This window comes from Aminobacter sp. GW821-FHT11F06 (assembly GCF_058808215.1).
On sequence record NZ_JBXARL010000006.1, the window covers coordinates 113,877 to 166,288 of the forward strand.

Below are 52,412 nucleotides of genomic sequence, written 5' to 3' on the forward strand. Positions count from 1 at the left end.
CGACAAGACGATGCCGATGGTCGTCAGGATGGCGAGCGTCGAGGCGCCGAGCAGGCTCCACAGCATCACCTTCTCGACATTGTTGCGGGCGCGGGCACGCGGGCTGATGCGGCTGAGGCCATAAAGCGAACCGAACAGGGCAAGGCCGATCGAAACGACCGCCGCGATCATGTCGAGACGGTCGGAGACGCGGTTGGCCTCGGTCGCGATCGGGATCATGTAGTCTTGCGTGTCGGGCGCCAGCGCCACGCCCTTTACGGCGAGCATCGGCTGCAGCTCGGCAAAGCTCGACGGCAGGGCGGCAAGTGTTTGGTCATCGAGCCGGCGCAAGCCGCTGGCCAGGCTCTTGACCAGGCCCGCGGCGAGATCTTCATGCGCGACAGTGCCGTCGGCAACTTCGGTCGGCAGGGCCGAATGGATATGGCTGTTGAGATAAGCGCTCGCGCCGGTATCCCAGGCTGCGAGAAACAATACGGCCGGAACGACGCCCGTCAGGAACGCCCACCAGCCATGATAGTGCGCACGCGAGTGCGGCTTGACCGTTCCGTCATCCTGCGCACGCGCCCTTTGCCGGCCGACCAAAAAGGCCACCAGTCCGATTGCGAGTACAATGGCGAAGACGAGCAGGAAAGACATGGGCCGGCCTCGGTGAATTCAGATCATTGTGCCGAACGGAACAGCCGGCGGAATATTCCGCAGGGCGCCGGGTATTTTTCCGGCGCCCTGCGGCAGTTCGATAGTTACATGGTCTTGCCGGCGCCGAAGGCTTCGCGCTGGGCGGCGCGCTCTGCGTCCGGAGCGGCAACCAGGCCGTAGTCGGCGAGCGGGCTTTCCGGGCCGACCATCTGGTCGTCAAGGAAGAACTCGACATATTCCTTCAGGCCCGGAACGACGCCGAGATGTGCCTTCTTGACGTAGAAGAACAGCGGACGCGACACCGGATATTCGCCCGACGAGATGGTCTCGACCGAAGGCACAATGCCGCCAACGGTGGCGACCTTCAGCTTGTCGGCGTTGTTTTCGTAGAAGGCCAGGCCGAACACGCCGACGCCGGTCTTGTTGCTATCGATGCGAGCAAGCGTCTCGGAGTAGTCGCCGTCGATGTCGATGGCCTTGCCGTCCTTGCGCACGGCCTTGCAGGCAGCTTCGGCGGCCTTGTCGTCGAGGCCCGAAGCCTTGCCGGCTTCAACGCCGCCGAGCTTCTTGCAGCCGGCGATCAGAAGCTTCTCTTCGAAGACTTCGCGGGTGCCGTGCTTTTCGCCAGGAATGTAGGCGGCGATGTCCCAGGCAGGCAGGTTCGGGTTGACCTGGTTCCACTTGCTGTTCGGATTGTCGACCAGCTTGCCGTCCACGACAACCTTGGCGGCCAGCGCCTTGTAGACGTCCTCAGGCGTCAGCGCCCAGTCCGGGCCCTTGACGTCGGTTGCAAAGACGATGCCGTCATAACCGATCTTCACTTCCTGGATGTCCTTGACTCCGGCGTCGACGCAGGACTGGACCTCGTCCTTCTTGATCGGACGCGAGGAGTTGGCGATGTCGATGGTGTTTTCGCCGACGCCCTTGCAGAATTCCTTGATGCCGGCGCCGCTGCCGCCGGACTCGACCACCGGGGTCTTGAAGTTGGTGAAGGTTTCACCGAAGTGCTCGGCAACGATCTTTGCATAAGGCAGAACGGTCGAGGAACCGGCAACCTGGACCTGGTCGCGCGCCGAGGCATAGCCTACCGAGGCAGCGATCGCGAAGGCAGCAGCCGACGCAGTGAGAAGAGCTTTTTTCATTGGGGCCTGCTCCTGTTGGAGTATCTCGTATGACGCCTTTCATCGGCGCCCGGTGAGCCAATAGCCCCCCTCTATTACAGTTGCATGACAGTTTCGTGTCACCCCTGTAACGGTCGCTGTGCATAGCGGCCAAGGGATCGTTTCCGCGATACTTTGCCGGCGCGAGGCAAACAACAGACGAGACGCGAAAGCAAGCCGCCTACCCAACGGCAGGCCGGCCTTTGTCGCTTTGGCTTGTCACATTTCCACAGTCTTCGGCAGATAGCGTCAGATCGCGCCGCGGCGCTCATCGTCATGCCACGACCAGCGCTCGATCTTTTCGAGCAAGGCGCGCGGGCTGATCGGCTTGGGCAGATAGTCGTCCATGCCGGCTTCGAGGCAGCGGTCCTTGTCGCCCTTCAGCGCATGCGCGGTGACGCCGATGATCGGCACGCGCGTGCCGGTGCCGCGTTCGAGTTTGCGGATTTCGCCTGTCGCTTCGAGCCCGTTCATCTCGGGCATCGACACGTCCATCAGGATCATTCGCGGACGGCGTTCGCCGTAAGCAGCAACGGCCCGCCTGCCGTTGCCGACGATCTCGAAACTCAGCTCGGTCTCGGCCAGGATCTGGCTGAAAACCATCTGGTTCACCTCGTTGTCTTCGGCAACCAGGATGTCGAGCCCGCCCTCGCCCGCCGGCCGCTGCCCGCCCCGCAAGCGCGTGACATTGGGCACCGGGCTATTCGCATTCTTAGCCGGCATCTGCGCTTCGGCTGCCTGCACCGGCGTGAGATTCGGCGTGCGCCGCCGCTGGATCGTTCCGACCAACGCCTCAAGCAGCGCCGACGAGCGCGCCGGCTTGATCAGCTGGGCGTCGATGGCAAGGTCGCGGTATCCGGGACCCGACAACGACTGGTCGACCGAGGTCAGCATGACGATCGGCGTCTCGGCCAAGCCAGGTGTCTGGCGCACCAGCCGCGCCATTTCGGCGCCGGTCATGCCAGGCATCTGGTAGTCGAGCACGACGCAGTCGACCTTGACCCCCAGCGCCTGCGCGGCGTTCAGCACGCGAAGCCCTTCCGCGCCGCTTTGCGCGGCACAGGAATCGAACCCCCATGACAGCATCTGCTCGGTCAGGATCGTGCGGTTGACGGCATTGTCGTCGACAATCAGCACGCGCGCGCCGGTGACATCGATCAGTGCGGCCGGCCGTGTCTCCAGCCGCCCGGCATTGGGCAGCGTCAGCGTGAACCAGAAGGTCGAGCCTGCGCCCTCGCCGCTTTCCACCCCGATCTCGCCGCCCATCATGTCGACGAGCCGCGAGGTGATCGCAAGCCCAAGACCGGTGCCTTCATGCCGGCGTGTCGACGACGCGTCGACCTGGCTGAACTTTTCGAACACCAGCTTGAGCTTGGCTTCGGGAATGCCGATGCCGGTGTCGGTCACAGCGACATGCAGCTTGGTCTGCTCGCCGTCGCTGCGGCCCGTCACATCGACAAGCACGTGGCCCGAATCGGTGAACTTGACCGCATTGCCGAGCAAATTGGTGATGATCTGCCTGATGCGCCCGACATCGCCGACATAGAGGTGCCGGAGATCGGGCTGCAAGCGCACGATCAGCTCGAGGTCCTTCTCCTTGGCCCGCGTCGACATCAGCGTGGCAACGTCCTCGATCGCCTCCGACAGGTTGAACGGGGTTGGATCGAGCACCAGCTGGCCGGCGTCGATCTTCGAGAAATCCAGGATATCGTTGATGATCGTCAAAAGCGCATTGCCTGATTTGACGATGATGTCGGTGAAGGTCCTCTGCTTCGGATCGAGATCGGACTTCGCCAAAAGTTCGGCCATGCCGAGCACGCCATTCATCGGCGTGCGGATTTCGTGGCTCATATTGGCAAGGAATTCCGACTTGGCGCGGTCGGCCAGCACCGCCCGGCGCTGTGCCTCCTCAAGCTCGGCCTCGCGCTGCTTCAGTTCGGTGATGTTGGTGGTCGAGCCGATCAGATAGAGCGAGCCGTCGGACGCCACCATCGCGCTCTTGCGGGCAAACTGATGCCGCACCACGCCATCGTCGCCAGTCGCCGTCTCTTCGATCTCGATTGTCGTGCCGCGGCGGATGACCTCGCGGTCGGCCTCCATGAAGGGCTCGCCTTCGGGGCCGAATATCTCAAGGTCGGTCTTGCCGATCGCTTCCTGCTTGGAATAGCCGGTCAGCTCGCACCAGCCCTGGTTGACATACATCAGCCTGAGGTCGTCGTGCTTGGCGTAGATCGACACCGGCACATTGTCGATGAGGCTGCGGAACACCTCGTTTTCGCGCATGCTTTCCTGCAGCGCGCGCTCACGCAGCTTGAGCTCGGTGATATCGACGCGCACGCCGATGAAGGTGCCGTCGGCAAGCCGCTGGTCGAACACCTGATACCAGCGTCCGTCGGGATTGCGCCGTTCCCGAACCGCCTGGCTGGTGTGATACCGAGCGGTCATGCCCTCGACCCAGGCTTCCGGATCGGCGTCGTAAAGCGCGTCGAGTTCGGCGTCGCCTGTATCGCGGTAATAGCCTGAACGTTGCGCCACAACCAGGCTGTCGCGCAGCGAGCTGCCTTCGGTCATGACATCGTCGAGTGCCGGCAATGCGCTCTTGAGCTTGCGGTTGGCGAGCACGAAACGGTCGTCGCGGTCATAGATCACGACGCCCGCCGGCAGCGATTCCAGCACCTCGGCCAGCCGGTGGCGCGCCTCGACGGCCTCGACCTCGCGCTGTTTCATCGCGCTGACGTCATAATAGGAAACCAGCCGTTTGCCGCCTGAAAGGGCGGTGACCGAATAGATCATGGTGCAGCCGTCGGCGCGGCGGAACTCGCGCGGCGCAACGTCGCCGGCCAGGATCTCGGCCTGGCGCGAGGCGACGTAGCCTTCCCATTCGTCGTCGGCGATCGCGTAGACGCCATTGTGGCGGTTGACGTCCATCAGCGTCCTGAAGGGGCAGCCGACGGCAACCTGATCGGCGCTGACCTTCCATATCTCGTAGAAAGCCTGGTTGAGGAACAGCACGCTGAGCCCGGCGTCGACCAGCACCACGCCCATATTCATCGAATCGATCGTCCGTTCGAGATCGGCATAAGGCAAATTTACGTCGTCCAAGGCCCGCATATTGCGAGCCTCGATCGTCACCACCTGGCCATTGGCCGGCTCGCCGGTCGGATCGTTGACGTCCGACCCCAGATTTTTCCGCATCTGTCAGCCCTGCATGCAAGGGCGATGCTGCTCCCCCGCAGCTCGCCGCAGCTAACCTTGCCGCAGAAGCATTAACGACTGACTAACCTTAACGCGCACGTCGTGCGCGGCTTCTAGTCGTCGTTGGCGGCATTGAGCTCTTCGGGGCGCATGCCGCCATTGGGGTCCACCAGGCCGAGCGACTTGGCCAGGATCAGCCGGCGCGACTTGAGCAAGGGCGAAAGTGCCGCCTGCACGTCAGGCATGCGCGGATTGCGCTCATGCGCGGCGACCGCAGCTTCATCGGCATAAAGCTCGTTGACCATCACCTTGTTGGCAACAGGCGTGCCGTCGCGCTCCACCGGCTTGATCACCTCGAAACGCAGGCAGCCCGGCTCCTCCTGCAAAGTCGCGCGCGCATGCTCCGAGATCAGGTCGAGAAACTGCTCCTCCGCCCCATCCAGTGTCTCGAATTCGACGATGATGGTCATTTCAGCCAAAGGTTCGTGCCTTTCATGCGATCCCAATTCAACGCCGAAGCGCCGACCGTGATGGCAGGCTAAGTCATGCCGGGCTTGTTGGAAAGGCCGCAACAGGCTTTGCGGCAGGCACCGGCGGGCAGAAGGGTGTGCAGCCCGCCGGGCGTTGCCAAAGACGCGCACTCGATACATTGCGCATGCGAATGGTGCGGTGGGGTGGTGAACAATTGGTAAAGGCCAGCGGCGATCGTCTCGTTGCCGCCCCCACCACGTCTCCCCAAATCAACGCCGCCTTGGAATGCTGTCGCGGAGCCGATTTGCGCCCAAACAACAAAAGTCTTGGCTTACAGGGTGTTGACCCACGAGCATAAACGCGAAGTTCCGCTCAGAGGTGCTGCCAGGTTGAGATTCTGATTCCCGTCTCTTCCGCCCGAAGACTGAAATGCGCAATCGCTCTTCACCTGCGCCTGCTGTTGCGGGCTGAGCGACTGCCAATGGGCCCTCATGTCGGTGCCCATGTTCATCGTGCCGGCCACATTGCCGGGGTATTGAGCCTCTCCGATCGATTGAACCGCCCTATCGGGCGCCCTTTGGATCGAGCCCGTTGTCTGTGCCAATGCCGCAGTGGAAAGAGTTATCGACAGAATCAAAGCCGTAATGAGCTTGTGTGACATACTTTCCTCCTTTGAACGTGGCCTCCTTTGGCCGCAAATGGCGGCAACTGGGCTCAATGCCCTTGCCACGGATCGGTTCCATCCATTCACAATTCGTGATCGGCACACTGCGGGCTTCGCCACCCACGACGGAACCGCATCACCTGTTTCGAGTTGAGTTCAGGCACAAACGAGCGTGGTCTTTTCCTTTCAGCCACGCTCCGGAAAGGCCCGCCGCAGCCCCTCGCGGCGGGCTTTTTTCGTCAATTTTGGCGGGGCCCCTCGCAACCCCGATACAACCCAGGGTGACTCGACATGACGCAGGTTGTAGAGCAAAGTTTCCGCCCTGAAATGAACCACGCCAGCATGCAATCTTTGCCTCAAGGAGGCATGTCGATGCAATCGCCTGCGCCAGATGCTTCTACACTACGTGACGATGCTGAACTCTATCCCCATTCTATGCCGGCGGGCATAGTCAGGGTTTGAGCATCGATTTCGGTCAGCTTGGCTGACCGCAACAGCAGGCAGGCAAAAACTCAGCCGCAAGCAGACAAAAGACAAGCGCCATATGGGAGAAGACTATGGAGCACGTGCTTTTCACCCAGCCTAACTCCCCGATTTATCCCAAAGATCTCGCGCTTCTTCAGCGCGTGTTCGACCAGATCTGCCTCGAACGCGGCGAAGACCCGAGTTCGGTTTGGGCAAGCGAAATAGCGAGGACACTTCTCAAGCTCTACCGCGGCGGCGTGCGTGACAAGGATCTGCTGCTGGCGAGCATACCGCGGCTTCGGACGAGAAACGCCGCCTGAACTTCAGGCAAGATACGGTGGCGGCATCAACACCCAAAAGCGCGGCGCTTTCGGGCCGATGCGGTGCGTTTCACCTGGATTTGCCCTGACATCCGAGCGCCTCTGGCGCCCGGATGTGGTGTTTTTGCCTAAATCTCCGGCATTTTCTGCGATCCGGCATGCGGACTTGCATCCGCCCATTGATCCTGCGCTGCTGAGCGACGACAATGTCACCTCGGCAGGTCCATCAAATCCGGGCATATGACGCAACGTCTCGCCACGCTGGTTGCCACGATACTCGTCATCCTCGCCGCGCTGTCAGCGGCCCGGGGCGAAGCGACCCATGGCCGCGCGTTGCTCACCGATCCGCATCAACACGGCCTGGCGGCGCTCTATGCACCTTGGCCCGCCATTGCCGCCAATTACGCCACCGCGATGATGCGCTATCGCGACGCTGCGGCATATGAGGGTCTGCCGCAACAGGCCTATCCCTTCATCTTGTTCGCACGACCGCCGCTTGGCGGACCCTGGACCTGGACGGCGGCGAACGGCTCCCATGTCCGCCGTTTGCGTGACGGCGCCTTGCGCATCAGCATGACCGACAAGCTCGGCAACTGGTTCGTCGACATCTTGTGCACGGACACCGGCTGGCCGGTGTTTTCGTGCGACGACGGCATCGAACGCAGAGCCACCGCCCCCGCTCCTCAACTGCTCGTCATCGACGGCATCGAATTTTCCCGGGTTCTGCCGGCAGCGACAAATCCCTGAACAGCTTTGGAGGACGCCATGGCCAGGACCGACTTCAGCTCCGTCGACGAATACATCGCAGCACAACCGGAGGCCGCGCGAGAGAGACTTGAAAAAGTCCGCGGCATCATCCGCGACGTCCTGCCGGGCGCCGAGGAGGTCATCTCCTACCAGATCCCCGCCTACAAGCTGGACGGCGGCCGGGTGATCTATTTCTCCGGCTGGAAAGAGCACTATTCGCTCTACCCGGCCTCCGATCATCTCATAGCAACGCTCAAGGACGAGATCATGCCTTATGTCGCTGGCATGGGCACGCTCCGGTTTCCGCTCGCCGAACCCGTGCCGGTGAAGCTGATCGAACGCATCACCAGGCTCCGCGCCGAGGAAGTTGCCGAAGAGCAAAAGACAAAAGCAGCCAAGCCGAAGCGCCGCTAACGCCTGACAGCGCGGTTCGCTGCTGTCAGGGAACGTCGTCGCTCGCCACGGGTCCGCCTTCGCCTTCCAGCGTCGACAGGCGCCGGGTCACCGAACGGCTGAACTTGAGCCGGACGCCCGCGCCGTTGGCGCCCTCCTCCGGAATGAACACCGCCCCGAGGCGCTCCAGGGCCGATTGCAGCGCAAGGATGATGTCGTCAGCGGGGATCGAGATATTTCTCTCGAATGCCTCGATGACCAGCTCTTCCACGTTCGACACTGCTGCCAGCTTCGATCGGCTTATTTCAACAATCGCACGGGCTGCCTTGCAGATCGGTCCGGTCATCATGAGCGCTGTCTCCAAATCGACGCCGGCAATGCGGAAAGCGAAGACCTTCGCTGCACTGCGGATGCAGCGAAGCTACGATGACCGGCATCGCCGGTTCAAGTGCGGCCGGCGGCGGTGGACGATCTGTCGCCATCGCCGGGGGCCAAGCCTAGCCCCAGGCGGCCCCATCAAGCGCATCGAGCGGAAACTTCAGATAGCGCTTGCCGTTGGCTTCCGGTTCGGGAAACCTGCCGCCATTGATGTTGATCTGCAGCGCATGCAGGATCAGCTTGGGCATCGGCAAGGTGCTGTCGCGCTCGTTGCGGAAGGCCACGAAATCATCTTCACGTTCAAAACGCGTCAGGTGGATGTTCTGGTTTTTCTGGGCGGCAACAGTACTTTCCCAACGCGGCTCGCGGCCACCGGGCTGGTAGTCGTGGCCAACGAAAATGCGCGTGTCGTCGGGCAGCGCCATGATGTCCTGGATCGTTGACCACAACGCATGGGCGTTGCCGCCGGGGAAATCCGTGCGCGCCGTACCGCTATCCGGCATGAAGACGGTGTCGTGCACAAAGGCCGCATCGCCCGCGACATAGGTGACCGAAGCCAGCGTATGGCCGGGCGAAAACATCACGCCGACCCTGATGCCGCCGATCTCGAACGTGTCGCCCTTGTCGAACAGCCGGTCCCATTGCGAGCCGTCGGTGCGCAGGCTCGGCCAATTGTAGATGCCGGCCCACAGCTTCTGCACATCGACGATGCGCGCCCCGATCGCCGTCGGCGCCCCAGTCTTACCTTTCAGATAGGCGGCAGCCGAGAAATGGTCGGCATGCGGATGTGTGTCGAGAATCCACTGCACCTCCAGGTCCTGCGCACGGACAAATTCGAGCAGCCGGTCGGCATTGGTGGTCGCAGTCGCACCCGACTTCTCGTCGAAGTCGAGAACCGGGTCGATGATCGCGCATTGCCTGCTTTTCGGATCGGAGACGACATATTGCACCGACCAGGTGCGCGGGTCGAAAAAGGCGGCGATGTCGGGTCTTGCCATTCTCAAGCCTCCGCCATTTCGACGTTGCGCGGATAAAAGATCGCGCGGCTGGCATCGAAATCATAGTGCGATTGGTACTGCGTCGCGTCCTGAGCCAGCTGCGTCACCGCATCGAGGATGAACTGCACTTTTTCTTCCGGCAACAGCACGCTGAAATTCAGCCTGATGAATCCCGGCTTGCTGATCTCGTCGCCGGCAAGGATCGCCGCACGCATGCGCTGCGATTCCGCTTCCCCGATCGACAAAAGGCGATGAACATAGGGGCCAGCACAAGCGCAGCCGCCGCGCGCCTGGATGCCGAAGCGGTCGCTCAGCATCCGGGTGACGAGCTGCTGGTGGACATAACCACCCTTGCCGTCCTTCACGCGGAACGAAAAGATCGGCAACCTTTGCGGCGACAGCGCCCCAAGCAGCTCGATGTTTTCAACGCCGTGCCAGGCAGTCATGGCGCACTTGGCCAATTCGGCGTTGCGAGCCTGCATCGCGTCCGCGCCCAGCGCATCCTTGACCAGGAAAGCAAGGGCAGCACGGATATCGCCCACCACGTTGGGCGTGCCCGCCTCCTCCCGCGCCTCCAGGCTGGTGCTGTAGTCATGGCTGGTCGGCGACACGAATTTGACTGTGCCGCCGCCGGGCCAGGACGGCTTGCACGTCGTGACCGCATCGCGGCGCACGATCAGCACGCCCGAAGCGCCCGGACCGCCGAGAAACTTATGCGGCGAGATGACCACGGCATCAATGTCGGCCCCACGTTGTGGCGACATGGCGATCGGCATGTAGGGCCCGGCGCCAGCGTAATCCCAGACCATTTTCGCGCCCGCCGCCTTCACCTTTTGGGTAACAGCAGCGACATCGGTGATGATGCCGGTGACGTTGGAGGCGGCCGAGAACGCGCAGACAGTGAGGTCGGCCGCACTTTGCAGCGCGGCGCCAAGTTCAGTGAGATTCGGCCCGCCCTCGGCACATTCGGCGATCTCGACCACCTCGGCACCGCTTTCGCGCCAGGGCAGGATGTTCGAATGGTGCTCGTAAGGGCCGATGATGACGCGGACGCGCTTGCCCGCAGCGACAGCGTCAGTCACGCCCAGCAGCTTGACCAGCCGGTTGATGCCGGCGGTAGCGCCCGAGCCGGCGAAGACGACCGCATGCTTGTCGCCGGCGCCACAGCAATCGGCAATCGCAGCGCGCGCTTCGCGGCGCAGGCGGGTCATCATGCCGCCGCAATAGGACGCCTCGGTGTGGCTGTTGGCGTAGTAGGGCAGAACCTCTTCGAGCACGAAGCGCTCGATCTGCATCAGCGCCCGCCCCGAAGCGACGTAGTCGGCGTAGACCATGGCCTTGGGGCCGAACGGCCCTTCGATTTTGGCGCCATTGCCGACAAGGCCATCGCGCAGCTGTGAAACCACGTCGCCAGCTGACAGGCCTTGCCTGAATTTTTGCAGCAGGCCAGTGCCGCCAGGCTTGTCGGAGCACATGGATTCCATCAAATCTCTCCCGGGAACGTACCAAGGCGCGATTCTAATCGGAAATCCCCGTTGAAACTTCATCGTTTTAACGCGACTTTTCGGCCAATTTGGGTCATATGATCGCCAAGATGGAAAAGATCGACGAAATTGACCTCAAGATCCTATCGTGCCTGCAAAAGGACGGCGCGATATCGCAGCGCGATCTGGCCGAGCGCGTCGGCCTGTCGCAGAACGCCTGCTGGCGCCGCCTGCAGCGGCTCAACACCAGCGGCCTCATCCGCGGTACGCATGCCGACATCGATTTGTCGGCGCTCGGCTACGATCTGACGGTCTTCGTGATGATCCGCACCCGCCATCACTCCAAGGAGTGGGCCGACAATTTCCGCAAGCATGTCGAGCGCCTGCCCGAAGTGATCGACTTCTACCGGATAGGCGGCGACTGGGACTATCTGATCAAGGTGGTGACCAAGGGCATGTCGGGCTACGACGCCTTCTACCAGAAGCTCATCACCAATTTCGATCTGGCGACGGTAACCGGCTTCTTTTCGATGGAAGCCATCGTCGACAACCGCGCGGCGGATCTGAGCCGCCTGCGGTGAATCCGGCTACAGGACACGCTGTCAGCCTGGGGAGCCGCATGGCCGCCGCCGCGCGGGTGGGGTCGAAAGCTGGTCGCATTCCAAATGTTCCTGAGCCCCCCTACGGATTGATTTGTAGACTTTTCGGAAGGGGCAGACTTGAGCATCGCATATGCATGTCGCGGGCGAGTAGCTTTCGTTTCTTTTCTTGATGCTCTTTTCCAGCCAGCGCGATTCCAAGCCCATACGGGCCAAGCAACAGACTGGCCGGTATGCTCAATGTCTTCTTTTCTCCAGCCTCGTAGTTCAATGCCGCCGCGCGGCTTTGTTCGCACTCCGGCGACCGCCATTTTGCATCTTGGGTCGAGAGCGTCGCTGCATACTCGGCCGGCGGCGTCGTACACCCGGCGACCGCGAATATGGCCATAATGGCCAGGAGTCTTTGCTTCTTCATCCTTGAGCCCCTCAAGATCGCCTTGCGTCATTCACCGCGTTTGTCGAGGCGTTTTCGCCGTTCTTCCAGATATGAATCTCCGGTTTTCTTCAGCCACCAACGAAGCATCCCGGCAAGAGGCGCAACAGTCACCATCAGGACCAACGCGGTCACGAGGGCATACCCGCTAGCTTTGTCCAATACCGCCATCGTCGCATCCCCCAAGCCGATCGGCGGCGATTGAAGGCGGGGCTTGGAAATGCGTCAAGCCACGAATCTAGCGATCTACCAGGCAGCGTACAGAACGACCGTCATTTTATGGATTTTGCAGCGGCTCGGCCAAGCGCTTGATTTAGTTGGTACGCCCAAGGGGAATCGAACCCCTGTTCCCGCCGTGAGAGGGCGGTGTCCTGACCGCTAGACGATGGGCGCAGCCGAGATCGGCGATATAGGCTGGCGTTTTCGAAAAAGCAACAGCCTCGGCCGCGATATTATTGCGATGCGCCAATTACTTGTTCGGTTCGATCAGATCCCACAAATTGCCGCAGAGATCAGCGAACACCGCGACCGTGCCATAGGCCTCGTGGCGCGGCGCTTCGCGGAACGCGACGCCCTTCTCCAGCATCAGCGCATGGTCGCGGGCAAAATCGTCGGTCTCAAGGAACAGAAACACGCGGCCCCCGGTCTGGTTGCCGATGCTTGCCGCCTGCGCCTCGCCGTCCGCCTTGGCGAGCAGCAGCCGGGCACCCTGCCCGCCGCCCGGCTCGATGACTACCCAGCGTTTGCCGCCGCCGAGATCGACGTCCTGGGCAAGCGCGAAACCGAGCTTGTCGACATACCAGGCGATCGCCTGATCGTACTCGGCGACGACAACCGCAACCGTCGCGACCTTGCGACCCGAGGCAGGGAACCCACTCACTGTGCTTTCACCGCGAACTGGCCGATCAGCCGGCGCTGGGTTATGTCGTAGACAAAGATCGTGTGGCTGCCATCGGCGAGTTCCGCGTCGATCGAGATGCGGTTGCCGGAAAGTGCCTGCGACACGATCTTTGCGCCCGCGGGCAAAATGATGTCGCCGCTCAGCTGGCTGCCCGCGGCCACGGGAATTTCACCGCCCGCAATCGCGGCAGCAGGCTCAGCCGTCCGCGATTTGTAGACAATGCCGCCAATGACAGCCATAAGGGCGACCAACAACAGCCCTAAATTGATGATGAAGAAGCGGATGAGTTTCCTGCGGACGCGCTCAACCGACGGGTCGAGCGGCTTGTCTTCTTCATCAATGGCGGGCCGAGACATGACAGAACTTCCGGAACAATTGTTATGAGCGCATCAGATAGCGAAGCGGCAGGCACTTTGATAGTGCTCGAAGCCGACGCCGACGCCGCAGGCCTGCGGCTCGACCAGTGGCTTGCCGGCCGCCTCGCGCCCGACCTGTCGCGCAGCCGCGTCCAGCAGCTGATCAAGCAGGGTGCTGTGCGCGTTGCCGGCAATGTCGTCGGCGAGGCCAAGCGCAAGCTCGCTTTAGGCGAACAGGTTTCCATCGACATGCCAGAGCCTGAGCCGGCCGAGCCACAGGGCGAGGCGATCGCGCTCGACATCCTTTATGAAGACGACGAACTGATCGTCATCAACAAGCCGGCCGGCCTCGTCGTCCACCCAGGTGCCGGCAACTGGACCGGCACGCTGGTCAACGCGCTGATCCACCATTGCGGCGACAGCCTTTCGGGCATCGGCGGGGTCAAGCGCCCCGGCATCGTTCATCGCCTCGACAAGGAAACCTCAGGCGTCATGGTCGTTGCCAAGACCGATCGCGCCCACAAGTCGCTGTCGGAAGCCTTTGCCGACCATGGCCTCACCGGCGACCTCGAGCGCGCCTATCACGCGCTGGTCTGGGGCTTCCCGCAGCGCATGACCGGCACCGTCGACGCCCCGCTTGGCCGCCATTCAGACCGTGTCCGCCGCGCCGTGGTGCCGGAGCACCGCGACGACGCCCGCCACGCCATCACCCATTTCACCGTGCTGGAGCGTTTCGGCTCCGAGCAGGCGGAATTTGCCACCGCCAGCCTGGTCGAATGCCGTCTGGAGACCGGCCGCACCCATCAGATCCGCGTCCACATGGCCCATATCGGCCATCCCGTCCTCGGCGACCCCGACTACGGCCAGGCTTTCCGCACCAAGTCGAACCGGCTGCCCGAGCCGCTGAAAACAGCCGTCAAGGCATTTCCGCGCCAGGCTTTGCACGCGAGGCTCCTTGCATTTCGCCATCCCACTTCCCATCTGATCATGCGGTTCGAGGCGCCCTTGCCTCGCGACATGGGGGAACTGGTCGACGGCTTTCGGAATCTCTGAAGTCTCGATCAAGAAACTTGACTCGTATTGTTCACTTTGGCGTGACACACTGTTTCGCATTGAACAAACCGTGTCTTTTCGCGTTTTGTTCCTGTATAAGACCCATGGCGCGATCGTGCATTCGGCAATCGCGCCACATGCTCGCCAGGATCAGGGAGCATTTCTCGTAGAGAGGGAGGGCGCTTTATGGCCCAGTCACTACCCAGTATCGTTTCCGGCGAAGGCGGCCTCAGCCGCTACCTGGAAGAAATCCGCCGCTTTCCGATGCTCCAGCCGCAGGAAGAGTACATGCTCGCCAAGCGGTATAACGAGCATGAGGACACTTCTGCTGCCCACAAGCTGGTCACCAGCCATCTGCGTCTCGTGGCCAAGATCGCCATGGGCTACCGCGGTTACGGCCTGCCCATCGGCGAAGTGATCTCGGAAGGCAATGTCGGCCTGATGCAGGCCGTCAAGAAATTCGAGCCGGAACGTGGTTTCCGTCTCGCCACCTATGCCATGTGGTGGATCAAGGCCTCGATCCAGGAGTACATCCTGCGCTCGTGGTCGCTGGTCAAAATGGGCACAACCGCCAATCAGAAGCGGCTGTTCTTCAACCTGCGCAAGGTCAAGGGCAAGATCCAGGCGCTCGATGATGGCGACCTGAAGCCCGAGCACATCACCGAGATCGCAACCCGCCTCAATGTCTCCGAGGCCGAGGTGGTGTCGATGAACCGCCGCCTGTCGGGCGACGCTTCGCTCAACGCGCCGATCCGCGCCAGCGAAGGCGAGTCGGGCGAGTGGCAGGACTGGCTTGTCGACGACCATGACAGCCAGGAAACCATGCTCATCGAGCAGGACGAGCTCGACAACCGCCGCGGCATGCTGGCAAGCGCCATGTCGGTGCTCAATGACCGCGAAAAGCGCATCTTCGAGGCGCGCCGTCTCTCCGACGAGCCGCTGACGCTGGAAGAGCTGTCGTCCGAGTTCGACATCTCCCGCGAGCGCGTGCGCCAGATCGAGGTTCGCGCTTTCGAAAAGGTCCAGGACGCGGTCAAGGCCGCCGCCAAGAAGCAGGCCCAGGCGCTCCGCACCATCGACGCCTGAGCTTTCGGCACGGGGCTTTCCGCTCCGACGCACGTAAACAAAAACGCGCTGGTTTTGCCGGCGCGTTTTTTCGTTTGGTCGCAGCACGCGCATCCTTCTAACCACGCCAAACCAGCACCGTCATCGAGCACCGTCACGGCAGGATCCCCGTGACCTTTCGCGGCTTCGCCGCTTCAGGCACGAGGATGACGAAGATGGGGGCGGCATCACCAAAGGGCCAGGCCAGAGAAGAGCCCGGCGAGAGATAGTCTTCAATCAGCCACGCCGAAGATTGGCGAAGCCCCCGGTTTTCCGTCATCCTCGGGTCGGAGCGCGAGCGCAGCGAGCGGCGGAGATCCCGGGGATCCATGCCGCGACGGTCGTGCTATCGATGACGGCCCCATCTCTGTCATCCTCGTGCCTGAAGCGGCGAAGCCCTAAGTATAACCGCAAATTAGATGGCGACGGATTGGGGTAATGCTTGCGATGTACTGACGGCTAGCTAAACTCCAGACATGGCTCGCAAGGGTTATGTCTATATTCTGGCGTCACAGAAGAACGGAACGCTCTACACCGGCGTGACGTCCGACCTTGCTGGACGTCTGCTTCAGCATCAGACCGGTACAGGCTCGAAATTTGCGGCGCGTTATGGCGCGGTGCGTCTGGTTTGGTTTGATGAGTACGATTTGGTGGTCGATGCGATCGCGCGGGAGAAGGTTATCAAGAAGTGGCCGCGACAATGGAAGATCAATCTGATCGAGGAGCGAAATCCTAACTGGAACGACATTTCGTGGCACCTGCTTTAGCTGCGAGGGCTCGGCCAAGGCAATCTGACGCCGTCATCGATATCACGACCGTCGCGGCATGGATCCCCGGGATCTCCGCCACTCGCTTCGCTCGCGCTCCGACCCGAGGACGACGGGTTTCGGGAGTCGGCACCGCCAATCGGCACAGCCTACAGCCAGGGCCAGCGACACCATTCAGACCCACCCAACATTGACGCAGGAAACTGTAGCGAAAAGCGTCCCCGGTTCCTGTCATCCTCGGGTCGGAGCGCGAGCGCAGCGAGCGGCGGAGATCCCGGGGATCCATGCCGCGACGGTCGTGATATCTGTGAGGGAACCAGATTGCCGCAGCAGGCATGCGTCAGCCGCCGGAGTTACCGAATCTAAATCAGGGACCGTTCTGGCAAAGGCGCTCTGATCAGGAGAACGGCAACCGTTCTGGCCGCCAATACTACAGAATGGCCCGTCCCTAAACCTTCTTCGCCAAACTCAGCGCCAGCTGTTCCATGCGCTCGGCCAGCGAGCCCAGCGCGCCGGTCAGTGCGGCATCGTTCTTGTCGGCCTTGGTCAGCGCGTCGTCGCGCGTCTTGCGCAGCGTCAGCACTTCGCTTTCCATGCCCTTGACGCGCTTTTGCAGTTCCGCCAGCTCGTCCATCACCATGATGCCGGCCATCACGGTCAAGCGCTGGTCGCCGATCTCGCCGAATGAGTCCTTGAGGTGCAGCACATAACGGTCGAAGCGCTGGGCGAGGTCGATGAGGTGCTCTTCTTGCCCCTCGTCGCAGGCCATGCGGTATTGCTTGCCGTCGATGGTAACAGTGACTTGCGCCATCTCCACCTACCTGTCCAGCACGGCGCGGATGGTCTCCATGGCGGTCACGAGCCGCCGCGAGACTTCCTTGTTGGCTTCTTCCAGCCGTTCGGCGCGGGCTTCCGAATTGTCGAGTTCCTGCGCGAGGCGGGCGCGGTCGGCATTCATGCGCTGGACCTCGGCTTCTGCTTCGCCGTAATCCTGCTCATGCTCCAGCCGTACGGCGACAGCGCTTTCCAGCGTATCGATCGCCTTGCCTAGCCGGCCAATGACTTCCCTGAGTGTCGTATCCCCGGTCATGGCTCCCGTAGACCCTCGCCCATCACCGAATCGCGCACGTTTCAGAACGCGTTATCTCCGAAACATTAGGCACCGGTTGAAGGAGGCGTCAACAAAGCTGTTTTGTCTTTCCCCCGCAAACCGCATCGACAGCGAGCGACGAAAGCGGCAAGGGCGTGACTTGGCGCCGCAATGAGGCTGTGAAAACGCACCGATTTATTGACTCAAGCCCTGTGCCTGCTATGTGTCGCGCACTTTTCCGGGGCTCCCGTCGCCCCGCTTTCCACGGCTTATGGGAGGGACGATGTCCTCGCGCGAAAAACACGACCGGATGGCCAATGCGATCCGCTTTCTGTCCATTGATGCCGTGGAGAAGGCCAATTCCGGCCATCCCGGCCTGCCGATGGGCGCCGCCGACGTTGCCACCGTGCTCTACACCCGCTTCCTCAAGCATGATCCGGCCAATCCCCATTGGCACGACCGCGACCGCTTCGTGCTGTCGGCCGGCCATGGCTCGATGCTGCTCTATTCGGTGCTCTATCTCTCGGGCTACGAAGACATCACCATCGATCAGATCAAGAATTTCCGCCAGCTCGGTTCCAAGACCGCCGGCCATCCGGAATACGGCCACGCCGCCGGCATCGAGACGACCACCGGCCCGCTCGGCCAGGGTCTCGCTAACGCCGTTGGCATGGCGCTCGCCGAACGCATCATGAATGCCCAGTTCGGCGACAAGCTTGTCGACCACCACACCTACGTGCTCGCCGGCGACGGCTGCCTCATGGAAGGCATCTCGCAGGAAGCCTTGTCTTTTGCCGGTCACCTCAAGCTCAACAAGCTGATCGTCTTCTGGGACCACAACAACATCTCCATCGACGGTCCGATCTCGCTCGCCGACTCGACCGACCAGCTCGCTCGCTTCGCCGCTTCCGGCTGGAACACCATCGCCATCGATGGCCATGACCCCGAAGCGATCGCCGGCGCCATCGAGGCCGCCAAGCGTTCGGACCGCCCAACCCTGATCGCCGCCAAGACCACCATCGGCTTTGGCTCGCCAAACAAGGCCGGCACCAACAAGGTCCACGGCTCGCCGCTCGGCGCCGCTGAAGTCGAAGCCACCCGCAAGGCGCTTGGCTGGGACTACCCGGCTTTCGAAATCCCCTCCGACATTCTCGACGCATGGCGCCTTGCCGGCCTCAACTCGGCCAAGAAGCGCAACGACTGGGAAAAGCGCCTCGCCGAGACTGAGACCGAAGTTCGCGCCGAGTTCGAGCGCCGCATGCGCGGCGACCTGCCGGCCAATTTCGACGCCACGATCGCCGACTACAAAAAGAAACTCGCCACCGACAAGCCGAAGGTCGCTACCCGCAAGTCGTCGGAAATGGCCCTTGAGGTCATCAACGGCGTCGTGCCCGAGACCATTGGCGGTTCGGCCGATCTCACCGGCTCCAACAACACCAAGACCAGCCAGACCCAGAACATCGCTGCCGGCGACTATGGCCAGCGCTTCGTTCACTACGGCATCCGCGAGCACGGCATGTCGGCTGCGATGAACGGCATGGCGCTGCATGGCGGCGTCATCCCCTACTCCGGCACCTTCCTGTGCTTCTCCGACTATGCCCGTCCGGCCATGCGCCTTGCATCGCTGATGGGCATCCGCGTCGGCTTCGTCATGACCCATGATTCGATCGGTCTCGGCGAAGACGGCCCGACCCACCAGCCGGTCGAGCATCTGGCCGCGCTGCGCGCCATCCCCAACCACATCGTCTTCCGCCCGGCCGACGCGACCGAGGCCGCCGAATGCTGGCAGCTGACGCTCGAAAACCGCACGGCGCCGTCGACGCTGGCGCTTACCCGCCAGAACCTGCGGGCGGTGCGTACCGAATATGTCGAGGAAAACCTCTGCGGCTACGGTGCCTACGAACTGGCCACCGCCGATGGCGACGCCGAAGTCACCATCTTCGCCACCGGCTCCGAGATCGAGATCGCGCTCGACGCCCGCAAGCTGCTGCAGGACGCCGGCCATCCGACCCGCGTCGTTTCGGTGCCGGCTTTCGAGCTGTTTGAAAAGCAGAGCCCCGAATACCGCAAGGCGATGATCGGCAACGCCAAGGTCAAGATCGCCATCGAAGCCGGCATCCGCCAGGGCTGGGACAGCTTCATCGGCACCGACGGCATCTTCATCGGCATGCATGGCTTCGGCGCCAGCGCTCCGATCGAAGACCTCTACAAGCATTTCGGCATCACCGCCGAGGCCGCCGCTCAGGCTGCCAAGGCTCGGCTTCAGGCTTAAGACGTTCCCCAGGAGGATCAGACATGACAATTAGAGTTGCCATCAATGGTTTCGGCCGCATCGGCCGCAACATCGTGCGTGCCATCTATGAGTCGGGCCGCAAGGACATCCAGGTCGTCGCCGTCAACGATCTCGGCCCGGTCGAGACCAATGCCCACCTGCTGCGCTACGACAGCGTGCACGGCCGCTTCCCGCACGAAGTGAAGGTCGAAGGCGATTTCATCAACATCGGCACCGACAAGTTCAAGGTCACCGCGATCAAGGATCCGTCGCAGCTGCCATGGAAAGAACTCGGCGTCGACATCGCGCTCGAATGCACCGGCATCTTCACCTCCAAGGACAAGGCTTCGGCGCACCTGACCGCCGGCGCCAAGCGCGTCATCGTCTCGGCACCTGCCGACGGTGCCGACCTGACGGTGGTCTACGGCGTCAACCACGACCAGATCACCAAGGACCATATCGTCATTTCGAATGCGTCCTGCACCACCAACTGCCTGGCACCGGTCGCCATGGTCCTCAACAATGCGTTCGGCATTGAAAAGGGCTTCATGACCACGATCCATGCCTACACCGGCGACCAGCCGACCCTCGACACCATGCACAAGGACCTTTACCGCGCCCGTGCAGCGGCCATGTCGATGATCCCGACCTCGACCGGTGCTGCCAAGGCTGTTGGCCTGGTGCTGCCGGAACTCAAGGGCAAGCTCGACGGCGTTTCGATCCGCGTGCCGACCCCGAACGTCTCGTGCATCGACTTCAAGTTCGTGTCGAAGAGAAACGTCACCGTCGAAGAGGTCAACGCAGCGCTCGTCGCCGCCGCCAACGGTCCGCTCAAGGGCATTCTGGCCTTCACCAACGAGCCGCTGGTTTCGATCGACCTCAACCACAACCCGGCCTCGTCGACCTTCGCGCTCGACCAGACCAAGGTCATCGACGGCAACCTCGTACGTGTCATGTCCTGGTACGACAATGAGTGGGGCTTCTCCAACCGCATGGCCGACACCGCCGTCGTCATGGGCAAGACCATCGCCTGACCGGGCCTGCATTACCCGTTCTTCAACGCCCGGCTTCGGCCGGGCGTTTTCATTTTTGCTGCACCGCAAGAAAATCTTTGGCCCAAGCCGGCAAAAATCCATTCTTGCTTGCATGCGGCCTTTTCTTCGCCGCACTCTCAACCGACGCAGCTAGAGCATGATCCCGAAAAGTGGGAACCGGTTTTCGGAGAAGATCATGCTCCAGCAAGAATATAGAGCCCCATTCCGATGCAATCGGAATGGAACAGGCTCTGACTGCTTCGCGGACGGGTCGGGATGGAACAGGCGGTATATCTAATCACGCTGGTGGGCACCGCCTTGGTGGTGGCCGCGGCGTTTTCGAGCCTGATCGCCTTTCGTTTTGGCGCACCGCTGCTGCTGCTCTTCCTTGGCATCGGCCTTGCCAGCGGCGTCGATGGCCTCGGCATCGTCTTCGACAACGCCCACCTCGCCTATTTCGTCGGCGCCATAGCGCTTGCCGTCATCCTGTTTGATTCCGGCTTCGGCACGCCGGTCGGCGTGCTGCGCCAGGCCGGCCTGCCCGCGCTGACGCTGGCGACGGTCGGCGTGGGCATCACCACCATCATCTTCGGAATCGCCGCCTACTACCTCACCGGTTTCACCTGGCTCGAATCCTTCCTGCTCGGTGCCGCCGTCGCCTCGACCGACGCCGCTGCCGTGTTCTTCCTTTTGCGCGCCGGCAACATCAATCTGCGCGAGCGCGTCCGCTCGACGCTGGAAATCGAGTCCGGCACCAACGACCCCATCGCCATTTTCCTGACCATCACCCTGGTCGAGATCATCGCGCTCGGCGCCAAGCCGGAAGCCGACCTTTTGTTGGTCGACCTCGTCATCGGCTTTTTCGTCCAGATGACGCTGGGTGCCGCCATCGGCCTGCTCGGCGGCTTCCTCATCGTCAAGCTTGTCGAGCGCCTCAACCTCGACCGCGGCCTGTTGCCGATCTTCGTTTTGACACTGTCGCTGCTGGTCTTTGCCGCCGCCGGTGCCATCGGCGGCTCTGGCTTCCTCGCCGTCTATCTCGCCGGTCTGGTTGCCGGCAATTCCGATATCCGCGCGGTGTCGACGCTCAAGCGCTTCCAGGACGGCATGTCCTGGCTCGCCCAGATCATCATGTTTCTGGTGCTCGGCCTGTTCGCCACACCGTCGCAATTTCCGGCGATCCTTTTGTCGGCGCTGCTGCTCGGCTTCTTCCTGATGTTCGTCGCCCGGCCGATCGCTGTGTGGCTGTGCCTGATCCCATTCAAGTTCCCACGCCAGGAAACCGCCTTCATTTCCTGGGTCGGCCTGCGCGGCGCGGTCTCCATCCTGCTCGCCATCACGCCGCTGCTCGGCGGGCTCGAAAATGGCCGCGCCATCTTCAACATCGCCTTCATCATCGTCTTGTCGTCGCTGGTGGTCCAGGGCTGGACTGTCGGTCCCCTCGCCCGCCGTCTCGGCCTGATCGTGCCGCAGCGCTTCGGCCCGCTCGACAAGGTCGAGCTCGAACTGCCGGGCTCGGCTCACCACGAGCTGCTCGCCTACAAGGTCGTGCCGGGCTCGCCAGTGGCCAGGGGCCAGCGCATCCCGCGCTGGGCCAGGCCTTCGCTGGTCGTGCGCGACGGCCGCTCGATGCGCTTCCAGGACATGGGCCGCCTTGCCGCTGGCGACAACGTCTACATCTTCGTGCCCGACCGCTATCCGCGCCTGCTCGACCGGCTGTTTGCCTCCCGTGCCGAGGTCCACGCCGAGGACGAGGATTTCTTTGGCGCCTTCACCGTCGACCAGACCCACCTCGCCGGCGAGCTTGTCGCCATCTACGGCGCTTCGGTGAAGGACGAAGAGCTGAAGCTGACCATCGGCGACCTCATCAAGCAGCGCCTGGGCGGCCGCATCGAATATGCCGACCGCGTCTCGCTCGGCCTGATCGACCTGATCGTCCGCGACGTCGACGACAAGGGCCGCATCGTCGCTGTCGGCCTGTCGATCGAACCGGCCCCACCGCCGCCACCGGTACCGGTCTTCCTCAGCGCCGGCGAAATCAGTGACCGTCTCAGGCGCTTCTTTGCCCGCCGCTCCGACAAGGCCAAGCCCGAAGCGCCTGCAACCACCTCCGAGGGCCTGCCCGAAGACGCTTGAGCGACATTGGATATGCTAAGCTTGCCCCTCATCCGCCTGCCGGCACCTTCTCCCCGTGGAGAACGGGGAGAAGGACGAAGCGGCAACGCCGACGCCCCCTCTCCCCGTACTCCACGGGAGAGGGTAAGGGTGAGGGGCAATCTTTCTAACGACGAAAGTCTTCCGCCGACCGCTCACTATTTTCCGCCCGCTACCCCCCACAAACCTTGCATCCACGCTGGCGCTGGCTATGGTCCGCGCGATCTCTAAAGGGAAAGGGAAACCCCATGGCCGCCTTCAAGACCCTCGACACCATCGGCAATGTCGCCGGCAAGCGGGTTCTCGTCCGCGTCGACCTCAACGTACCCATGGCCGACGGCAAGGTTTCCGACGCCACCCGCATCGAGCGCGTCGCCCCCACCATCACCGAGCTTTCCGACAAGGGTGCCAAGGTCATCCTGCTGGCTCATTTCGGCCGCCCCAAGGACGGCCCCGACCTGGCCCTGTCGCTGGCTCCGATCGCAACCGCCACCGCCGAGGTCATCGGCCGCCCGGTGGCATTTGCTGCCGGATGCATCGGCGATGAGGCCGCAGCAGCCGTTTCCGCCATGAAGGACGGCGACATCCTGCTTTTGGAAAACACCCGTTTCCACAAGGGCGAAGAGAAGAACGATCCTGATTTCACCGAACAGCTCGCCGCCAATGGCGACATCTTCGTCAACGACGCCTTCTCCGCCGCCCACCGCGCGCATGCCTCGACCGAGGGCCTTGCCCGTCGCCTGCCCGCCTGTGCCGGACGCACCATGCAGGCCGAGCTCGAAGCGCTTGAAAAGGGCCTCGGCAATCCGGTTCGCCCGGTCGTTGCCATCGTTGGCGGCGCCAAGATCTCGACCAAGCTCGACCTGCTGATGAACCTGGTCAAGCGCGTCGACGCACTGGTCATCGGCGGCGGCATGGCCAACACCTTCCTGGCCGCGCGTGGCACCAAGGTCGGCAAGTCGCTGTGCGAGCACGACCTTGCCCAGACCGCCCGCCAGATCATGATCGAGGCGGCTGGCGCGGGCTGCGCCATCATCCTGCCCTCCGACGGCGTCATCGCCCGCGAGTTCAAGGCAGGTGCCGCCAATGAGACGGTCGCCATCGAAAACGTGCCCGACGACGCCATGATCCTCGACGTTGGTCCAAAGACCGTCGCCACCATCAACGACTGGATCGACCGCGCAACGACGCTGGTCTGGAACGGCCCGCTCGGCGCCTTCGAGATCGAGCCCTTCGACAAGGCGACCGTCGCCGCCGCCCGGCATGCCGCCGCCCGCACCAAGGCCGGCAAGCTCGTCTCGGTCGCCGGCGGCGGCGACACGGTCGCGGCGCTGAACCATGCCGGCGTGGCCGACGACTTCACCTATGTCTCGACCGCCGGCGGTGCCTTCCTCGAATGGATGGAAGGCAAGGACCTGCCCGGCGTCGAAGTGCTCAAGGCCTGATCAAAAACACCCTGATCCTGGCGCCAGGACGTGTCGGGCTTCAGGTCAGGCCGAGCCGAAAATGGTGAGGGTCGAGAACCGGAGCGGAGCGTACATTCAGGTACGTGAGCACCGGAAGCGGAGACACTCGCCATTTGCAGGCCGGCCTCACCTGAAGCTAAAACGATTGAAATAATTTCAATCGGTTATAGGTTTGCTGCTGGCATTCCGTTCCGGAAAACCATCTGCTATGCGCCCGGAGCATCTGTTCAGGAGGTATTTGTATGAGCGAACGTCTCGAAGACATTGCTGCCGCCATGGTGGCCGGTGGCAAGGGCATTCTGGCTGCGGATGAAAGCTCCGGCACCATCAAGAAGCGTTTCGACGTCATCGGCGTCGAGTCGACGGCTGATAGCCGCCGCGATTATCGCGAGATGATGTTCCGCACCAAGGAGGCGATGACCAAGTACATCTCCGGCGTCATCCTCTACGACGAGACCATTCGCCAGAACGCCGCCGACGGCACCCCGCTGGTCGAGATCATCAAGGCATCAGGCGCCATTCCCGGCATCAAGGTCGATGCCGGCGCCAAGGGCATCGTCAATTTCCCCGGCGACACCATCACCGAAGGCCTCGATGGCCTGCGCGAGCGCCTGGCCGAATACTACAAGCTCGGCGCGCGTTTCGCCAAATGGCGCGGCGTCATCGACATCGACACCACCAGGAGCGTGCCTTCGGCATACTCGATCGCCGCCAACACCCACGCGCTCGCCCGCTATGCGGCGCTGTGCCAGGAAGCCGGCATCGTTCCGATCGTCGAACCCGAAGTGCTGATGGACGGCGCCCACGACATCGACACCTGCTACGACGTCACCAAGGCGACGCTGGTCAAGCTTTATGACGAACTCTACGCTGCCCGTGTCGTGCTCGAAGGCACAATCCTGAAGCCCAACATGGTCATCGCAGGCAAGAAGTCGGGCGAGAAGAACAGCCCCGAAGAGATCGCCGAAAAGACCATCAAGCTGTTCCGCGAGACGGTTCCGGCTGCGGTTGCGGGCATCGCCTTCCTGTCGGGCGGCCAGTCCGACGAGGAGGCCACCGCCAATCTCAACGCCATCAACGCCATCGGCCCGCATCCGTGGAAGCTGACCTTCTCCTACGGCCGCGCGCTGCAGGCGGCTCCGCAGAAGGCATGGTCGGGCAAGGTCGAGAACCTCGGCGCCGGTCAAGCCGCCTTCACCCACCGCGCCCACATGAACCATCTGGCCGCACTAGGCCAGTGGAAGTCAGCGCTGGAAAAGGCCGCGTAAAGCCGAGCTTTCAGGCGAGAAAACGAAAAGCCCCGGAGCAATCCGGGGTTTTTGGTAGAACACAACACGAAGCCGCGCGTTCCGCGAACGCAGCAGCGAGCCAATGGACGAGTCAGGCGAATAAGTCGCCCAATTTGGTGCTTTTCTTCCGTCTCGCCAGCAAATTGACCAAATGCCGATCTCCACGCGGCGTTATGAGCCAGTAACTGGCTTTGTCATTAACGCCTCTCTTTTTTACGCCCTGCTCCATTAGACCGAGGGCCCGAAATTGAATAAGAATTTCGTTCCAAATCTCCAAGTCAACACTTGCGTCACCTATCATCTGACTTCCTTTGGCGATGGTGGAATAACCGTTAAATCTTGAAACTAAGCTTTTCAGAGTTGTTTCTGTAGCTTCGTTAATAAGCGCAGGCCCAAGATCTCGAAATAAATCATCCCAACTAACTTTGGCTTCCCACCTTTCATTCTGCGCATCATAATATCGGCCTGAGGACGAAACGCTGCGATTTCCGGATAGAGTGATCAAGTCGCCGCCAGATTCAAGGGTATCATCCAGATCGGCATGCACTTGTGTTGCAAGCTCTTCGCGCTGAGCCCTGTTCTCTTCAGTTAGTCGGTTTATTTGCTCTAACAAAGCGATAGGCGATGATCCGTCGTTTCGGATCCATCCAGGACGAGGGTTTATCTTGATTTCTCGAACTAAGGACCGGGAGACCAGTCCGCCGAGCTCCGAAGCTGACGACCAAGTTCGCACAGGATACTCATTCATTACCTCTTGTCGAAACTGCTCCAGTTTCTTTCGAGGTGCCTCGTCCTTTTCTGCTTTCCCAACCAGAATTTCTTCGGGGTTAGCGTGGACAAAGGCCAGCACTGGCACCCCAATCTTCTTGGCGTACCGATACTCCTTCTCTGTGTAGCTAATGCCTTCGCTAGCCATTGACCCGTATCGACCCCCGATAATCAGGATATAATAGTCGCACTCGTCGATCACTCGCTTGATGACGTCCCATTGACTTTCGTTCGATGCAACGAACGCCTCCATACCGGTCGGGATGCAGTCAAGTTCCCAAATAGCCTGAATGACCTCTGAACGCTCATCTTTGAGATCGGTGAACGTTGAGCTGACAAACACTTGATGGCGGACTGAATAGGTCATTGGACTGTGTCCCCGACACCTTTTGAAAACGATCAAATCTGATTCAGGAAATCAAAGTTGTCACACGCCTGCAACAGAATAGACCGAAAGCAAGTGCCCCATACCGAACAAAGCACTGGTGCGTGTCGACATTGGCTGGTCCGAACGCCCTAGGCGGCACGAGAGAACACCCGTGGGCGCTCCCGCGCAGTAGGGTTTCGCGTTATTTCGACGGAGTTGGTTCCCGCTCATGGGCTCGAACCACGATTCACGCCTTCAAAGGGCGGTGTCCTACCATTAGACGAAGCGGGAAAATCTCGGTTTGCGCAGCAAAGCATCCCGATCGCCGCCTGTCGAGCGCCGATCGAAAGATCCCCAGGCCGCCCGCGCCTCAATCCTGATAGATATACGACGCGCACATGTCGGCGCTGCTCTCGGGTGGTTCGTCGCCGGTGAACACCGCAACGACCGTCAGGCCTTCGCCGCCGGCCCAGCTGGCGAGGTAGGAAACGTCGCCCGAACCGCACAGCCGGTTGCCATTCTCCAGTTCCGGGTCGGACGGGTTTGCGACGCTGTAGACGGACGCGTTGACCCGGTTTCCGTCGACGATGAAGTGGTCGCCGAGCAGCGCCGAGAAGGCTAGCGATTGCCCATTGGCGAAGGTGATGGAGAAATCATCCATCGAAATGTCGCCGGTGATGCTCTCGGCGGTCGTGCTGTAGGCAGTGTAGGCGTCGCCCTCGGCATATGCGGGTACAGCCGCAGCCAGCAAGCCGAGCAAGGCCGGCACTATATTCTTGATGGTCAATTCTTCCCCCTGTGCGGTGCGCACGCCTGGCGGCGACGGCTCGGTCGCTGCCAACGCAGCCTTCTGTCATGCAAGATGCAGCGCCACAAGACCGGGAACCTGGCCAATCTCAATCCAAGCGTACCAGCCCTGATGTGACCGCGATCGGCGAGCGCTCGCGCCAGAAGTAGTAAAAGGCTGCCGCGAGCGCCACCAGATATTGCGCGCCCAGGATGATCTGGGCCGTGGTGAACGCGGCCGATGCCTTGTTGATCGTCGTCATGGTCAAGACCACAACGAACATCCAGAACACAAAGCGCGGCTGGTAGGCTGAAAATGCCAGGTCGCAGACCAGCCGTGCCGCCCAGATGCCGGCAACAGCACCGAGAACCACGGCAATGAGCTGAATGAGGTTGGGCCGATCACCCAAGAGCAGCCAATCGACCACGAAGGCGAAGACACCGGCACTTATCGTCACCACCAGCACGACGAAGATCGAGACGAACACATAGACGACCAGCGCCACCACCATGGCGCCAAGCGTCTCGGGTCCAAACGAAGCCTTTGCCACGCCAGCCGTTCTCATAAATCTTCCCCATCGCCCGCCGCCAGAAAACCACCGCCTGAGCCGCCTGTCGAGCCGCCTCGGCACAAGCCTCTTCCCCTCCTGGGTCGCGCGGCGTTATGCTGCTCGCTTCCCTGCCCGGTATGGCGTATGAGCGGCCATGGAAAACATCAGGTTCGAAACCCCCATCACCGTGAAGGCCGATCCGGCCGGCACTCCGCTTATCCTGCGAACGGCCAAAGAGGCCTCCGCCTTCCTGCTCAACAGCTGGCCCGGCAAGCGCAGCCCCAAGCATCGCGCGGCCCTTCAGGCATGCTCGGACGCTATGTCAGGTGAAAAGCCGGTCATGGCCGCACGTCGGGCGTTCATCGCGGCGGCGCGCGAGGTCAATGTCTATATCAACGACAAGGACTGATCCGGCGCGTCGGCCCGAAGAATGTTCCTCATGGCTCGACGCGCGGGTTCAGGGATATTCTAGAGCGCCCGGTCGGGGCCCCAAATCCCTTTAAATTTTAGTGTCCGTTTCTGCCTCAGGGGTCGTTTCGACCTCTTCGGCAGGCTTGGAGCGCTCCTTGGCTTCGGTCTTGGCCGCAAGCTTGTCGGCCTTCTTCATCGCCTTGGCGCGATCACGGTCCCTGCGTTCCTGATTGTAGTTTGTCGGTCTGGCCATGCAGTGTCCTTTTCTGATTCATGCCTGCGTAGAGCATGATCCCGAACCGAAGGTCCGCGCAGCGAACTGTGGAAACCGGTTTTCGGAAATGCTCATGCAAAAGCTAAAGCCCTATCCCGATTTTAATCGGGGTTAAAACAGGCTCTAGGGCGATACGGCGCCGAACACAACAAGCCATGTCGGCGCACGCCCCTGACAAGGTGAGCGCAGGACTGGCCTAGCAGCCGATTGCGGCAAAGAAATTGTCGTTGATGCGGCCAGCGGTGTTCCGGAACGAAGGCAGGTTGGGCGCGACAGTCTGCGCCAGACGCCCGGCCTCCTCGGCACCCAGCGCCTGCTTCAGGCTCGCGGCATATTCGGGAATCTTCGACCAGTCGTCGACCGTCCGTTCGGTGATCTCCATGTGATACTGGAAGCCATAGGCGTTGTGGCCGACACGCATCGCCTGGTTGGCGCAGGCCGCGTTGGCGGCCAGAATTTCACCGCCCTTTGGCAGCAGCGAAACCTCCGCGCCATGCCATTGCAGCGTTTTCATCGCCGCATCGACGCCGTCAAACAGCCGGTCGGCGCGCCCGGATTTCGTCAGCTCGACAGTGGCGAGGCCAACCTCGGGCTCTTTCATCAAGCCCACCTTGCCGCCCAGCGCATCGGCCAAAAGCTGGTGCCCGAGGCAGATGCCGAGATAGGGGCGGCCGAGTTCGCGCACCCAATGCCGGATCGCCGCCTTCTCCGGCTTGAGCCAGGGATAGGCGTCTTCCTGCCAGACATCCATCGGCCCGCCCATCACCGCCAGCATGTCGAAGCCGTTGAGTGGCGGGATCGCCTCGCCCTCATCCAGCTCGACGATGTGCTCACTGTGCCCGGCCTTGCGCCAGAATTCTCCGAACACACCGCTGTGCTCGACCCTCAGATGCTGGAAGACAAGGATTTTCATGCGCGCGCTCGATGCCTGCTCGATCTTTGCCGCATCTGAAAACAATCGACGCGGTCAGGCATGAGGCACAGCAACAAAAGAGTTGAGGCAGGGCGTAGGAGCAGTCCGCGCCCCTACATGTCAGTTGATCAGTAGACGATCAGCACGAACAGCGCCGCCACCGCCTGAATGCCGATCCCGAGGAATACGATCCATAGACCAAGGCTTGCCCGTTTCGACGACTTTGCAAGACGAAGCCGCAGTTCCCGATCTCCAGGATTGTCGAGAACGCCAACGAGCGCCTTGCTGGCCCGCGCGTAGCCACCGGCAGCAAGCAGCAGGCCAATCACGGCAATCACCAGGCCTACCGCCGATGTCGTGTCGGACAGCCAGTATGTCAGATAGGTATTGTTCATCGCGTCCTCCTGGGCAGATCAAGGCGCTGATTGGCGACGTCAGGCCAAGTGCGCAAGTTGACGCACTTGGATGTGAAGCCCGTCCCAATCAGTCTTCCTCGTCATATCCAAGCAGGGTCAGGAGTTGGTCGACAAGCAATTCGGCCACTGTCCGATTGACGGCAAGCTCTATCGCCCCGTCGTCAGTCTCGAGATTCAGCAGCGCCAGAAGCGGCTCCTCGTTCACCACCGTCGTATCGACGGCCAACACCCGGTTCGGCGCCGTGTTCGTCAGTCTGGCCATGGATCAGCCCCCATTTGAGGCGCCAGCAAACCACCACGCGCGGCGTCTGTCGAGGAGATGGCACACATTGCTTGTCACAACATGCAAAGCATGTTCCATTCCGGCACAGAAACCTCTGGCACGTTCCATGCAAGACATTGTTTGCCGGCGATAGCCGGAACCTGGTTTGTATCAAATCAGGGACAGGTTCGCCGGGGGTGGGGATGGGGTTTCCCCCCGGCGAACTCCTGCTTTCAAGCAGGGCCGTTCGACGCGCAGCCGCCTAGCCGTGCCCCAGCAGCGCCGTCACCGATATCGCCGCCAGCGCCAGAACCGCCAGCTTCCAGAAATCGCGCCGTTGCCTGAGGCCCGGCAAGCCAAGCGGCTTGATCAGCTGGATCGCCATGATGGCCAGGATAACGAGCGAAAGCGCTTTCGACATGCCGTCTTTGATCAACTTCGCGCGCGCCTGTCAAAGTAGCATCGGCAATCTGCTATCGTTGCAACCGGCCCTTAGCATTCCCGCCAAAGGCTGCGCGTGATCTGGTGAACAGCGGAAGTGCGCAAAACCACGTCGGAATATCAGTCAAATCGGAACTTGCAGGCCGCCTCTTAAACCAAGGTCAAATGGACGCCCCGTCCGCCAGGCGGGTACAGATGTGCCAACAAAGACGCCCTCAAGGGCCAAAATCCTGGGAAGGAAACGCCATGCCATCTCGCTATCACGAGGTCTATGACGGTTGGGTCCGCGATCCCGAAGGCTTCTGGGCCGAGGCGGCAAGGGCGATCGACTGGTTCAAGCCCTGGGACAAGGTCTTCGACGCCGAAGGCGGCGTCCATGGCCAGTGGTTCTCAGGGGCCGAATGCAACACCTGCTACAACGCGCTCGACCGCCATGTCGCTTCCGGCCGCGCCGAGCAGGTGGCCCTGATCCACGACAGCCCGATCACCGGCACCCAGAAAAAATTCACCTATGCCGGGCTGCTCGCCGAGGTGAATGCACTGGCCGCCGTGCTCGCCGACCAGGGCGTGCAAAAAGGCGATCGCGTCATCATCTACATGCCGATGGTGCCGGAAGCTGCCTTTGCCATGCTGGCCTGCGCCCGCCTCGGCGCCATCCATTCCGTGGTGTTCGGCGGCTTTGCCGCCAAGGAAATCGCCACCCGCATCGACGACGCCACGCCCAAGCTGATCATTTCCGCTTCCTGCGGCATCGAGCCGGGCCGCGTCATCGCCTACAAGCCGCTGCTCGACGGTGCCATCGAGCTCTCCGCGCACAAGCCCGAAGCTTGCGTGATCCTGCAGCGGCCGCAGCTGACCTGCGATCTCGTTGCCGGTCGCGACATCGACTATGCCGAGGCGGTAGGCAGCGCCAAGGCCGCCGGACGCACCGTCGAATGCGTCTCGGTCGCCGCCACCGACCCGCTTTATGTGCTCTACACCTCGGGCACCACCGGCCAGCCCAAGGGCGTTGTCCGCGACAATGGCGGCCACATGGTCGCGCTCAAATGGTCGATGGAAAACGAATTCGGCGTCAAGCCGGGCGAGGTTTTCTGGGCGGCGTCCGATGTCGGCTGGGTCGTCGGCCACTCCTACATCGTCTATGGCCCGCTACTGCACGGCGCCACCACCATCCTGTTCGAGGGCAAGCCGGTCGGCACGCCCGATGCTGGCACATTCTGGCGTGTCATTTCGGAACACGGGGTGGTCGCGCTGTTCACAGCCCCCACCGCTTTCCGCGCCATCAAGAAAGAGGACCCGCAAGGCCTGTTCGTCCCGCAATACGACCTGACAAAATTCCGCACGCTGTTCCTCGCCGGCGAGCGCGCCGATCCCGAAACCATCAAATGGGCCGAGCACAAGCTCAATGTGCCGGTCATCGACCATTGGTGGCAGACTGAAACAGGCTTTCCGATCAGCCAGAACCCGGTCGGGCTTGGGCTGTTACCGGTCAAATACGGCTCGCCCGGCGTGCCGATGCCCGGCTACGACGTGCGTGTGATCGACGATGCCGGCCATGACGTGCCGCGCGGCACACTCGGCAATGTCGTGCTCAAGCTGCCCTTGCCGCCTGGCTGCCTGCCGACGCTGTGGCATGCCGACGAGCGCTTCTTCAACGCCTACCTCGCCGAGTTCCCCGGCTACTACAAGACCGCCGACGCCGGCTACATCGACGACGAGGGCTACCTGTTCATCATGGCCCGCACCGACGACATCATCAACGTCGCCGGCCATCGCCTGTCGACGGGCGGCATGGAAGAGGTCGTGGCCGAACATCCCGATGTCGCCGAATGCGCGGTGATCGGCATCGCCGACGCGATGAAGGGCCAGATCCCTTGCGGCTTCATCGTGCTCAACTCAGGCGTCGACCGCGACACCGGCATGATCGAGAAGGAAGTCGTCGGCCTTGTCCGCGACCGCATCGGCCCGGTCGCCGCCTTCAAGATGGTGGTCACCATCAAACGCCTGCCCAAGACGCGATCAGGCAAGATCCTGCGCGGCACCATGCAGAAGATCGCCGATCGCGAGGACTGGAAAATGCCCGCCACCATCGACGATCCGGCGATCCTCGACGAGATCACCGAAGCGCTGAAGGCTAGGGGCATCGGGGTCTAGGCTCCTGCCCCACCAATCCTGAAGCCTCTGACAGGACTATCCGTGCGGCATGCGCTCGAATGTCTGCAGCGCGGGATCCATCGTGTCCCAGGCATGGCCGCGGCTGGTGTATGTGACCACCCGCGGGTTGAACTGGCCAGGTTCGTCAAGACTGGTCGCGTGGACCGCAATCACGTCCGGCATGGCCACGAATGTCAGGTAAACAGGCGTTCCGCAGGTCGGGCAGAAAGCATGGATCTTTTCATTGCCGCTGTCGGCCACGACCCGCCAGCTGTTTGCTTCGCCGGTGATCGTCACATCGGTGCGCTGGGGGAAGGTCAGATAGGACCCATGCCCCGTGCCGCTGCGTTTCTGGCAATCGCGGCATTGGCAGTGGTTCTCGAAGACCGGTTCGCTGCCCGTTTCATAACGGATCGCGCCGCACGCGCATCCGCCGCTATAGCGTTTGGTCATGACATTCTCCCGCAAGTGCTGATCGGCAGGGCAAGGGATCAGGCCGATTTCGGCTTGGCGAAAACGTCAATGGCGCGGCCGGTTTCCAGGAAGGATTTCAGGCTGGACAGCACGATTGGCCAGCCCTTGCTGATACCCTTCGCCATGCCGCTGCCGGCTTCGAGCTCGTCATGGGTGACGGTCAGCCGCACCATGTTGTCGTAGTCCTCGATGTCGAAAGTCACCCGGCTGTAGCTTGCCGGATTTGCCGCCTCGGACGGGTCTGCCCAGGTGAAGACGAGGCGGCGCGGCGGCGCGGTCTCGACGACCTTGCCGACAACTTTGACTGCCCGCTCGCCATCGGCCTGGACATGTTCCCATTTCGAGCCGGGTTTCCAGTCCGAGACGTTTTCATGGCCCCAGTAGCGCCTTGCGACGTCCGGTTTGGTGATGGCCTCGAACACCTTTTCCGGCGTCGAGAAAATATAGGTCACGTAGACAAAACTGGTTTTCTCTTGGGTCATCGTCATTCTCCTTCGAGTTCCTTTTTCAGGTCGTGCAGCAGGGCAAGCCGCTGACGTTCGAATTTCCGCACCCACCGTTCGTAGACCTCGTGCAGCGGCACGGGGTTGATGAAATGCAGCTTTTCCCGGCCACGCCTGACCGTGCTCACCAGGTTGGCCGCCTCCAGGATTTCGAGGTGCTGCGTGGCGGATTGCCGAGCCATTTCAAGGTTTTCGCAAAGCTGGCCAAGCGTCTGCCCGTTCTTTTCACAAAGCAGGTCAAGCAGCCTTCTGCGTGTCGCGTCGCCCAGCGCTTTGAAAACCTTGTCAGCGTCCATCAGTCTCACTCGTTGTGGGGGTATAATATGCAGGTAAATACCTGCATGTCAAATGCCTGCTAAGCTCGCCGCGTGCAGATGAGCGCACCGCGCACTGAGGGGCCGCGCGCTGGAACGGCCGGCATCGTCCGCTTCGGTATTGCGCCGCAGCGACGCGCAGGGCACTTTGCCCGCGAACGGGCATATCGGGGATTGTTGCATGCGAAACTGGGTCATCAGGTACTGGTATTCATTCTCTATGACCGGCCTGCTGTTGGGCACGCTGTTTTTTGCCGCGTCGCTGACGCCAACATTGATCCCGCGCAACTATGTCACCCAGGGCGCGCTGTCGGGTTTTTCGGCAGCCGCCGGCTACGGCGTCGGTTTTTTCCTGCGCTGGCTGTGGCGCTATCTCGAACTGCCTGAACTCAGGTCCGGCGTGCTCAGGATTTCCAAGCTTGTCGGCGCCATTGCCTGCGGCATGATCGGCCTGGTCTTCCTGTGGCGCGCGGCCGAGTGGCAGAACTCGATTCGCAGCCTGATGAAGCTCCCTCCTGTCGACACCGGCCACCCGCTTGAGGTCGGTGCGATAGCGCTCCTCACCTTCATCGTCTTGATCGCGCTTGCGCGCCTGTTCAACGTGACGCTGCATTACGTCTCGGGCCAGCTGCGCCGCTTCGTGCCGACGCGCGTCTCCTATGTCATCGGCACCACACTCGTCGTGCTGCTGTTCTGGTCGGCCGCCGACGGCATCATCTTCCGCTATGGCTTGCGCGCCATGGACAGCTCGTTCCAGCGCCTCGACGCGCTGATGCCGCCCGACACCCAGCAGCCTTCCGATCCGGAAAAGACCGGCAGCGCCGCCTCGCTGGTACGCTGGCAGGACCTCGGCCGCATGGGCCGCTCCTACATCGCCACTGGCCCCAACAGCGCCGACATCGGCAGCCTCACCGGCAAGCCGGCCAAGGAGCCGGTGCGCGTCTATGTCGGGCTGCAATCCGCCAAGACAGCGCAGGAGCGCGCCAGGCTCGCTTTGGAAGAACTCAAGCGCGCCGGCGGCTTCGAGCGTTCGACGCTTGTCATTATCACCCCCACCGGCACCGGCTGGGTCGACGAGCAGGCCATCGACCCGATCGAATTCCTGCACAATGGCGATGTCGCCTCCGTCGCCACGCAATACTCCTATCTCGCCAGCTGGATGTCGCTGCTTGTCGAGCCGGGCTATGGTGCTGAACAGTCGCGCGCCTTGTTCCACGAGGTCTATGGCTATTGGCGCACCTTGCCCAAGGACACGCGGCCGAAGCTCTACCTCTTCGGTCTCAGCCTCGGCGCCTTGAGCACGGAGCTTTCCAACGAGCTGTTCGAAGTGCTGGGCGATCCCTACCAGGGCGCCTTGCTCAGTGGCCCGCCTTTCGCCAGCCGCATCTGGCGCTCGATCACCGACGACCGCAATCCCGGCACACCCGAATGGCTGCCTGAGTTCCGCGACGGCTCTTATGTCCGCTTCACCGCCCAGAAGAACGCGCTCGACATTCCAGGTGCTGAGTGGGGGCCGCTCAGGCTGGTCTACCTGCAATATGCCTCGGACCCGATCGTCTTTTACGAAACCCACTCGCTCTACCGCGAGCCGGACTGGATGAAGACGCCGCGCGGACCGGATGTCTCACCGCAACTGCGTTGGTATCCCGTCGTCACCTTCCTGCAGCTGACGCTCGACCTCGCCATGGCGACAACCGCCCCCATGGGCTACGGCCACGTCTACGCCGCCGAGCACTACATCGACGCCTGGATGCAGGTCGCCGACATCCAGGGCTGGTCACCAGACGACGTCGCCAGGCTGAAGCAGCATTTCATCGACAAGCGGAAGTGACCGCTTTTCAAGACGTCAGCGGATGAGGTCCGCCACCTTGGCACCCAGCGCCTGGACCAGGTCGTCCGGGCGCATGCGGATCTGCAACCCTCTCTGGCCGCCATTGAGATAAACCTCGTCCTCCAGCGTCGCCATCTCCTCGACCGCCGTTGGCACCTGCTTGCGCTGGCCGAAGGGCGAGATGCCGCCGACCTTGTAACCGGTCAGCCGCTCCGCGTCGGCGGGTTTCATCATCTGCGCCGACTTGGCGCCGAAGGCTGCCGCGACCTTCTTCATGTTGACCTCCTGGTCGGAGGGCACCACCACGCAGGCCGGCTTGCCGTCGGCTTCCACCATCAGCGTCTTGAGCACGATGGATGCGGGCACGCCCATCGCCTCGGCCGCCTGCAACCCGACACGCTCGGCGCCGGCATCATAGTCATAGGTGGCGACAGCAAAGGCGACACCTGATTTGGCGAGCATCAACGTGGCGGGCGTGGTCTTGGACATGCCCTGTTTTGCAACAGCGCCCCGGCGGCGCGCAAGGGCGCGGTTCGGTCAATGAGTGGAAAGCAGACTGGCAGCTTTCGGGCTGCTACTTCGGGAAAGCTGCCCTTCGCCTAATCAACGACCTTCGGCATCTTCGGCAGGGAAGCGCCCCAGATCGGTCGTTCGGTGCTGCACTCGATCATCTCCCAAGCGGTCGTTCGCTTTGGAATGACGTTCACTTCGCCTTTACCGGGATTATGGCAACCTCTCCGATCATGCGGGCCGGTCCGAATTTTCACCACTGATTGGATCTATGAACTACTACAATGTCATAGGTTTGCTGAACACGAGCATGGCTGCGATATTCTGTATCGCGCTGCTAACGATATGGCGAAACAATCGCGCCCTGAAATATATAGGGGTGCTCAGCCTATCTTATGGGATTCGGTCGCTGTGCTTCGGCATTTTCTACTTTGCCTTCTCCCTTGAAAATCCGGTTTTGCGATATTCGGCGAACATCTTCCTCCTGTTCGCGATAATGCTGCTCTCTATCGGCTTGTCCAATCGGCGCTTACGACAGCCTCGCTACGGCGCTCTCCTTGCTATCGCTGCGATCACGCTCGGACCGCTCTACTATTATCAGTTCATCGAACCGAACCTGCTCGCCCGCGTCATCATCCTCAATTCTGGGCTGGCCCTGCTCAGCCTCGTGATGTTGTGGGATGTCGCGAGGGCGCCGCGCCGCTCTCCGGTCGAGCAGGTGCTACTCGGGTTGTTGCTCGTATCTAGCGCAGGCTATCTTCTTCGCCCGTTCTTCCTGATCGCGTCAGGGGCCTCTGGCGAGCGGTTCGAAAGTTCCTACTGGCTTGTCGTTTCGATTTCTGATGCTCTTATCTGCGCGATGACCGCTGTTGGTGTGCTTGCGGTGATTGCAAGCGACGTGATGGATGAAATCAAGACTGATGCACTGATCGACACCCTATCCGGATTGTTCAATCGCCGCGGCTTCCAGCCGCGCGCACTAAGAGCATTAACGAAGCGGACGGCCGGCAACCCGCCTGCCATGATCCTCGCTGATCTCGACCACTTCAAATCGATCAACGATCTATTCGGCCATAGCGGCGGCGACTTGATCATTCGGAGGTTTTCCGAGGTTCTCAAGCAGAAGGCGCCTGGCGATGCGATCATGGCGCGTCTTGGTGGTGAAGAATTCGCAGTCATGTTGCCTTCAAATGCGAGCGCCTCTGCCTACCAATTGGCGGAAGAGATAAGAACAGCGTTTAAACAAATCGCATTCGACACCGTGTCGGGTGAGGCACAGCCGACGGCCAGTTTCGGCGTCGCGATTGCGCGGGAGGATGAAGGCCTCCCGTCTTTGATCGAGCGTGCCGATCATGCCCTCTATAGGGCAAAGGGCAACGGTCGAGATCGCGTTAATCTTGCCGAGTAAGCCACGCTAATATGGCCCTGTCGGAGGGCTACTGCAAACGCCGGACCGACAGTCCGCTATCTATGTTGGACGTCCCAAGATCGGACAGTCCGCCGGCCCCGGCTCTGCCGTCCGTGGGAAACCGAACGAATGGCAAGTTTCGGGCGGCGACGGAAGCACCCCGAACGGCCGACTTGACGTCGAGAGCAGGCGCTGCCAGTCACGACTGCGACTCACATCATAGGCGTCTTGAGCACGATTGCGGGCGCCCCATCGCCTCGGCTACTGCCCGAGGCTCCAGGCGCCGGCATCGTCGTGAACGGCTAGGACCGTCAGCCGCGCCGAGCGGCCTCGATCGCCGCGACGTCGATCTTCCGCATCTCCATCATCGCGGCGAATGCGCGTTTTGCTTCGTCACCGCCGACAGCCATCGCCTCGCTCAGCACGCGCGGCGTGATCTGCCAGGAGATGCCCCATTTGTCCTTGCACCAGCCGCAGTCACTTTCCTGGCCGCCATTGCCGACGATGGCGTTCCAGTAGCGGTCGGTCTCTTGCTGGTCGTCGGTGGCGATCTGGAACGAGAAGGCTTCGTTGTGCTTGAATGTGGGCCCGCCATTGAGGCCGAGACAGGGGATGCCGGCGACCGTGAACTCGACCGTCAGCACATCGCCCGCCTTGCCGGACGGATAGTCTCCGGGCGCACGATGGACGGCATTCACCGAGCTGTCAGGAAAAGTCTCGGCATAGAAGCGGGCTGCAGCCTCGGCGTCCTTGTCGTACCAGAGGCAGATCGTGTTCTTGGCAATTGTCATTGCTCATCCTCCCGTATTGAAGCCCGTTCCCGCCCGATTTCGCAATGCCTGAAAGGCTATAGCAGCATCGGTGCTGGGTCGAGCGCCGACGCCATCAGTCCTGACATCACCACCCATTGACGAACTCATACCCGATTGGCTATGAGTTTGTCATAGTCAATCGGGTATGAGTTATGTCTCAGCTTCAGGACGCCGTGTTCCGGGCGCTCGCCGATCCCACACGCCGCGGGCTGTTCGAGCGCCTCTGCCGCGAGGGCGATACGTCAGTCGTGGGGTTGTTGGCCGGGGCCGGCGTCTCCCAGCCGGTGGTTTCCAAACACCTCAAGATACTGAAGGCAGCGGGGCTCGTGCGCGACCGGCACGAAGGCCGCTACACCTATTACAGCGCCGAGCGCGACGCGCTCGGGTCGCTGATCGACTGGACGAGCCAGATGACCGGATTCTGGCAGAACCGCTTCGACGATCTCGACAATCTGCTCAAGAGGATGGACCAATGACCGAAACGATGGAAACAACACGCTCAGTCGTGGTCGAGCGCGATTTTCCCCATCCGCCGGAAAAGCTCTGGCGCGCGCTCACCCAACCCCATCTCATCGCCGAATGGCTGATGAACAACGATTTCGTCCCCGAAGCAGGCCGCCGCTTCACGCTTTCGGCCGACTGGGGCCAGGTCGATTGCGAGGTCGAGACTGTCGAGCCGAACCGCTCGCTCGCCTATCGCTGGGACACCAAGGACCTCAGAAGCGTCGTCACCTGGACGCTCATCCCCACCGCTTCAGGCACAAGTCTGCGCATGGAGCAGCGCGGTTTTACGGCCGAGCAGAAGTCCTATTTCCAGGGCGCGTCGGTTGGCTGGCCGCGCTTCATCACCCAGTTGGGCGAAGTCGTATCGAAGCTGGACTGACCGCGCGTCGCGTGGCGACCATCAATCGAATTTGGGAATTGTTGGAATGAACCTCACCATCCGGAAAATCCATCGCGGGGCGTCTGTCGCCTTCAGCTTGGCCGTAGCCTCGATCTTTGCCGGCATGGCCATCACCCAACTGCCCGAATGGTTCTACTATTTGCCCCTGCCGCCGCTGGCCGTGCTTTTGCCCACCGGCATTTACATGTTCGCTCTGCCTTATCTCAGCGGGCAGCGAGAGCCAGCCCAGAAGGGCCATGCATGATGGCCGAGAAAGAAACTGCCGGGCCAAAACTCCTGTCCGGCGGCAACCCGCAGATAGCAAAGGGGTATGGCGACCCTGTCGTGCAGGCATACATCGACGCCATGCCCGGCTGGAAATCGGACGTAGGACGCCGCCTCGACGCCCTTGTCTCCGAAGCGGTTCCCGGCGTCGCCAAGGCCGTGAAGTGGAACTCGCCATTTTACGGGGTCGAGCAAGGAAGCTGGTTCCTCGGGTTCCACTGCCTCACCAAATACGTCAAGGTCGCGTTCTTCAGGGGCGCATCCCTCTCGCCGCTCCCGCCCGGCACCTCGAAGCAGGCGGACGTCCGCTATCTCGACATCTACGAAGACCGCCCATTCGACGAGCGCCAGTTCGCCGAATGGGTCAAGCAGGCAAGCGCCTTGCCCGGCGTAAGGATGTGAACCGCCCCGACCTGCAATGCGGTCAGGCCGGCTGCACCTCGATCGTCACATGCGACAGGTCGTGGATATGGGCGAGCTTGGACTTGTAGGTCGCAGGCGTCGCCGGCGCGCTCGACTTCAGCGACACGATCGCCGCATGATGGCCGGGCCCGACCTGCCAGACATGCAGGTCGGTGATCACGTCCTTGTCGGTCTGCATCGCCTCGCGGATCTCGTCCGGCAGGTCCTCGCCGGCAGGCGTGTAGTCGACCAGCACCCGGCCGGCGTCGCGGATCAGCGTCCACGACCAGCGCGCGATGACAATCGCGCCGACGATGCCGATCGCCGGGTCGAGCCACAGCCAGCCATAGATCGCCCCCGTCACGAGCGCGAAGATGGCGAGCACCGAGGTCAGCGCGTCGGCCAGCACATGCACATAGGCGGCGCGCAGATTGTTGTCGTGGCCGCCATGGCCATGGTCGTGGTGATGGCCATGCGCATGATCGTGGCCGCCGTCATGCAGCAGCCATGCGCTGGCGAGATTCACGCCTAGCCCGACCACGGCGATGATCGCCGCCTCGCGGAAATTGATCGCCACCGGGTTCATCAGCCTGAAAAAGCTCTCCCAGCCGATATAGGCCGCAACGATCGCCAGGATCACCGCACTGGCAAAGGCGGCGAGGTCGCCGACCTTACCGGTGCCGAAGGTGAAGCGCGGATTATGCGCCTGCCGCCGCGCGAAAACATAGGCAAGGGCTGCGATCAGCATCGCCGCCGCATGCGTCGACATGTGCCAGCCGTCCGCCACCAGCGCCATCGAGCCGTAGATCGTGCCGGCAACGATCTCCACCACCATCATCGTCGCCGTCAGCGCGATGACGAACATCGTGCGCCGCGCGTTGCGGTCGTGGCGCTCGCCCAAAAAGACATGGTCGTGCGCCGCCGCGAAAGGCGCGTGCGCATGATCATGATGGTGGTCATGCCCGTGCGGGTGTGGATGGGCGTGGGTCATTTCAAATAGGTCCTGATGACATCGATAAGTTCTTCGCCGCCGCGCTGGCGTTCCGCAGGATCGGCCGGTTCAAGCACGTGGTCGCGGATATGGTCTTCCATCAGCTCGGCCGTCAGCCCGCCGACAGCGCCGCGCACCGACGCCACCAGCTGCAAGACGTCGGCACAGCCGAGCTCGGCCTCCAGCGCGCGCTCCACCGCCTCGACCTGGCCCTTGATGCGGCGCACCCGGGCGAGCAGCTTGGCCTTTTCCTTGATGACATGCGACATCGCTACCTCGCTATAATATAGGGGGGTACCCTATTTCATCTCCAGGCGGACGGCAATGCGCAATCGAAACGAACGTCCATGATCATTCGTTGACCCCGCCTGCCCTTCCCGCCACTGTCCGCGATTGGATTCGGCAAAATCGGCAGGAGCGTTGCATGAAGCTCGACGGCAAGACGGCGATCATCACAGGCGGCGCCAGGGGCATCGGCTATGCGATTGCCGAGCGCTTCCTCAGGGAAGGCGCGCGCGTGGTCATCGCCGATATCGACCAGGAGCAGGGCAACGCCGCCGAGCGCGATCTGGAAAAGCTCGGCCAGGCGCGTTTCGTCCGCTCTGACGTCGGCAAGCGCCTCGACGTCCACAATCTTGTCGCCTCCACCATCGATGCCTTCGGCGACGTCGACATCCTGGTCAACAATGCCGGCATCGACCATCAGGCCGATTTCCTCGACGTCACCGAAGACGATTTCGACCGCGTGCTGCGCGTCAACCTCAAGGGCGCTTTCCTCGCCGGTCAGGCGGTCGCGCGCTTCATGGTCGACAAGGTCAAGTCGGGCGCAGCACCCGGCGCGATCATCAACATGTCCTCGGTCAATGCGGTCGTGGCCATCGCCGACCAGGTGCCTTATGCCGTGTCCAAGGGCGGCATAACCCAGCTGACAACTGTCATGGCGCTAGGGCTTGCGCCATACGGCATCCGCGTCAACGCCATCGGCCCCGGCTCGATCTCCACCGACATGCTGGCCCGCGCCAAGGCCGACCCGGCGGCGAAAGCCCGCATGCTGTCGCGCACCCCGCTCGGCCGCATCGGCGAGCCGGACGAGATCGCCTCGATCGCCGCGTTCCTCGCCTCCGACGACGCCAGCTACATCACCGGCCAGACCATTTTCGCCGATGGCGGACGCCTCGCGCTCAACTACACGGTCCCTGTCAAAGGCTGACGCAAATATAGTCCAGGACCCCGACCTCCTGCTGACAGACTGCTGTCAGGAGGGGTGTGCGATACTCCTCTTGTTCAAGATAAGGAGGAGCCGACATGACCACGTTCACGCCTGACATTTTTCGCGCCATCAGGCATTATGCCGGCAAGGTCAGGACCATGCACAATGAGATCCGCACCGAGCGCTTCATGAACGCGCTGCCCAATGATATCCGCAAGGACATCGGCTGGCCCGATCGCTTTCTCTCGCGCCGCGCTGACCACAACTGACACCAAAGCCTGCACAAGGACACTCCAATGACCGCCTCCAAAACCATCGGCGTCTTGTTCATCGAAGGTTATGCCGACTGGGAATACGGCCTGCTTGCCGCATCGGCGGTCGAATGGTTCGGCGCCCGCGCGGTGGCGATTTCGCCGCATGCCTCGCCGCTGACCTCGATCGCAGGCTTCAGCCTCATCGCCAAACGCAGCGCCGATCCGGCGGAAAACCAGGATCTCGACGCGGTTGCGATCATCGGTTCGGATGGATGGGCTGCGAAGGATGCACCCGACGTCGCGCCACTGCTCAAGGCGGTTGCCGCACGCGGCGGCGTTGTCGGTGGCATCTGCGCCGGCACGCTGGCGCTCGCCCGTGCCGGCCTGTTCGAAAGCGTCAAACACACCAGCAACGGCCGCGACTGGATCCTCGGCCATGAGCCGGTCTATGCCGGTGCCGCAAATTACCAGGATGTGCCGCACGCCGTTGCCGACAACAAGATCGTCTCCGCGCCGGGCTCGGCGCCCGGCACTTTCGCCGCGGCCTTCCTTCAAACGCTGTATCCCGAGCAGAGCGACCAGATCGACGAGATGCGCGCCATGTTGCTCGCGAGCATACCATGTTCGCGCGCGAGCATGGTGACGGCTCCTGACAATACGCTGTCAGGAGCCCTGTGCCATGATAGAATGAAGAGTTCCGCATTGCGCCCATGAGGTTGTGGCATGAAAAGCTGGACGGACAGGCTCAACAGGCCAGGCAGCAACGGCATCAAGCCGTCGCCGCGCAGCTTTTCGGATGTCGTTGAAGGCCAGTCGATGCTGATACCCACAGCCCGGCAGGTCGACGACTTCATCCGCGCCATTCCCGAGGGCACGCATCTCGATGTGCGCACCCTGCGCCGGGAACTGGCCCGGCACCACGGGGCCGAAGTCACCTGCCCGGTGACCATCGGCTACCATCTGCGAACGGTGGCGGAGGCAGCCAACGAGGACATTGGGCGCGGCGCCCCGCTAACCGGCATCACGCCGTTCTGGCGCGTGCTCGACAAGACGACGCCCACCACGGGCAAACTTTCATTTGGCCAGGACTTCGGCGCGGCCCAGCGCCGACGCGAAGGCCTGCCGGACTAGCTTTTTGACTTTGCGCATTGTCACGGACGCCGAGCGCCCCCACTTGGCTAAGAACAGCGCGAGACTTTGAGGGGTTTTCGATGAGACGCGCCGACAGGCTGTTCCAGATCGTACAGCATCTCCGCGGTGGCCGCCTGGTCACCGCGCACAAGCTGGGCGCGTGGCTCGAGGTTTCCGAGCGCACGATCTATCGCGACATCTCCGACCTGCAATCGACGGGTGTGCCGATCGATGGCGAGGCCGGGGTGGGCTATATGATGAGGGAAGGTTTCGACCTTCCACCGCTGATGTTCACACGAGACGAAATCGTAGCCTTGGTAGCCGGCGCCCGCATGGTCCGCGCCTTTGGCGGTGCCGCCATGGCGCGCGCCGCCGACGAGGCGCTGGTCAAGATCGGCGCGGTGCTGCCCGACTCCGAAAAGGACCGCATCGCCCGCACCGAAATCCACGCGCCGATGTGGGTGGTCTCCGATGCCGACCGCGAGGCGATCGACCTGATCGAGCGCGCCGTCGAAAAGCGTCAGGTGCTCAAGCTCGACTACAGCGACGAAGCCGGCAGCGGTTCGGCGCGTGAGGTGCGCCCGCTCGGCCTGTGGTTCTGGGGCAAGGTCTGGACGCTGATCGCCTGGTGCGAGATGCGCAACGATTTCCGCGCCTTCCGCATCGACCGCATCGGCTCGGTCGCCTTGGCCAGCCGCACCTTCAAGCCCGAACGCGGCAAGCTTTTGGTCGACTATTACCGCAGTGTCGAACGCAGCGAATCCTTCGGCACTCCGGATCGAAATTCCCGCGGCTGACGCATCCTCCCATCGTCAGCCCCGATGAGCTGGCCCGGCCCAAAGCCGGGCCATTTTTCTTTGTGTGCACAGGCAGGTTGAATCTGCTTTGGCCGATGAACTTTCACTCCTGAAAGAGATCGGAATGGGAGCCGGTCCGAACCAGATGCAACTCATCGCCGACAATCCGATAGATCAGGAGCCAGTCCGGTTCGATATGGGCATCGCGGTAGCCTTTCCAGTCACCTCTCAGCGGATGATCCTTGAAACGCTCCGGCAGAACTTCTTGGGCTAGCAGCAACAATAGGATCTCGCGCATTTTGCGCATGTCCTTGCCGCGTTTTTCGACCCGCTTCACGTCTCGCCGAAACTGGGCGGAGCGAAGCGGTGTCAGCATGTCAGATACCGAGGTCCTTGAACAACTCGTCCGCCGTCGAGAAGCTCTTTCCCTTGCCTGCATCCAATTCCGCCATCGCCTTTCGGGTTGTGGCGTTTGGCACTTTCACCGGGAAGGGAAACTCCTTGTCGGCCGCCACCCGCGTCAACAACAGCCGGATCGCATCCGACACCGACAACCCCATGGCGGCCAAGGCTTCGGTCGCCTCTTCCTTGGTGGCGGTATCGATTCTTGCCCGCACAACGGTTTCAGCGGTCATGATTGCAAACTCCTTGTAGCCACAATGTAGCTACAAATTCCAATTTCTGCAAGAGTTTGACTTGATCAACCTCTGACCACGGTTCAAGAGAATGAGATTGGAGCGGGATTCTTGCAAGTCGCAGTTTCCCCCGATCTGGCTAGCTTGAACAACCCTGATGAAGGACTTCGCCCATATGGACATGGATATCCGCGAAATCGACGGCGCCTGCCACTGCGGCACGGTCCGTCTACGCGTCAGGCTGTCAGACGGCCTGCGCAGCGCGCGCCGCTGCACCTGCTCATACTGCCGGATGAAGGGCGCGGTCGCCCTGTCGGCCGACCTCGGCGGCGTCGATGTCGTATCAGGCGAAGAAGCTCTCACCCTCTACCAGTTCAACACCATGGCCGCGAAGCACTACTTCTGCTCGAAATGCGGCATCTACACCCACCACCAGCGGCGGTCGAACCAGAACCAGTACGGCGTCAACGCGGCCTGCCTCGAAGGCATCAGCCCGTTCGACTTCACCGAGATTCCGGTCATGGACGGCGTCAACCATCCGTCAGACCGCAAGGGTGGCGCATCAGGCTCGGGCATCGCCGGCATCCTGAAGTTCATCGCCAGCGAATAAGCCGGCTCGCATCGCCAGCGGCTGGACCTGTCCCGCCGCTCAGCCTTGCGTTTTCGCCTTCACGGCCCACGCCCGCGCGACAAGCTCGATCGGCCCGCTCGATCCCAGCCGCTCGGCAAGCCGCGCCTTGAGTTTTGCCCTGCCATCCTCTGTCAGGCTCATGCAGTAGCCGGGGGCTGGGCCTGAGCCGAGCGTGAACGGCAGCCAGAACGCCTCGAAATCCTCGAACCGCGTTTCGATCTCCATCGGCGCGATGACAACGTCGCGCAATCCGGCTTGCTGGACGAGGCCCACCAAGCCGTCTTTGGTGCAGAACGGAAACCGCTTGCCCTCGCCGAGTTCTGCCGCACTCGGATCGATGTCGACGGCAGCCTTCCAGAACTGGTTGATGAAGCCGATGCCGCCACCGGGATAATCCCAGACATAAAACGACAGCAGCCCACCAGGCTTCAGCACCCTTTGCATCTCGGCCAATGCCGCCGGCCTGTCGGGGATGAAGTTGAACACCAGCGCCGAGGCGACGACATCGATGCTGCCGGCCTCCGCCGGAAGCTTGAGCGCATCCGCAACCTCGAAACGCGCGCGGCCGTCGTCGATTGCTTGGCGCGCATGAGCAATGAAGTCCGCCGACTGGTCGATCAATAGGATCGAGCGCGGCGCAGCCCCGGCCAGGATGGCTGAGGTCAGCGCCCCTGTGCCGCAGCCGATCTCGAGCCAATCGGCTGCCTGCGGCGGTGCCAGCCAGGCAACGAACTTCGCCGCCACCAGCCGGCTCCACCGGCCCATATAATGTTCGTAGCTTTTGCCGGCGCTCCAGGCGTCGAATGCAGCGGATCCGCTCATCGCTGCCACCTCCGGGAATGAGATCGACCGTCTTGCACGCCACGCGATCATGCGCCCGCACAGATGTTTCGACAACCCGCGCGAACCTCAGCGGCCGCAATGCTCTTGCAATCCGCGCCGGTCAAAACACGTGGGCCTGCTTACAGATTCAACGCCGGCATGCCCGCGCCGAGAGACAACATCGATATGAAAAGACAAGCTTCCGCCCTGTCGGGCGCCATCGTAGCCGCCGCCTCGATAATCACTGTCGCGGCCTTCGCTGGCGGCCTGCTTTATCTTGACCGCAAGATGGGACGGCCTTTTATCGCGGCAGCCTCCTCCAGCGCCTCGACCGCTCGGTTTCCCGCCGACGCGGAGATCAGCCGCATCCTTGCAGACAGGATCGACGTCCAGAAGCAAAGCATCGGCATCGTCATTGGCACCATCGGGCCAGGCGGCCGCAACATCATTGCTCACGGCAGCTTCGGCGGTGTCGATCCCCGCCCGGTCGACGGCGACACGGTTTACGAAGTCGGCTCGGTGACAAAGGTGTTTACCGGCCTGCTGCTGGCCGAAATGGCGAGGCGTGGCGAAGTCGCGTTGAACGACCCGGTGGCCAAGCACCTGCCCATGAACGTCGCCGTTCCCGAACGCGGCGGCAAGGTGATCACGCTTGCCGATCTCGCCACGCACATGTCAGGCCTGCCGCGCATGCCCGATAATTTCGAGCCGACGAACGAAACCAACCCCTATGCCGATTACACGTCCGAACAGATGTTTGCGTTCGTGTCGAGCTACCAGCTGCCGCGCGACATCGGCTCGGAATATGAATACTCGAATCTCGGAGCCGGCCTGCTCGGCCAGGCGCTCACCCAGCGCGCGGGCAAGGATTATGAAGCCCTGGTCCAGGAGCGCATCACCGGACCGCTCGCCATGCACAGCACGGTGATCGAGCTCACGCCGCGCCTGAGTGGCCGCATGGCGACCGGCCACAACGAGATGCTGGAAATCGCGCCCAACTGGGACCTGCCGGCATTTGCCGGCGCGGGCGCCTTGCGCTCGACGGCCAACGACCTGCTGGCCTTCCTCGCCATGACGCTCAGCACCGACAAGACGCCGCTGACCACAGCCCTTGCCGACACGCTGGCGACGCGCCGCGCAATCGGCGACCAGGAGACCTCCGCGGCCCTCGGCTGGGTCGTCACCAAGAGCAGCAATGGCGAGATCGCCTGGCACGATGGCGGCACCGGTGGCTATAGCGCCTTTATCGGCTTCCACCCTGGCTTGAAGACAGGCGTCGTCGTCTTGTCCAACGCCAACACCGGTGTCAGCGACATCGGCCTGCATCTGCTCAATCCCGAGATACCGCTGACCAAACCCAAGCCGCGCCACAACGAGGCCGCTATCGATCCAAAACTCTTCGACAACTATGTCGGCCGCTACCAGCTCGCGCCTGACGTGATCCTCACCGTCATGCGCGACGATGACAGCCTGTTTGCCCAGTTCACCGGCCAGCCCAGGCTGCATCTGTTTTCCGAAGGCGAGCATCGCTTCTTCACCAGGGAAGTCGAGGCCGCCATCAGCTTCGCGGCCCCGGCAGCGGGGCATTCGCCCAGTCTCGTCCTGCACCGGTTCGGCCGCGACATGCCCGCCCCCCGCCTGCCGGACTGATCCCGGAGCCCCTCCACCAGCGAAACAAAAAAAGGCCCCGACGGGGCCTTTTTGACGCTTCGAGCAAAAAGCTCAGAACTTGTCGTCTTCGTCTTCATCAGGCGTCTTCGACCTGAGCGCGGTGAGCTTGGCGAACACGGCGTTGGCGTCGAGCTCCCTGTCTTCGTCCTTGGGTGCGGCCTGCTGGGGCGTCAGGCGCTCGGTCAGCGATGCCGGCAAAAGCGTATCGCCGGTCGGTGCCGGGGCTTCGCGGCCGCGCGAGGCGCGCTGCACCTCGATGTCGAGGTCGATCTGCGAGCACAGGCCGAGCGCCACCGGATCGAGCGGCGTCAGCGTCGCCATGTTCCAGTGCTTGCGCTCGCGGATCTGCTCGATCGTCGCCTTGGTCGTGCCGACAAGGCGCGAAATCTGCGCGTCCTTGAGTTCGGGATGGTTCTTGACCAGCCAGTAGATGGCGTTCGGGCGATCCTGGCGCTTGGACAACGGCGTGTAGCGCGGACCCTTGCGCTTGGTCTCGGGCACGCGAACCTTGGGCTCCGACAGCTTGAGGCGGTGGTTGATGTCGCCCTCGCCCTTGGCGATCTCGGCGCGCGTCAGCTGGCCGGTCATGATCGGGTCCATGCCCTTGATGCCCTGGGCCGATTCGCCGTCGGCGATCGCCTTCACCTCGAGCGGGTGCAGCGAGCAGAACTGCGCGATCTGGTCGAACGACAGCCCGGTATTGTCGACCAGCCAGACAGCGGTCGCCTTGGGCATAAGCAGCGTATTGGCCATGCGATATATCCTCTTCGCTCGCCCGCGTCCCTCACGCGGGCGGTGGATCAAGACCACCAGAAAATGGGAAATTCGGCCCGTATATAGACGTATTCGCCGGCCACCGCAACGATTTTGGAACCGCCGGCGAACAGGCCATTTCGCCGGCAGCGACACGCAAAAAAGCCCCGCTCCGGGGCCAACCGGGAGCGGGGCCTGTCATCAAACCCACAGCTTACTTCAGCTGGTCGGCGGCCTTTTCAAGTGCTGCAACAGCGCAAGCCTCGTCGAAATTGCCGCCCGGTGCGCCACCGACGCCGACAGCGCCGATGACAGCGTCGCCCGCCTTGATCGGCACGCCACCGGCCAGCACCAGAAAGCCCTCGATGTTGACGAGTTGAGCCGCGCCTGGGTTCTTGGCGACGTTTTCGGCCATCTTCGAGGTCGGCGTGCGCGACGACGACGAGGTGAACGCCTTGGCCTCGGCAGCGGCAACCGTATGCGTGCCGGCATTGTCGGCGCGAACCAGCGCGCGCAGCACACCGGCGCGGTCGACCACGGCGGCCGTCACATTGTACTTGTCGGCGGCACATGCCGCGACAGCGTTCTGGGCGATCTCGACGGCGAGGCTCGACGAGATATTCTTCTCGGTCAGCACCTGGGCGGAAGCAGCACCATTGAGGGCGACGGTGGCAGCGGCGGCGAGGAAAATGCTCTTGATCATGACTGGGTTCCTGTCCTGATGTTGCTTAGGAGAAAGCGTTTCGCTTGTCCGAGGCCAGAACTATCCAATCCACCCGCCCGGCAGAATCCGCGATGCCACCACCTGCCCTAGGTAGTGCTACCTACTTCTCCTGAAGCGTCAGCCGCACGAACTCGGCCACCGAGCTGGTGCCCAGCTTCTCCGCGATCTTCGCCCGGTGCGCGTCGATGGTGCGCACCGACACGTCGAGCGCTTGCGCCACCTCCTTGCTCGCCCAGCCTTGCGCCACCATGTCGAGCACCTCGCGCTCGCGCTCCGTGAGTTTTGCCAGAAGCGCCCGCGCCTCGCGCTTTTCAAGCCTCGCGTCGAGGCTCGCAAACCCCTGCTGCAGCGCCTCGACCAGCACCTCACCATCGACAGGCTTGGTCAAAAAGTCCTGGATGCCCGCCTTGAAAGCGCGCCTGCAGGCGGCGACGTCGCCATGCCCGGTGATCATCACAGTCGGCCAGTCGATGCCGCGCTCAGCGAGCTTCTGGTGAAGCTGCAAGCCGGAAACCTCGGGCATGCGCAAATCGACCACCAGGCAGCCGGGCCGGCCCTCGTCGACATGGGCCAGAAACGTCTTGGGATCGCCAAAAGTCTCGACCTCGATGCCATAGGTGCCGAGCAGAAACGCGATCGCCTCGCGCACCGCCTCATCGTCGTCGATCAGATAGACCTTGTACCTGCTCATGCCATGACCCTCGGCAAGGTGATCACGAACCGCGCCCCGCCGCCGGCAGCGTTTTCCGCCTCGATCCGCCCGTCGACGCGCTCCACCAGCGTCTGGCACAGCGACAGCCCCAGCCCCATGCCGTCGGCCTTGGTGGTGAAGAACGGCACAAACAGTTTTGGCAGCACCTCGGCCGCGATGCCCGGCCCGTTGTCGGCGACGATGATCTTCACGTACGCGCCCGCAACCATGGTCGCGATGGAAATCCGCGCGTCCAAAATCCCCGCCCCTTCCAGCGCATCGGCGGCGTTGCGGATCAGATTGTGCAGCACCTGCTCCATCTCGATGGCGTCGACCACCGCCTCCGGCGCCTCTGCTGAAAGCGCAAGCTCCAGCTTGACCCCGCGCCGTTCGAGATCGGCTGCTGTCAGCGCCACGATCTCGCTGACGATCCCGTTGAGCGCGCTTGGCTTTGGCTCCGGCGCCTTGTTGGAGGCATAGTCGCGCATCCGCCTGAGCATCTCGCCGGCGCGCTTGGCCTCGCGCACATTGACGTTAAGCGCCTCGGCAATCCGCCCGAGATCGGGCTTTTCAGCGCCCGCGAGCCTGAGCGCCGCCTGGCTGCGGCTCAGCACCGCGGTCAGCGGCTGGGTCAGCTCGTGGGCGATGCCCGACGCCAGCTCCCCCATGGCGTTGACGCGCGAGGCATGCGCCAGAAGCGTTTCCCGCTCCTGCAACAGCGCGCGTGCCTCCGCCTGCCGTGCCACTTGTTGCGATCTTTGCGCCGCCGCCCGCTGCCGCAAGGCAAACATCAGCGCAAACGACGCCAAGCCGGCCAAAACAGCAAACCCAAGGAATGACCGCAGCGGCAAAAGCTCGTCGAGCGGCAAGGCGCGGTCGAGCGAAAGCAAAATCTTCTGCCCCTCGCCGTCGATGACCTTTTCGAAATGCGGTGCCTTAACGAACGAAACGCCCGCGCCGGAAGCCGCAGGCAGGTCGAGCAGCTCCTGCCCGTCGAGCGTGAGCCTCAGATGCGCCCAATCAGGCCGCTCCTCCGGCTCCAGCAAAAGCCTGGCGTCGATGCCGAACACCAGCACCGCATCCGAAGGTGCCTGCGCGCGCTTCGCCAGCAGATACCGCCCATTCCCGCTCGCATGCACACCGATCTTGCCGCGCAGCTGTTCGCCGATCGCCGCGCGCAGCGGCGCCAGGTCCACGCCGCCGCCTTCGGGCACCTCGACCAGCATCCTGACCCCGCCGGGCGCGGCCCGCGCACCAACACCCGCCGCCTCGCCGGTGACCCCTCCCGCGCCACCCTCGCCCCCGAACGAAACCAGCGCGATCCAGGCGATGCGCGGATAAAACCGTGTGATGCTCTCCATCACCTGCCGCACGGCACCCAAGGGTGCCGGCTCCGCCCCGCTGGTCAGCGCGATCAGGCTGGTCATATGCGCGTCATGCTGTGCCGCCCGCTGCGAAATCAGCCGGTGCAAAGTCCGCCCCGTCACCTCCAGCTCACCCGCCAAACGCGCTCTGGACGTCTCCACCGAATAAAGCGCGAATGCCAAAAGTGCTGCGAGCCAGAGCGCGAGGCCGAAGAGCCAGGATTTTGAGAGGGATGAGGTCACGTGGGGCGAATGTTGGCCAGAAATTGATGCCACCATAATCGCGGACCAATCAGAAGGAAATGGGGTGTCTATGCGGCGACAAAGCTATCCTTATCAAGCGAGACACGTTCTGCTCAGGGGCCGGGAGCGGCCCGTATGCCTCTGGCTTCGAAGTTGGCAGTAGCAGACGTTCTCCATGCCCGATTTAGGGGCGATACCAAATTGATTGGTAGATCTTGGGGGGAGCGCCAACCATCGCTCAAAGGCCTTGGAAACCGAGCCTTCATGGATGCCAGGGGGCACGACGTCCCCCTTTTGTGCC

At 62.3% G+C, this 52,412-nt stretch carries 63 protein-coding genes and 2 tRNA genes (1 of these 65 only partly in view); 27 read left to right on the top strand and 38 right to left on the bottom strand.

Annotated features, from left to right (window positions below; translation table 11 throughout):
* From pstC to AC1RTB_RS15970, 5 genes are all read right to left on the bottom strand, one after another.
* Positions 1 to 636: the 5' end (the start) of a phosphate ABC transporter permease subunit PstC gene (gene pstC, locus AC1RTB_RS15950; protein WP_492879843.1), read on the bottom strand. 831 nt of this gene lie to the left of the window's left edge; 636 of the gene's 1,467 nt are visible here — the first part of the coding sequence; its start codon is at positions 634 to 636; the stop codon falls past the left edge of the window.
* 104 nt (positions 637 to 740) lie between these two features.
* Positions 741 to 1,778 (bottom strand): substrate-binding domain-containing protein, encoded by a 1,038-nt coding sequence (locus AC1RTB_RS15955; RefSeq protein WP_492879842.1) that lies wholly within the window; start codon positions 1,776 to 1,778, stop codon positions 741 to 743.
* A 267-nt stretch (positions 1,779 to 2,045) separates the two neighbouring features.
* A complete protein-coding gene (locus tag AC1RTB_RS15960; RefSeq protein WP_492879841.1) occupies positions 2,046 to 4,991 on the bottom strand; it encodes a response regulator in 2,946 nt (981 codons plus the stop codon).
* Positions 4,992 to 5,104: 113 nt separating this feature from the next.
* Positions 5,105 to 5,461: a putative quinol monooxygenase gene (locus AC1RTB_RS15965; protein ID WP_492879840.1), complete on the bottom strand. Its 357-nt coding sequence runs from the start codon at positions 5,459 to 5,461 to the stop codon at positions 5,105 to 5,107.
* A gap of 332 nt (positions 5,462 to 5,793) precedes the next feature.
* Positions 5,794 to 6,123 carry a hypothetical protein gene (locus tag AC1RTB_RS15970; RefSeq protein ID WP_492879839.1) on the bottom strand — a complete coding sequence of 110 codons (330 nt, stop codon included), beginning with the start codon at positions 6,121 to 6,123 and terminating at the stop codon, positions 5,794 to 5,796.
* A gap of 560 nt (positions 6,124 to 6,683) precedes the next feature.
* Between AC1RTB_RS15970 and AC1RTB_RS15975 the strand changes: the two genes are divergently transcribed.
* The 3 genes from AC1RTB_RS15975 (at position 6,684) to AC1RTB_RS15985 (ending at position 8,072) form a co-directional block, all read left to right on the top strand.
* Positions 6,684 to 6,911, top strand: coding sequence for a hypothetical protein (locus AC1RTB_RS15975; protein WP_476783039.1), 228 nt, complete (start codon positions 6,684 to 6,686; stop codon positions 6,909 to 6,911).
* A 240-nt stretch (positions 6,912 to 7,151) separates the two neighbouring features.
* Positions 7,152 to 7,658: a hypothetical protein gene (locus tag AC1RTB_RS15980; protein ID WP_492879838.1), complete on the top strand. Its 507-nt coding sequence runs from the start codon at positions 7,152 to 7,154 to the stop codon at positions 7,656 to 7,658.
* An 18-nt stretch (positions 7,659 to 7,676) separates the two neighbouring features.
* A complete protein-coding gene (locus AC1RTB_RS15985; protein WP_492879837.1) occupies positions 7,677 to 8,072 on the top strand; it encodes an iron chaperone in 396 nt (131 codons plus the stop codon).
* A 25-nt stretch (positions 8,073 to 8,097) separates the two neighbouring features.
* Here the strand turns inward: AC1RTB_RS15985 and AC1RTB_RS15990 are convergent, their stop codons facing one another.
* The 3 genes from AC1RTB_RS15990 to AC1RTB_RS16000 form a co-directional block, all read right to left on the bottom strand.
* The gene (locus AC1RTB_RS15990; RefSeq protein ID WP_492879836.1) at positions 8,098 to 8,400 is read right to left on the bottom strand and encodes an XRE family transcriptional regulator; all 303 of its coding nucleotides are present in this window, start codon (positions 8,398 to 8,400) and stop codon (positions 8,098 to 8,100) included.
* A 148-nt stretch (positions 8,401 to 8,548) separates the two neighbouring features.
* The gene (locus AC1RTB_RS15995; RefSeq protein WP_492879835.1) at positions 8,549 to 9,427 is read right to left on the bottom strand and encodes an MBL fold metallo-hydrolase; all 879 of its coding nucleotides are present in this window, start codon (positions 9,425 to 9,427) and stop codon (positions 8,549 to 8,551) included.
* Positions 9,428 to 9,429: 2 nt separating this feature from the next.
* A complete protein-coding gene (locus AC1RTB_RS16000; protein ID WP_492879834.1) occupies positions 9,430 to 10,911 on the bottom strand; it encodes an aminotransferase class V-fold PLP-dependent enzyme in 1,482 nt (493 codons plus the stop codon).
* A 110-nt stretch (positions 10,912 to 11,021) separates the two neighbouring features.
* Here AC1RTB_RS16000 and AC1RTB_RS16005 point away from each other — a divergent pair, with 110 nt between their 5' ends.
* The gene (locus tag AC1RTB_RS16005; RefSeq protein ID WP_476799455.1) at positions 11,022 to 11,492 is read left to right on the top strand and encodes an Lrp/AsnC family transcriptional regulator; all 471 of its coding nucleotides are present in this window, start codon (positions 11,022 to 11,024) and stop codon (positions 11,490 to 11,492) included.
* Between the two features lie 100 nt (positions 11,493 to 11,592).
* Here the strand turns inward: AC1RTB_RS16005 and AC1RTB_RS16010 are convergent, their stop codons facing one another.
* The 5 genes from AC1RTB_RS16010 to AC1RTB_RS16030 all read right to left on the bottom strand — a co-directional run bounded on the left by AC1RTB_RS16010 (position 11,593) and on the right by AC1RTB_RS16030 (position 13,200).
* Positions 11,593 to 11,925: a hypothetical protein gene (locus AC1RTB_RS16010; RefSeq protein ID WP_492879833.1), complete on the bottom strand. Its 333-nt coding sequence runs from the start codon at positions 11,923 to 11,925 to the stop codon at positions 11,593 to 11,595.
* Positions 11,926 to 11,952: 27 nt separating this feature from the next.
* A complete protein-coding gene (locus AC1RTB_RS16015) occupies positions 11,953 to 12,114 on the bottom strand; it encodes a hypothetical protein (RefSeq protein WP_492879832.1) in 162 nt (53 codons plus the stop codon).
* 147 nt (positions 12,115 to 12,261) lie between these two features.
* Positions 12,262 to 12,336, bottom strand: a tRNA-Glu gene (locus AC1RTB_RS16020).
* A gap of 76 nt (positions 12,337 to 12,412) precedes the next feature.
* On the bottom strand, positions 12,413 to 12,823 hold the full coding sequence (locus tag AC1RTB_RS16025; RefSeq protein WP_492879831.1) for a VOC family protein: 411 nt from the start codon (positions 12,821 to 12,823) through the stop codon (positions 12,413 to 12,415).
* A complete protein-coding gene (locus tag AC1RTB_RS16030; RefSeq protein ID WP_492879830.1) occupies positions 12,820 to 13,200 on the bottom strand; it encodes a fimbrial protein in 381 nt (126 codons plus the stop codon). Before AC1RTB_RS16030 ends, AC1RTB_RS16025 begins: the two co-directional genes overlap by 4 nt.
* A gap of 24 nt (positions 13,201 to 13,224) precedes the next feature.
* On the opposite strand from AC1RTB_RS16030, the gene AC1RTB_RS16035 reads away from it, so the two are divergent.
* The 3 genes from AC1RTB_RS16035 to AC1RTB_RS16045 all read left to right on the top strand — a co-directional run bounded on the left by AC1RTB_RS16035 (position 13,225) and on the right by AC1RTB_RS16045 (position 16,124).
* Positions 13,225 to 14,253 (top strand): RluA family pseudouridine synthase, encoded by a 1,029-nt coding sequence (locus AC1RTB_RS16035; RefSeq protein ID WP_492879829.1) that lies wholly within the window; start codon positions 13,225 to 13,227, stop codon positions 14,251 to 14,253.
* Positions 14,254 to 14,439: 186 nt separating this feature from the next.
* On the top strand, positions 14,440 to 15,339 hold the full coding sequence (rpoH, locus tag AC1RTB_RS16040) for an RNA polymerase sigma factor RpoH (RefSeq protein ID WP_192566523.1): 900 nt from the start codon (positions 14,440 to 14,442) through the stop codon (positions 15,337 to 15,339).
* 494 nt (positions 15,340 to 15,833) lie between these two features.
* Positions 15,834 to 16,124, top strand: a complete 291-nt coding sequence (locus tag AC1RTB_RS16045) for a GIY-YIG nuclease family protein (RefSeq protein ID WP_492879828.1) — start codon at positions 15,834 to 15,836, stop codon at positions 16,122 to 16,124.
* 448 nt (positions 16,125 to 16,572) lie between these two features.
* Here AC1RTB_RS16045 and AC1RTB_RS16050 read toward each other — a convergent pair whose 3' ends face one another.
* Positions 16,573 to 16,935, bottom strand: coding sequence for a cell division protein ZapA (locus AC1RTB_RS16050; protein WP_492879827.1), 363 nt, complete (start codon positions 16,933 to 16,935; stop codon positions 16,573 to 16,575).
* A gap of 6 nt (positions 16,936 to 16,941) precedes the next feature.
* Positions 16,942 to 17,214, bottom strand: coding sequence for a DUF4164 domain-containing protein (locus tag AC1RTB_RS16055; RefSeq protein ID WP_492879826.1), 273 nt, complete (start codon positions 17,212 to 17,214; stop codon positions 16,942 to 16,944).
* A 283-nt stretch (positions 17,215 to 17,497) separates the two neighbouring features.
* Here AC1RTB_RS16055 and tkt point away from each other — a divergent pair, with 283 nt between their 5' ends.
* The 5 genes from tkt (at position 17,498) to AC1RTB_RS16080 (ending at position 25,408) form a co-directional block, all read left to right on the top strand.
* On the top strand, positions 17,498 to 19,486 hold the full coding sequence (gene tkt, locus AC1RTB_RS16060; RefSeq protein WP_492879825.1) for a transketolase: 1,989 nt from the start codon (positions 17,498 to 17,500) through the stop codon (positions 19,484 to 19,486).
* A gap of 23 nt (positions 19,487 to 19,509) precedes the next feature.
* Entirely contained in the window at positions 19,510 to 20,520 is a 1,011-nt protein-coding gene (gap, locus tag AC1RTB_RS16065; RefSeq protein WP_492879824.1) for a type I glyceraldehyde-3-phosphate dehydrogenase, read from the top strand.
* Between the two features lie 276 nt (positions 20,521 to 20,796).
* Positions 20,797 to 22,656, top strand: coding sequence for a potassium/proton antiporter (locus AC1RTB_RS16070; RefSeq protein ID WP_492879823.1), 1,860 nt, complete (start codon positions 20,797 to 20,799; stop codon positions 22,654 to 22,656).
* A 266-nt stretch (positions 22,657 to 22,922) separates the two neighbouring features.
* Positions 22,923 to 24,119: a phosphoglycerate kinase gene (locus AC1RTB_RS16075; RefSeq protein ID WP_492879822.1), complete on the top strand. Its 1,197-nt coding sequence runs from the start codon at positions 22,923 to 22,925 to the stop codon at positions 24,117 to 24,119.
* A gap of 263 nt (positions 24,120 to 24,382) precedes the next feature.
* On the top strand, positions 24,383 to 25,408 hold the full coding sequence (locus tag AC1RTB_RS16080) for a class I fructose-bisphosphate aldolase (protein WP_492879821.1): 1,026 nt from the start codon (positions 24,383 to 24,385) through the stop codon (positions 25,406 to 25,408).
* 112 nt (positions 25,409 to 25,520) lie between these two features.
* Here the strand turns inward: AC1RTB_RS16080 and AC1RTB_RS16085 are convergent, their stop codons facing one another.
* From AC1RTB_RS16085 to AC1RTB_RS16100, 4 genes are all read right to left on the bottom strand, one after another.
* Positions 25,521 to 26,564 carry a DUF4062 domain-containing protein gene (locus tag AC1RTB_RS16085; RefSeq protein ID WP_492879820.1) on the bottom strand — a complete coding sequence of 348 codons (1,044 nt, stop codon included), beginning with the start codon at positions 26,562 to 26,564 and terminating at the stop codon, positions 25,521 to 25,523.
* A gap of 217 nt (positions 26,565 to 26,781) precedes the next feature.
* Positions 26,782 to 26,855 (bottom strand) — tRNA-Gln (locus AC1RTB_RS16090).
* A gap of 79 nt (positions 26,856 to 26,934) precedes the next feature.
* Entirely contained in the window at positions 26,935 to 27,351 is a 417-nt protein-coding gene (locus tag AC1RTB_RS16095; RefSeq protein ID WP_492879819.1) for a hypothetical protein, read from the bottom strand.
* Positions 27,352 to 27,460: 109 nt separating this feature from the next.
* Positions 27,461 to 27,916, bottom strand: coding sequence for a hypothetical protein (locus AC1RTB_RS16100; protein ID WP_492879818.1), 456 nt, complete (start codon positions 27,914 to 27,916; stop codon positions 27,461 to 27,463).
* A gap of 139 nt (positions 27,917 to 28,055) precedes the next feature.
* Here AC1RTB_RS16100 and AC1RTB_RS16105 point away from each other — a divergent pair, with 139 nt between their 5' ends.
* Positions 28,056 to 28,310 (top strand): DUF982 domain-containing protein, encoded by a 255-nt coding sequence (locus AC1RTB_RS16105; RefSeq protein WP_476785260.1) that lies wholly within the window; start codon positions 28,056 to 28,058, stop codon positions 28,308 to 28,310.
* A 90-nt stretch (positions 28,311 to 28,400) separates the two neighbouring features.
* On the opposite strand, the gene AC1RTB_RS16110 is transcribed toward AC1RTB_RS16105, so the two are convergent.
* The 5 genes from AC1RTB_RS16110 to AC1RTB_RS16130 form a co-directional block, all read right to left on the bottom strand.
* On the bottom strand, positions 28,401 to 28,565 hold the full coding sequence (locus tag AC1RTB_RS16110) for a hypothetical protein (protein ID WP_492879817.1): 165 nt from the start codon (positions 28,563 to 28,565) through the stop codon (positions 28,401 to 28,403).
* Positions 28,566 to 28,782: 217 nt separating this feature from the next.
* Entirely contained in the window at positions 28,783 to 29,499 is a 717-nt protein-coding gene (locus AC1RTB_RS16115) for a type 1 glutamine amidotransferase (RefSeq protein WP_492879816.1), read from the bottom strand.
* A 128-nt stretch (positions 29,500 to 29,627) separates the two neighbouring features.
* Positions 29,628 to 29,894 (bottom strand): hypothetical protein, encoded by a 267-nt coding sequence (locus tag AC1RTB_RS16120; RefSeq protein ID WP_492879815.1) that lies wholly within the window; start codon positions 29,892 to 29,894, stop codon positions 29,628 to 29,630.
* Positions 29,895 to 29,982: 88 nt separating this feature from the next.
* Positions 29,983 to 30,177 carry a hypothetical protein gene (locus AC1RTB_RS16125; protein WP_492879814.1) on the bottom strand — a complete coding sequence of 65 codons (195 nt, stop codon included), beginning with the start codon at positions 30,175 to 30,177 and terminating at the stop codon, positions 29,983 to 29,985.
* A 262-nt stretch (positions 30,178 to 30,439) separates the two neighbouring features.
* On the bottom strand, positions 30,440 to 30,598 hold the full coding sequence (locus AC1RTB_RS16130) for a hypothetical protein (protein ID WP_492879813.1): 159 nt from the start codon (positions 30,596 to 30,598) through the stop codon (positions 30,440 to 30,442).
* A 266-nt stretch (positions 30,599 to 30,864) separates the two neighbouring features.
* On the opposite strand from AC1RTB_RS16130, the gene AC1RTB_RS16135 reads away from it, so the two are divergent.
* Entirely contained in the window at positions 30,865 to 32,772 is a 1,908-nt protein-coding gene (locus AC1RTB_RS16135) for a propionyl-CoA synthetase (protein WP_492879812.1), read from the top strand.
* Between the two features lie 36 nt (positions 32,773 to 32,808).
* Here AC1RTB_RS16135 and AC1RTB_RS16140 read toward each other — a convergent pair whose 3' ends face one another.
* From AC1RTB_RS16140 to AC1RTB_RS16150, 3 genes are read right to left on the bottom strand one after another with little or no spacing between them, the layout of a single operon-like run.
* Entirely contained in the window at positions 32,809 to 33,225 is a 417-nt protein-coding gene (locus tag AC1RTB_RS16140) for a GFA family protein (RefSeq protein WP_492879811.1), read from the bottom strand.
* A gap of 38 nt (positions 33,226 to 33,263) precedes the next feature.
* A complete protein-coding gene (locus AC1RTB_RS16145) occupies positions 33,264 to 33,728 on the bottom strand; it encodes an SRPBCC family protein (RefSeq protein ID WP_492879810.1) in 465 nt (154 codons plus the stop codon).
* Positions 33,729 to 33,730: 2 nt separating this feature from the next.
* Positions 33,731 to 34,045 (bottom strand): ArsR/SmtB family transcription factor, encoded by a 315-nt coding sequence (locus AC1RTB_RS16150; RefSeq protein ID WP_492879809.1) that lies wholly within the window; start codon positions 34,043 to 34,045, stop codon positions 33,731 to 33,733.
* Between the two features lie 199 nt (positions 34,046 to 34,244).
* Between AC1RTB_RS16150 and AC1RTB_RS16155 the strand changes: the two genes are divergently transcribed.
* Positions 34,245 to 35,894, top strand: a complete 1,650-nt coding sequence (locus tag AC1RTB_RS16155) for an alpha/beta hydrolase (protein ID WP_492879808.1) — start codon at positions 34,245 to 34,247, stop codon at positions 35,892 to 35,894.
* Positions 35,895 to 35,909: 15 nt separating this feature from the next.
* On the opposite strand, the gene ybaK is transcribed toward AC1RTB_RS16155, so the two are convergent.
* Positions 35,910 to 36,383, bottom strand: a complete 474-nt coding sequence (gene ybaK, locus AC1RTB_RS16160; protein ID WP_492879807.1) for a Cys-tRNA(Pro) deacylase — start codon at positions 36,381 to 36,383, stop codon at positions 35,910 to 35,912.
* Positions 36,384 to 36,675: 292 nt separating this feature from the next.
* Between ybaK and AC1RTB_RS16165 the strand changes: the two genes are divergently transcribed.
* On the top strand, positions 36,676 to 37,812 hold the full coding sequence (locus AC1RTB_RS16165) for a GGDEF domain-containing protein (RefSeq protein ID WP_492879806.1): 1,137 nt from the start codon (positions 36,676 to 36,678) through the stop codon (positions 37,810 to 37,812).
* Positions 37,813 to 38,123: 311 nt separating this feature from the next.
* On the opposite strand, the gene AC1RTB_RS16170 is transcribed toward AC1RTB_RS16165, so the two are convergent.
* Positions 38,124 to 38,597, bottom strand: a complete 474-nt coding sequence (locus AC1RTB_RS16170) for a VOC family protein (protein ID WP_492879948.1) — start codon at positions 38,595 to 38,597, stop codon at positions 38,124 to 38,126.
* 179 nt (positions 38,598 to 38,776) lie between these two features.
* On the opposite strand from AC1RTB_RS16170, the gene AC1RTB_RS16175 reads away from it, so the two are divergent.
* Genes AC1RTB_RS16175 through AC1RTB_RS16190 form a run of 4 tightly spaced genes read left to right on the top strand, consistent with a single transcriptional unit; the run spans position 38,777 to position 40,194 of the window.
* On the top strand, positions 38,777 to 39,100 hold the full coding sequence (locus tag AC1RTB_RS16175; RefSeq protein WP_492879805.1) for an ArsR/SmtB family transcription factor: 324 nt from the start codon (positions 38,777 to 38,779) through the stop codon (positions 39,098 to 39,100).
* The gene (locus tag AC1RTB_RS16180; protein ID WP_492879804.1) at positions 39,097 to 39,507 is read left to right on the top strand and encodes an SRPBCC family protein; all 411 of its coding nucleotides are present in this window, start codon (positions 39,097 to 39,099) and stop codon (positions 39,505 to 39,507) included. Before AC1RTB_RS16175 ends, AC1RTB_RS16180 begins: the two co-directional genes overlap by 4 nt.
* Before the next feature lie 46 nt (positions 39,508 to 39,553).
* Positions 39,554 to 39,772, top strand: a complete 219-nt coding sequence (locus AC1RTB_RS16185; RefSeq protein WP_492879803.1) for a hypothetical protein — start codon at positions 39,554 to 39,556, stop codon at positions 39,770 to 39,772.
* Positions 39,769 to 40,194, top strand: coding sequence for a DUF1801 domain-containing protein (locus tag AC1RTB_RS16190; RefSeq protein ID WP_492879802.1), 426 nt, complete (start codon positions 39,769 to 39,771; stop codon positions 40,192 to 40,194). The genes AC1RTB_RS16185 and AC1RTB_RS16190 overlap by 4 nt, the downstream gene beginning before the upstream one ends.
* Before the next feature lie 22 nt (positions 40,195 to 40,216).
* Here AC1RTB_RS16190 and dmeF read toward each other — a convergent pair whose 3' ends face one another.
* Both dmeF and AC1RTB_RS16200 read right to left on the bottom strand, forming a co-directional pair.
* Positions 40,217 to 41,185: a CDF family Co(II)/Ni(II) efflux transporter DmeF gene (gene dmeF / locus AC1RTB_RS16195; protein WP_492879801.1), complete on the bottom strand. Its 969-nt coding sequence runs from the start codon at positions 41,183 to 41,185 to the stop codon at positions 40,217 to 40,219.
* On the bottom strand, positions 41,182 to 41,454 hold the full coding sequence (locus AC1RTB_RS16200) for a metal/formaldehyde-sensitive transcriptional repressor (protein ID WP_492879800.1): 273 nt from the start codon (positions 41,452 to 41,454) through the stop codon (positions 41,182 to 41,184). Before AC1RTB_RS16200 ends, dmeF begins: the two co-directional genes overlap by 4 nt.
* 155 nt (positions 41,455 to 41,609) lie before the next feature.
* On the opposite strand from AC1RTB_RS16200, the gene AC1RTB_RS16205 reads away from it, so the two are divergent.
* The 5 genes from AC1RTB_RS16205 to AC1RTB_RS16225 all read left to right on the top strand — a co-directional run bounded on the left by AC1RTB_RS16205 (position 41,610) and on the right by AC1RTB_RS16225 (position 44,577).
* Positions 41,610 to 42,395, top strand: coding sequence for an SDR family NAD(P)-dependent oxidoreductase (locus AC1RTB_RS16205; RefSeq protein WP_492879799.1), 786 nt, complete (start codon positions 41,610 to 41,612; stop codon positions 42,393 to 42,395).
* A 95-nt stretch (positions 42,396 to 42,490) separates the two neighbouring features.
* Positions 42,491 to 42,664: a hypothetical protein gene (locus AC1RTB_RS16210; RefSeq protein ID WP_492879798.1), complete on the top strand. Its 174-nt coding sequence runs from the start codon at positions 42,491 to 42,493 to the stop codon at positions 42,662 to 42,664.
* Positions 42,665 to 42,691: 27 nt separating this feature from the next.
* On the top strand, positions 42,692 to 43,363 hold the full coding sequence (locus AC1RTB_RS16215; protein WP_492879797.1) for a DJ-1/PfpI family protein: 672 nt from the start codon (positions 42,692 to 42,694) through the stop codon (positions 43,361 to 43,363).
* 9 nt (positions 43,364 to 43,372) lie between these two features.
* Positions 43,373 to 43,780, top strand: coding sequence for a hypothetical protein (locus tag AC1RTB_RS16220; RefSeq protein WP_492879796.1), 408 nt, complete (start codon positions 43,373 to 43,375; stop codon positions 43,778 to 43,780).
* 80 nt (positions 43,781 to 43,860) lie between these two features.
* Complete coding sequence (locus tag AC1RTB_RS16225) at positions 43,861 to 44,577, top strand: helix-turn-helix transcriptional regulator (RefSeq protein WP_492879795.1); 717 nt, start codon at positions 43,861 to 43,863, stop codon at positions 44,575 to 44,577.
* A gap of 103 nt (positions 44,578 to 44,680) precedes the next feature.
* On the opposite strand, the gene AC1RTB_RS16230 is transcribed toward AC1RTB_RS16225, so the two are convergent.
* Together AC1RTB_RS16230 and AC1RTB_RS16235 are read right to left on the bottom strand one after the other, a co-directional pair.
* Positions 44,681 to 44,953, bottom strand: coding sequence for a type II toxin-antitoxin system YafQ family toxin (locus AC1RTB_RS16230; RefSeq protein ID WP_492879794.1), 273 nt, complete (start codon positions 44,951 to 44,953; stop codon positions 44,681 to 44,683).
* Between the two features lies 1 nt (position 44,954).
* Positions 44,955 to 45,212 carry a type II toxin-antitoxin system RelB/DinJ family antitoxin gene (locus tag AC1RTB_RS16235; RefSeq protein ID WP_492879793.1) on the bottom strand — a complete coding sequence of 86 codons (258 nt, stop codon included), beginning with the start codon at positions 45,210 to 45,212 and terminating at the stop codon, positions 44,955 to 44,957.
* Between the two features lie 175 nt (positions 45,213 to 45,387).
* Here AC1RTB_RS16235 and AC1RTB_RS16240 point away from each other — a divergent pair, with 175 nt between their 5' ends.
* Entirely contained in the window at positions 45,388 to 45,822 is a 435-nt protein-coding gene (locus tag AC1RTB_RS16240; protein WP_492879947.1) for a GFA family protein, read from the top strand.
* 39 nt (positions 45,823 to 45,861) lie between these two features.
* Here the strand turns inward: AC1RTB_RS16240 and AC1RTB_RS16245 are convergent, their stop codons facing one another.
* Positions 45,862 to 46,665 carry a class I SAM-dependent methyltransferase gene (locus AC1RTB_RS16245; RefSeq protein ID WP_492879792.1) on the bottom strand — a complete coding sequence of 268 codons (804 nt, stop codon included), beginning with the start codon at positions 46,663 to 46,665 and terminating at the stop codon, positions 45,862 to 45,864.
* A 186-nt stretch (positions 46,666 to 46,851) separates the two neighbouring features.
* On the opposite strand from AC1RTB_RS16245, the gene AC1RTB_RS16250 reads away from it, so the two are divergent.
* A complete protein-coding gene (locus tag AC1RTB_RS16250; protein ID WP_492879791.1) occupies positions 46,852 to 48,315 on the top strand; it encodes a serine hydrolase in 1,464 nt (487 codons plus the stop codon).
* A 72-nt stretch (positions 48,316 to 48,387) separates the two neighbouring features.
* On the opposite strand, the gene AC1RTB_RS16255 is transcribed toward AC1RTB_RS16250, so the two are convergent.
* The 4 genes from AC1RTB_RS16255 to AC1RTB_RS16270 all read right to left on the bottom strand — a co-directional run bounded on the left by AC1RTB_RS16255 (position 48,388) and on the right by AC1RTB_RS16270 (position 52,111).
* Positions 48,388 to 49,089, bottom strand: coding sequence for a DUF1013 domain-containing protein (locus AC1RTB_RS16255; RefSeq protein ID WP_492879790.1), 702 nt, complete (start codon positions 49,087 to 49,089; stop codon positions 48,388 to 48,390).
* A gap of 214 nt (positions 49,090 to 49,303) precedes the next feature.
* Positions 49,304 to 49,792 (bottom strand): GlcG/HbpS family heme-binding protein, encoded by a 489-nt coding sequence (locus tag AC1RTB_RS16260; protein WP_492879789.1) that lies wholly within the window; start codon positions 49,790 to 49,792, stop codon positions 49,304 to 49,306.
* 121 nt (positions 49,793 to 49,913) lie between these two features.
* Entirely contained in the window at positions 49,914 to 50,504 is a 591-nt protein-coding gene (locus tag AC1RTB_RS16265; protein WP_492879788.1) for a response regulator transcription factor, read from the bottom strand.
* The gene (locus tag AC1RTB_RS16270; RefSeq protein ID WP_492879787.1) at positions 50,501 to 52,111 is read right to left on the bottom strand and encodes a sensor histidine kinase; all 1,611 of its coding nucleotides are present in this window, start codon (positions 52,109 to 52,111) and stop codon (positions 50,501 to 50,503) included. The genes AC1RTB_RS16265 and AC1RTB_RS16270 overlap by 4 nt, the downstream gene beginning before the upstream one ends.
* Positions 52,112 to 52,412: the final 301 nt, after the last annotated feature.

Bases quoted from the DNA above. Each gene is read 5' to 3' on its own strand.
- AC1RTB_RS16185 (WP_492879803.1), top strand. From the start codon at position 39,554: ATGAACCTCACCATCCGGAAAATCCATCGCGGGGCGTCTGTCGCCTTC.
- ybaK (WP_492879807.1), bottom strand. From the start codon at position 36,383: ATGTCCAAGACCACGCCCGCCACGTTGATGCTCGCCAAATCAGGTGTC.
- gap (WP_492879824.1), top strand. From the start codon at position 19,510: ATGACAATTAGAGTTGCCATCAATGGTTTCGGCCGCATCGGCCGCAAC.
- AC1RTB_RS15970 (WP_492879839.1), bottom strand. From the start codon at position 6,123: ATGTCACACAAGCTCATTACGGCTTTGATTCTGTCGATAACTCTTTCC.
- AC1RTB_RS15990 (WP_492879836.1), bottom strand. From the start codon at position 8,400: ATGATGACCGGACCGATCTGCAAGGCAGCCCGTGCGATTGTTGAAATA.
- AC1RTB_RS15980 (WP_492879838.1), top strand. From the start codon at position 7,152: ATGACGCAACGTCTCGCCACGCTGGTTGCCACGATACTCGTCATCCTC.
- AC1RTB_RS16175 (WP_492879805.1), top strand. From the start codon at position 38,777: ATGTCTCAGCTTCAGGACGCCGTGTTCCGGGCGCTCGCCGATCCCACA.
- AC1RTB_RS16035 (WP_492879829.1), top strand. From the start codon at position 13,225: ATGAGCGCATCAGATAGCGAAGCGGCAGGCACTTTGATAGTGCTCGAA.
- AC1RTB_RS16215 (WP_492879797.1), top strand. From the start codon at position 42,692: ATGACCGCCTCCAAAACCATCGGCGTCTTGTTCATCGAAGGTTATGCC.
- AC1RTB_RS15975 (WP_476783039.1), top strand. From the start codon at position 6,684: ATGGAGCACGTGCTTTTCACCCAGCCTAACTCCCCGATTTATCCCAAA.
- AC1RTB_RS16235 (WP_492879793.1), bottom strand. From the start codon at position 45,212: ATGACCGCTGAAACCGTTGTGCGGGCAAGAATCGATACCGCCACCAAG.
- AC1RTB_RS16155 (WP_492879808.1), top strand. From the start codon at position 34,245: ATGCGAAACTGGGTCATCAGGTACTGGTATTCATTCTCTATGACCGGC.
- AC1RTB_RS16080 (WP_492879821.1), top strand. From the start codon at position 24,383: ATGAGCGAACGTCTCGAAGACATTGCTGCCGCCATGGTGGCCGGTGGC.
- AC1RTB_RS16260 (WP_492879789.1), bottom strand. From the start codon at position 49,792: ATGATCAAGAGCATTTTCCTCGCCGCCGCTGCCACCGTCGCCCTCAAT.
- AC1RTB_RS16050 (WP_492879827.1), bottom strand. From the start codon at position 16,935: ATGGCGCAAGTCACTGTTACCATCGACGGCAAGCAATACCGCATGGCC.
- AC1RTB_RS16255 (WP_492879790.1), bottom strand. From the start codon at position 49,089: ATGGCCAATACGCTGCTTATGCCCAAGGCGACCGCTGTCTGGCTGGTC.
- AC1RTB_RS16265 (WP_492879788.1), bottom strand. From the start codon at position 50,504: ATGAGCAGGTACAAGGTCTATCTGATCGACGACGATGAGGCGGTGCGC.
- AC1RTB_RS16110 (WP_492879817.1), bottom strand. From the start codon at position 28,565: ATGGCCAGACCGACAAACTACAATCAGGAACGCAGGGACCGTGATCGC.
- AC1RTB_RS16245 (WP_492879792.1), bottom strand. From the start codon at position 46,665: ATGAGCGGATCCGCTGCATTCGACGCCTGGAGCGCCGGCAAAAGCTAC.
- tkt (WP_492879825.1), top strand. From the start codon at position 17,498: ATGTCCTCGCGCGAAAAACACGACCGGATGGCCAATGCGATCCGCTTT.
- AC1RTB_RS16030 (WP_492879830.1), bottom strand. From the start codon at position 13,200: ATGTCTCGGCCCGCCATTGATGAAGAAGACAAGCCGCTCGACCCGTCG.
- AC1RTB_RS16045 (WP_492879828.1), top strand. From the start codon at position 15,834: ATGGCTCGCAAGGGTTATGTCTATATTCTGGCGTCACAGAAGAACGGA.
- AC1RTB_RS16105 (WP_476785260.1), top strand. From the start codon at position 28,056: ATGGAAAACATCAGGTTCGAAACCCCCATCACCGTGAAGGCCGATCCG.
- rpoH (WP_192566523.1), top strand. From the start codon at position 14,440: ATGGCCCAGTCACTACCCAGTATCGTTTCCGGCGAAGGCGGCCTCAGC.
- AC1RTB_RS16145 (WP_492879810.1), bottom strand. From the start codon at position 33,728: ATGACCCAAGAGAAAACCAGTTTTGTCTACGTGACCTATATTTTCTCG.
- AC1RTB_RS15995 (WP_492879835.1), bottom strand. From the start codon at position 9,427: ATGGCAAGACCCGACATCGCCGCCTTTTTCGACCCGCGCACCTGGTCG.
- AC1RTB_RS16130 (WP_492879813.1), bottom strand. From the start codon at position 30,598: ATGTCGAAAGCGCTTTCGCTCGTTATCCTGGCCATCATGGCGATCCAG.
- AC1RTB_RS15955 (WP_492879842.1), bottom strand. From the start codon at position 1,778: ATGAAAAAAGCTCTTCTCACTGCGTCGGCTGCTGCCTTCGCGATCGCT.
- AC1RTB_RS15965 (WP_492879840.1), bottom strand. From the start codon at position 5,461: ATGACCATCATCGTCGAATTCGAGACACTGGATGGGGCGGAGGAGCAG.
- AC1RTB_RS16250 (WP_492879791.1), top strand. From the start codon at position 46,852: ATGAAAAGACAAGCTTCCGCCCTGTCGGGCGCCATCGTAGCCGCCGCC.
- AC1RTB_RS16070 (WP_492879823.1), top strand. From the start codon at position 20,797: ATGGAACAGGCGGTATATCTAATCACGCTGGTGGGCACCGCCTTGGTG.
- AC1RTB_RS16240 (WP_492879947.1), top strand. From the start codon at position 45,388: ATGGACATGGATATCCGCGAAATCGACGGCGCCTGCCACTGCGGCACG.
- AC1RTB_RS16000 (WP_492879834.1), bottom strand. From the start codon at position 10,911: ATGGAATCCATGTGCTCCGACAAGCCTGGCGGCACTGGCCTGCTGCAA.
- AC1RTB_RS16115 (WP_492879816.1), bottom strand. From the start codon at position 29,499: ATGAAAATCCTTGTCTTCCAGCATCTGAGGGTCGAGCACAGCGGTGTG.
- AC1RTB_RS16120 (WP_492879815.1), bottom strand. From the start codon at position 29,894: ATGAACAATACCTATCTGACATACTGGCTGTCCGACACGACATCGGCG.
- AC1RTB_RS16200 (WP_492879800.1), bottom strand. From the start codon at position 41,454: ATGTCGCATGTCATCAAGGAAAAGGCCAAGCTGCTCGCCCGGGTGCGC.
- AC1RTB_RS16205 (WP_492879799.1), top strand. From the start codon at position 41,610: ATGAAGCTCGACGGCAAGACGGCGATCATCACAGGCGGCGCCAGGGGC.
- AC1RTB_RS16100 (WP_492879818.1), bottom strand. From the start codon at position 27,916: ATGAGAACGGCTGGCGTGGCAAAGGCTTCGTTTGGACCCGAGACGCTT.
- AC1RTB_RS16150 (WP_492879809.1), bottom strand. From the start codon at position 34,045: ATGGACGCTGACAAGGTTTTCAAAGCGCTGGGCGACGCGACACGCAGA.
- AC1RTB_RS16220 (WP_492879796.1), top strand. From the start codon at position 43,373: ATGAAAAGCTGGACGGACAGGCTCAACAGGCCAGGCAGCAACGGCATC.
- AC1RTB_RS16140 (WP_492879811.1), bottom strand. From the start codon at position 33,225: ATGACCAAACGCTATAGCGGCGGATGCGCGTGCGGCGCGATCCGTTAT.
- AC1RTB_RS16210 (WP_492879798.1), top strand. From the start codon at position 42,491: ATGACCACGTTCACGCCTGACATTTTTCGCGCCATCAGGCATTATGCC.
- AC1RTB_RS16010 (WP_492879833.1), bottom strand. From the start codon at position 11,925: ATGAAGAAGCAAAGACTCCTGGCCATTATGGCCATATTCGCGGTCGCC.
- AC1RTB_RS16005 (WP_476799455.1), top strand. From the start codon at position 11,022: ATGGAAAAGATCGACGAAATTGACCTCAAGATCCTATCGTGCCTGCAA.
- AC1RTB_RS15985 (WP_492879837.1), top strand. From the start codon at position 7,677: ATGGCCAGGACCGACTTCAGCTCCGTCGACGAATACATCGCAGCACAA.
- AC1RTB_RS16165 (WP_492879806.1), top strand. From the start codon at position 36,676: ATGAACTACTACAATGTCATAGGTTTGCTGAACACGAGCATGGCTGCG.
- AC1RTB_RS16055 (WP_492879826.1), bottom strand. From the start codon at position 17,214: ATGACCGGGGATACGACACTCAGGGAAGTCATTGGCCGGCTAGGCAAG.
- AC1RTB_RS16230 (WP_492879794.1), bottom strand. From the start codon at position 44,953: ATGCTGACACCGCTTCGCTCCGCCCAGTTTCGGCGAGACGTGAAGCGG.
- AC1RTB_RS16225 (WP_492879795.1), top strand. From the start codon at position 43,861: ATGAGACGCGCCGACAGGCTGTTCCAGATCGTACAGCATCTCCGCGGT.
- AC1RTB_RS15960 (WP_492879841.1), bottom strand. From the start codon at position 4,991: ATGCGGAAAAATCTGGGGTCGGACGTCAACGATCCGACCGGCGAGCCG.
- AC1RTB_RS16125 (WP_492879814.1), bottom strand. From the start codon at position 30,177: ATGGCCAGACTGACGAACACGGCGCCGAACCGGGTGTTGGCCGTCGAT.
- AC1RTB_RS16135 (WP_492879812.1), top strand. From the start codon at position 30,865: ATGCCATCTCGCTATCACGAGGTCTATGACGGTTGGGTCCGCGATCCC.
- dmeF (WP_492879801.1), bottom strand. From the start codon at position 41,185: ATGACCCACGCCCATCCACACCCGCACGGGCATGACCACCATCATGAT.
- AC1RTB_RS16180 (WP_492879804.1), top strand. From the start codon at position 39,097: ATGACCGAAACGATGGAAACAACACGCTCAGTCGTGGTCGAGCGCGAT.
- AC1RTB_RS16190 (WP_492879802.1), top strand. From the start codon at position 39,769: ATGATGGCCGAGAAAGAAACTGCCGGGCCAAAACTCCTGTCCGGCGGC.
- AC1RTB_RS16085 (WP_492879820.1), bottom strand. From the start codon at position 26,564: ATGACCTATTCAGTCCGCCATCAAGTGTTTGTCAGCTCAACGTTCACC.
- AC1RTB_RS16075 (WP_492879822.1), top strand. From the start codon at position 22,923: ATGGCCGCCTTCAAGACCCTCGACACCATCGGCAATGTCGCCGGCAAG.
- AC1RTB_RS16015 (WP_492879832.1), bottom strand. From the start codon at position 12,114: ATGGCGGTATTGGACAAAGCTAGCGGGTATGCCCTCGTGACCGCGTTG.